At 69.5% G+C, this 50,228-nt stretch carries 49 protein-coding genes; 21 read left to right on the forward strand and 28 right to left on the reverse strand.

Annotation, left to right across the window (positions count from 1 at the left end):
• The first annotated feature begins 162 nt into the window (after positions 1–162).
• On the forward strand, positions 163–1,209 hold the full coding sequence (gene mltB / locus ACT6S0_RS07385; RefSeq protein WP_444763249.1) for a lytic murein transglycosylase B: 1,047 nt from the start codon (positions 163–165) through the stop codon (positions 1,207–1,209).
• Positions 1,210–1,215: 6 nt separating this feature from the next.
• Here the strand turns inward: mltB and ACT6S0_RS07390 are convergent, their stop codons facing one another.
• Positions 1,216–1,752, reverse strand: a complete 537-nt coding sequence (locus ACT6S0_RS07390) for a hypothetical protein (RefSeq protein ID WP_444763250.1) — start codon at positions 1,750–1,752, stop codon at positions 1,216–1,218.
• 56 nt (positions 1,753–1,808) lie between these two features.
• A complete protein-coding gene (locus ACT6S0_RS07395) occupies positions 1,809–4,205 on the reverse strand; it encodes a DNA internalization-related competence protein ComEC/Rec2 (RefSeq protein WP_444763251.1) in 2,397 nt (798 codons plus the stop codon).
• Positions 4,206–4,285: 80 nt separating this feature from the next.
• On the opposite strand from ACT6S0_RS07395, the gene ACT6S0_RS07400 reads away from it, so the two are divergent.
• Together ACT6S0_RS07400 and ACT6S0_RS07405 are read left to right on the forward strand one after the other, a co-directional pair.
• Positions 4,286–4,753 (forward strand): RidA family protein, encoded by a 468-nt coding sequence (locus tag ACT6S0_RS07400; protein WP_444763252.1) that lies wholly within the window; start codon positions 4,286–4,288, stop codon positions 4,751–4,753.
• Positions 4,753–5,244, forward strand: coding sequence for a disulfide bond formation protein B (locus tag ACT6S0_RS07405; protein WP_444763253.1), 492 nt, complete (start codon positions 4,753–4,755; stop codon positions 5,242–5,244). Before ACT6S0_RS07400 ends, ACT6S0_RS07405 begins: the two co-directional genes overlap by 1 nt.
• A gap of 28 nt (positions 5,245–5,272) precedes the next feature.
• Here ACT6S0_RS07405 and paoC read toward each other — a convergent pair whose 3' ends face one another.
• The 9 genes from paoC to ACT6S0_RS07450 all read right to left on the reverse strand — a co-directional run bounded on the left by paoC (position 5,273) and on the right by ACT6S0_RS07450 (position 16,779).
• Positions 5,273–7,471 (reverse strand): aldehyde oxidoreductase molybdenum-binding subunit PaoC, encoded by a 2,199-nt coding sequence (gene paoC / locus ACT6S0_RS07410; protein WP_444763254.1) that lies wholly within the window; start codon positions 7,469–7,471, stop codon positions 5,273–5,275.
• A gap of 2 nt (positions 7,472–7,473) precedes the next feature.
• Positions 7,474–8,424 (reverse strand): FAD binding domain-containing protein, encoded by a 951-nt coding sequence (locus ACT6S0_RS07415; RefSeq protein ID WP_444763255.1) that lies wholly within the window; start codon positions 8,422–8,424, stop codon positions 7,474–7,476.
• A complete protein-coding gene (gene paoA / locus ACT6S0_RS07420) occupies positions 8,421–9,068 on the reverse strand; it encodes an aldehyde dehydrogenase iron-sulfur subunit PaoA (RefSeq protein ID WP_444763256.1) in 648 nt (215 codons plus the stop codon). Before paoA ends, ACT6S0_RS07415 begins: the two co-directional genes overlap by 4 nt.
• Positions 9,069–9,148: 80 nt before the next feature.
• Positions 9,149–10,909, reverse strand: coding sequence for a gamma-glutamyltransferase family protein (locus tag ACT6S0_RS07425; protein WP_444763257.1), 1,761 nt, complete (start codon positions 10,907–10,909; stop codon positions 9,149–9,151).
• 31 nt (positions 10,910–10,940) lie between these two features.
• Positions 10,941–12,119, reverse strand: a complete 1,179-nt coding sequence (locus ACT6S0_RS07430) for a serine hydrolase domain-containing protein (protein WP_444763258.1) — start codon at positions 12,117–12,119, stop codon at positions 10,941–10,943.
• A gap of 89 nt (positions 12,120–12,208) precedes the next feature.
• Positions 12,209–13,582, reverse strand: a complete 1,374-nt coding sequence (locus ACT6S0_RS07435) for a DUF1501 domain-containing protein (protein ID WP_444763259.1) — start codon at positions 13,580–13,582, stop codon at positions 12,209–12,211.
• A gap of 7 nt (positions 13,583–13,589) precedes the next feature.
• Entirely contained in the window at positions 13,590–15,236 is a 1,647-nt protein-coding gene (locus ACT6S0_RS07440) for a DUF1800 domain-containing protein (RefSeq protein WP_444763260.1), read from the reverse strand.
• A gap of 195 nt (positions 15,237–15,431) precedes the next feature.
• Complete coding sequence (locus ACT6S0_RS07445) at positions 15,432–16,070, reverse strand: 3-oxoacid CoA-transferase subunit B (protein WP_444763261.1); 639 nt, start codon at positions 16,068–16,070, stop codon at positions 15,432–15,434.
• A 1-nt stretch (position 16,071) separates the two neighbouring features.
• Positions 16,072–16,779, reverse strand: coding sequence for a CoA transferase subunit A (locus ACT6S0_RS07450; RefSeq protein ID WP_444763262.1), 708 nt, complete (start codon positions 16,777–16,779; stop codon positions 16,072–16,074).
• A gap of 108 nt (positions 16,780–16,887) precedes the next feature.
• Between ACT6S0_RS07450 and ACT6S0_RS07455 the strand changes: the two genes are divergently transcribed.
• From ACT6S0_RS07455 to ACT6S0_RS07470, 4 genes are read left to right on the forward strand one after another with little or no spacing between them, the layout of a single operon-like run.
• Positions 16,888–18,126 carry a hypothetical protein gene (locus ACT6S0_RS07455; RefSeq protein WP_444763263.1) on the forward strand — a complete coding sequence of 413 codons (1,239 nt, stop codon included), beginning with the start codon at positions 16,888–16,890 and terminating at the stop codon, positions 18,124–18,126.
• 5 nt (positions 18,127–18,131) lie between these two features.
• A complete protein-coding gene (locus ACT6S0_RS07460) occupies positions 18,132–19,229 on the forward strand; it encodes a substrate-binding periplasmic protein (protein ID WP_444763264.1) in 1,098 nt (365 codons plus the stop codon).
• The gene (locus ACT6S0_RS07465; RefSeq protein WP_444763265.1) at positions 19,226–19,774 is read left to right on the forward strand and encodes a LuxR C-terminal-related transcriptional regulator; all 549 of its coding nucleotides are present in this window, start codon (positions 19,226–19,228) and stop codon (positions 19,772–19,774) included. Before ACT6S0_RS07460 ends, ACT6S0_RS07465 begins: the two co-directional genes overlap by 4 nt.
• A complete protein-coding gene (locus ACT6S0_RS07470; RefSeq protein WP_444763266.1) occupies positions 19,771–20,724 on the forward strand; it encodes a DUF3667 domain-containing protein in 954 nt (317 codons plus the stop codon). Before ACT6S0_RS07465 ends, ACT6S0_RS07470 begins: the two co-directional genes overlap by 4 nt.
• Here ACT6S0_RS07470 and ACT6S0_RS07475 read toward each other — a convergent pair whose 3' ends face one another.
• The 6 genes from ACT6S0_RS07475 to ACT6S0_RS07500 are packed head-to-tail and all read right to left on the reverse strand — an operon-like array spanning position 20,725 to position 24,213.
• A complete protein-coding gene (locus ACT6S0_RS07475; protein WP_444763267.1) occupies positions 20,725–21,567 on the reverse strand; it encodes a 2OG-Fe(II) oxygenase in 843 nt (280 codons plus the stop codon). It abuts the gene before it with no gap.
• Positions 21,564–22,349, reverse strand: coding sequence for a peroxide stress protein YaaA (gene yaaA / locus ACT6S0_RS07480; RefSeq protein ID WP_444763268.1), 786 nt, complete (start codon positions 22,347–22,349; stop codon positions 21,564–21,566). Before yaaA ends, ACT6S0_RS07475 begins: the two co-directional genes overlap by 4 nt.
• A 27-nt stretch (positions 22,350–22,376) precedes the next feature.
• Positions 22,377–23,027, reverse strand: a complete 651-nt coding sequence (locus tag ACT6S0_RS07485; RefSeq protein WP_444763269.1) for a DUF599 domain-containing protein — start codon at positions 23,025–23,027, stop codon at positions 22,377–22,379.
• Positions 23,024–23,452 carry a DUF6691 family protein gene (locus ACT6S0_RS07490; protein ID WP_444763270.1) on the reverse strand — a complete coding sequence of 143 codons (429 nt, stop codon included), beginning with the start codon at positions 23,450–23,452 and terminating at the stop codon, positions 23,024–23,026. Before ACT6S0_RS07490 ends, ACT6S0_RS07485 begins: the two co-directional genes overlap by 4 nt.
• A 9-nt stretch (positions 23,453–23,461) precedes the next feature.
• Entirely contained in the window at positions 23,462–23,896 is a 435-nt protein-coding gene (locus ACT6S0_RS07495; protein WP_444763271.1) for a YeeE/YedE family protein, read from the reverse strand.
• Positions 23,897–23,898: 2 nt separating this feature from the next.
• On the reverse strand, positions 23,899–24,213 hold the full coding sequence (locus tag ACT6S0_RS07500) for a metalloregulator ArsR/SmtB family transcription factor (protein ID WP_444763272.1): 315 nt from the start codon (positions 24,211–24,213) through the stop codon (positions 23,899–23,901).
• Positions 24,214–24,288: 75 nt separating this feature from the next.
• Here ACT6S0_RS07500 and ACT6S0_RS07505 point away from each other — a divergent pair, with 75 nt between their 5' ends.
• Positions 24,289–25,170, forward strand: coding sequence for an MBL fold metallo-hydrolase (locus ACT6S0_RS07505; RefSeq protein ID WP_444763273.1), 882 nt, complete (start codon positions 24,289–24,291; stop codon positions 25,168–25,170).
• On the opposite strand, the gene yedA is transcribed toward ACT6S0_RS07505, so the two are convergent.
• Positions 25,142–26,047 carry a drug/metabolite exporter YedA gene (gene yedA / locus ACT6S0_RS07510; protein WP_444763274.1) on the reverse strand — a complete coding sequence of 302 codons (906 nt, stop codon included), beginning with the start codon at positions 26,045–26,047 and terminating at the stop codon, positions 25,142–25,144. The genes ACT6S0_RS07505 and yedA overlap by 29 nt on opposite strands.
• Before the next feature lie 108 nt (positions 26,048–26,155).
• On the opposite strand from yedA, the gene ACT6S0_RS07515 reads away from it, so the two are divergent.
• On the forward strand, positions 26,156–26,671 hold the full coding sequence (locus ACT6S0_RS07515; protein WP_444763275.1) for an Lrp/AsnC family transcriptional regulator: 516 nt from the start codon (positions 26,156–26,158) through the stop codon (positions 26,669–26,671).
• Positions 26,672–26,694: 23 nt separating this feature from the next.
• On the opposite strand, the gene ACT6S0_RS07520 is transcribed toward ACT6S0_RS07515, so the two are convergent.
• The 3 genes from ACT6S0_RS07520 to ACT6S0_RS07530 all read right to left on the reverse strand — a co-directional run bounded on the left by ACT6S0_RS07520 (position 26,695) and on the right by ACT6S0_RS07530 (position 29,517).
• Positions 26,695–28,041, reverse strand: a complete 1,347-nt coding sequence (locus ACT6S0_RS07520) for a TolC family outer membrane protein (RefSeq protein WP_444763276.1) — start codon at positions 28,039–28,041, stop codon at positions 26,695–26,697.
• Positions 28,042–28,181: 140 nt separating this feature from the next.
• Positions 28,182–28,835 (reverse strand): protein-L-isoaspartate O-methyltransferase family protein, encoded by a 654-nt coding sequence (locus ACT6S0_RS07525; RefSeq protein WP_444763277.1) that lies wholly within the window; start codon positions 28,833–28,835, stop codon positions 28,182–28,184.
• A 43-nt stretch (positions 28,836–28,878) separates the two neighbouring features.
• Positions 28,879–29,517, reverse strand: coding sequence for a TetR/AcrR family transcriptional regulator (locus ACT6S0_RS07530; protein WP_444763278.1), 639 nt, complete (start codon positions 29,515–29,517; stop codon positions 28,879–28,881).
• Positions 29,518–29,634: 117 nt separating this feature from the next.
• On the opposite strand from ACT6S0_RS07530, the gene ACT6S0_RS07535 reads away from it, so the two are divergent.
• The 7 genes from ACT6S0_RS07535 (at position 29,635) to ACT6S0_RS07565 (ending at position 39,373) form a co-directional block, all read left to right on the forward strand.
• Positions 29,635–30,492, forward strand: a complete 858-nt coding sequence (locus ACT6S0_RS07535; RefSeq protein WP_444763279.1) for an undecaprenyl-diphosphate phosphatase — start codon at positions 29,635–29,637, stop codon at positions 30,490–30,492.
• Positions 30,493–30,526: 34 nt separating this feature from the next.
• A complete protein-coding gene (gene map, locus ACT6S0_RS07540) occupies positions 30,527–31,348 on the forward strand; it encodes a type I methionyl aminopeptidase (protein ID WP_444763280.1) in 822 nt (273 codons plus the stop codon).
• A gap of 1 nt (position 31,349) precedes the next feature.
• The gene (locus ACT6S0_RS07545) at positions 31,350–33,938 is read left to right on the forward strand and encodes a [protein-PII] uridylyltransferase (protein WP_444763281.1); all 2,589 of its coding nucleotides are present in this window, start codon (positions 31,350–31,352) and stop codon (positions 33,936–33,938) included.
• The gene (gene mnmH, locus ACT6S0_RS07550; protein ID WP_444763282.1) at positions 33,935–35,002 is read left to right on the forward strand and encodes a tRNA 2-selenouridine(34) synthase MnmH; all 1,068 of its coding nucleotides are present in this window, start codon (positions 33,935–33,937) and stop codon (positions 35,000–35,002) included. The genes ACT6S0_RS07545 and mnmH overlap by 4 nt, the downstream gene beginning before the upstream one ends.
• 125 nt (positions 35,003–35,127) lie before the next feature.
• Complete coding sequence (locus ACT6S0_RS07555) at positions 35,128–35,508, forward strand: heavy-metal-associated domain-containing protein (protein ID WP_444763283.1); 381 nt, start codon at positions 35,128–35,130, stop codon at positions 35,506–35,508.
• Positions 35,509–35,572: 64 nt separating this feature from the next.
• Positions 35,573–37,927: a copper-transporting P-type ATPase gene (locus ACT6S0_RS07560; protein ID WP_444763284.1), complete on the forward strand. Its 2,355-nt coding sequence runs from the start codon at positions 35,573–35,575 to the stop codon at positions 37,925–37,927.
• A gap of 435 nt (positions 37,928–38,362) precedes the next feature.
• Positions 38,363–39,373, forward strand: coding sequence for a TerC family protein (locus ACT6S0_RS07565; protein ID WP_444763285.1), 1,011 nt, complete (start codon positions 38,363–38,365; stop codon positions 39,371–39,373).
• Here ACT6S0_RS07565 and ACT6S0_RS07570 read toward each other — a convergent pair.
• From ACT6S0_RS07570 to ACT6S0_RS07600, 7 genes are all read right to left on the reverse strand, one after another.
• The gene (locus tag ACT6S0_RS07570; RefSeq protein ID WP_444763286.1) at positions 39,300–40,064 is read right to left on the reverse strand and encodes a radical SAM protein; all 765 of its coding nucleotides are present in this window, start codon (positions 40,062–40,064) and stop codon (positions 39,300–39,302) included. The genes ACT6S0_RS07565 and ACT6S0_RS07570 overlap by 74 nt on opposite strands.
• On the reverse strand, positions 40,051–41,133 hold the full coding sequence (locus ACT6S0_RS07575; RefSeq protein WP_444763287.1) for a hypothetical protein: 1,083 nt from the start codon (positions 41,131–41,133) through the stop codon (positions 40,051–40,053). Before ACT6S0_RS07575 ends, ACT6S0_RS07570 begins: the two co-directional genes overlap by 14 nt.
• Positions 41,130–41,582, reverse strand: coding sequence for a hypothetical protein (locus ACT6S0_RS07580; RefSeq protein WP_444763288.1), 453 nt, complete (start codon positions 41,580–41,582; stop codon positions 41,130–41,132). The genes ACT6S0_RS07575 and ACT6S0_RS07580 overlap by 4 nt, the downstream gene beginning before the upstream one ends.
• 76 nt (positions 41,583–41,658) lie before the next feature.
• Entirely contained in the window at positions 41,659–42,369 is a 711-nt protein-coding gene (locus tag ACT6S0_RS07585) for a TorF family putative porin (protein WP_444763289.1), read from the reverse strand.
• Entirely contained in the window at positions 42,369–43,577 is a 1,209-nt protein-coding gene (locus tag ACT6S0_RS07590; RefSeq protein ID WP_444763290.1) for a S8 family peptidase, read from the reverse strand. The genes ACT6S0_RS07585 and ACT6S0_RS07590 overlap by 1 nt, the downstream gene beginning before the upstream one ends.
• Entirely contained in the window at positions 43,574–44,185 is a 612-nt protein-coding gene (locus tag ACT6S0_RS07595; RefSeq protein ID WP_444763291.1) for a zf-HC2 domain-containing protein, read from the reverse strand. Before ACT6S0_RS07595 ends, ACT6S0_RS07590 begins: the two co-directional genes overlap by 4 nt.
• A complete protein-coding gene (locus ACT6S0_RS07600) occupies positions 44,185–44,991 on the reverse strand; it encodes an RNA polymerase sigma factor (protein WP_444763292.1) in 807 nt (268 codons plus the stop codon). Before ACT6S0_RS07600 ends, ACT6S0_RS07595 begins: the two co-directional genes overlap by 1 nt.
• Before the next feature lie 92 nt (positions 44,992–45,083).
• Here ACT6S0_RS07600 and ACT6S0_RS07605 point away from each other — a divergent pair, with 92 nt between their 5' ends.
• The 5 genes from ACT6S0_RS07605 to ACT6S0_RS07625 form a co-directional block, all read left to right on the forward strand.
• Positions 45,084–46,709 (forward strand): methyl-accepting chemotaxis protein, encoded by a 1,626-nt coding sequence (locus ACT6S0_RS07605; RefSeq protein WP_444763293.1) that lies wholly within the window; start codon positions 45,084–45,086, stop codon positions 46,707–46,709.
• Positions 46,710–46,768: 59 nt separating this feature from the next.
• Entirely contained in the window at positions 46,769–47,953 is a 1,185-nt protein-coding gene (locus ACT6S0_RS07610) for an MlaE family ABC transporter permease (protein WP_444763294.1), read from the forward strand.
• The gene (locus tag ACT6S0_RS07615; protein WP_444763295.1) at positions 47,950–48,789 is read left to right on the forward strand and encodes an ABC transporter ATP-binding protein; all 840 of its coding nucleotides are present in this window, start codon (positions 47,950–47,952) and stop codon (positions 48,787–48,789) included. The genes ACT6S0_RS07610 and ACT6S0_RS07615 overlap by 4 nt, the downstream gene beginning before the upstream one ends.
• A 168-nt stretch (positions 48,790–48,957) precedes the next feature.
• Positions 48,958–49,914, forward strand: coding sequence for an MlaD family protein (locus ACT6S0_RS07620; RefSeq protein WP_444763296.1), 957 nt, complete (start codon positions 48,958–48,960; stop codon positions 49,912–49,914).
• A partial coding sequence (locus ACT6S0_RS07625; RefSeq protein WP_444763297.1) for an ABC-type transport auxiliary lipoprotein family protein occupies positions 49,911–50,228 on the forward strand: 318 nt, incomplete at its 3' end. The genes ACT6S0_RS07620 and ACT6S0_RS07625, both read left to right, overlap by 4 nt.

Here is a 50,228-nt window from a genome sequence, read left to right on the forward strand (position 1 = left end):
CCAGGGCCCGGCCGCCTGGGCCCGCGCGCTGCGCCGCCGGCACGGCCAGAAAGCCGAACCGGCCGCCCAGTGGCTGGACAAGCTGGAGCGCTCGCGCTACGCCGCCAACGCATCCATACCTGCATGGGGCGAGTTCCGCGCTGCGGCTCGTATGCTGCGGCCGTGAAGTTGCCAATCCTGCCCCTGCTGGCCCTGTGCCTGTCCTTCAGCGCCCATGCCAAACCCAAGCGCGAGCCGCCACCCAAACCCCTGGGCACCCGCCCTGCCCTCGTCGCCTTTGCCGACGAAATCGCCGCAGCCGAGGGCTGGGATGCCGCTGCATTGCGCAGCCAGCTGGCCGCCGCGCGCAACCTGCCCCGGGTCAAGCAGCTGATCCTGCCGGCAGGCGTCGGCACGGCGAAGAACTGGGGCGCCTACCGGGACCGCTTCATCGAGCCCAGACGCATCGCCGCCGGATTGGCCTTCTGGGCCGAGCACGAGGCGGCCCTCGCACGCGCCGAGTCGACCTATGGCGTGCCGGCCTCGCTCATCCTCGGCATCATCGGCGTCGAGACCTATTACGGCCGCATCACCGGTGGCTTCCCGGTGCTGGACTCGCTGGCCACGCTGGCTTTCGATTTCCCCGCCGCGCACCCGCGCGCGGCGGAGCGCCAGGCCTTCTTCCGCAGCGAGCTGGCCGAGTACCTGCGGCTGGCGCGCGCCTCGGGGCTGGACCCGGCCGAGGTGAAGGGCAGCTACGCGGGCGCCCTCGGGCTGCCGCAGTTCATGCCCGGCAGCTGGCGCAAGCATGCGGTGGACTTCGACGCCGACGGCCGCGTCGACCTGATCAACAGCCCGGTCGACGCCATCGGCAGCGTGGCCCATTACCTGGTCGAGTACGGCTGGAAGCCGGGCGAGGCCACGCACTACAGCATCACGCTGCCGACCGACGCGGCGGCGCGCCGGCGCCTGCTGGCACCGGACATCAGGCCCACGTTCACGGCGACCGAACTGCTTGCAGCCGGCGCCGAGCCGTCCGAGGCGGCGCTCGACCACGTCGGCCCGATGGCCGTCATCGAGCTGCAGAACGGCGCGCAGCAACCCACCACCGTGCTGCTGGGCACACAGAACTTCTGGGTGGTCACGCGCTACAACTGGTCGGCTTACTACGCGCTGGCGGTGATCGAACTGGGCCAGGCGCTCAAAGCGCAGCGGCAGGACACGCGCTGAATGCTGTCAACGCGGCGGCAGGCGCAACGTGACGTCTTCGCCGGGCTTGCCGTAACGGCTCAAGGTGACGGTGACCTGCGCCGTACCGTCCACCCATGGCGGTGCGAGCCGAAGGCGACTGACAGTGGCTTCCTGATCGGACAAGAGCGGCGAGCGCGCCTCCCACAGCCCACCGACCGTGCAATACCGTGACACATGAAGGTCGATGTCACCCAAGGCGCCAACCCGCTCAACGTCGACGCGACACTCGTCATCCAACCGCAGTGACAGCTGCGTCGACTGGACGGACCACACAAACAATCCGAGCAACAGTCCGGCACCGCAAACGACCAACACCGCACCTGCCGTCAGCAGCCCCATCCACCAAGGCTTCACGCTGTTGGCCAACCACCGGACCATCAGGCAGACCGACCCGACCACCGCGAGCAAAAAAAACGGCAGAACGCCGGACCGCAGTTCCCAGCTAAAAGCAAGCGCTGGCCCGCCGAGCAGGAATGGCAGCAGCACGAACGCTGCGTACACCTGCGAGTGGTTCATGGTCATGTCGTTCAGGAGTTGAGTCACGCACCCTCGCGCCGGGCGCAGCGTAACGCCTGCCATCAGGGCATCGGGTCGTCGAGCCACGGCCCTGTGGGTTCCGGGTTCACGGCGGCCGCCACTCGGTCGTGCCAATAGCGCCGCCGGCGCTCGCGCTCGCAGCTAGACGCCGCCGTACCGCTGTCCCAGCGCCACGCCCCGCAGGCCGGGCTGGTGACGACTTCGATGCCGGCCGCCTGGTAGCGCGCCAGCACCGGCGGCGCCGGGTGGCCGAAGCGGCTGCGGTAGCCGGCCTGCACCAGGGCCACCGCCGGGCGCACCGCCGCCAGCAGTTCGGCGCTGGACGAGGTCTTGCTGCCGTGATGGGGAACCAGCAGCATGTCCGCGCGCAGGTCGGGCTCGCGCGCCACCAGGCGCTTCTCCTGCTCGGCCTCGAGGTCGCCGGCCAGCAGCGCGCGGCGGCCTGAACCCTTGGCTGCGGCGGTGATGCGCAGCACGCAGGACAGGTCGTTGGATTTCAGGCCCGCGTCGTAGTGCTGCTCGGCCGGATGCAGCAGGTCGAAGCGCACGCCGTCCCAGACCCAGGACTGGCCGGCCTCGCAGCGCACCTCGGTCGGGCCGGCGCGCAGCAGCGGATGACCCGGCTCCAGTGAACTGCGCAGCTCGCTGACCGGCAGCGCCTGCATCAGCGCCGCGGCGCCGCCGACATGGTCGCTGTCGCGGTGGCTGAGCATCAGCATGTCCAGCCGCCGCACGCCGAGGGATCGCAGCAGCGGCAGCAGCACGCGCTCGCCGGCGTCCGCGCCGGGCGCATAGACCGGGCCGGTGTCGAACAGCAGCGCATGCGCGCGCGTGCGCACCAGCACCGCGTTGCCCTGGCCGATGTCGGGCGCCAGCAGCTCGAACTCACCGTCGCCCGGCCGCGGCACCGCCGGCCACAGCAGCGGCACCGTCATCGCCAAGCCGGCCAGCCGCAGGCGCCACGGCAGCCGCATCACGATCAAGGCCGCGCCGAGCAGGGCCAGCGCCTGGGCCCACAGCGGCGCTGCCGGCAGCCACCAGACGGCCCCGGGCAGCGCCGTCAGCAGCTTCAGCCAGGCCATCAACACCTGCAGCAGCAGCGCCGCCAGCGTCCACAGCGGCGGGAACGCGCCGCCCAGCAGGGCCAGCGGCGTGATGACGAAGCTGACCAACGGGATGGCCAGCAGGTTGGCGAGCAGGCCCACCCCGGACAGCTGCGCAAAGCAGATCAGGCTCAGCGGTGCCAGGCCCACGGTTGCGATGGCCTGCACGCGCAAGGCTGCCTTCAACCGCGGCCACCAGCCCTTGACGGGCCCGCCGCCCACGGCCATCAGCAGGCCCACCGCGCCGAACGACAACCAGAAGCCGGGCTGCATCAACGCCCAGGGATCGGCGACCGTGACGACCACCGCCGCGGCCAGCAGGACCAGTGGCCACGGCCAGCGCAGCCCCAGCGTCTGCAGGCCGGCGACGGCGGCCAGCATCAACACCGTGCGTTGGGCCGGCACGCCCCAGCCCGAGAACAGCGCATAGCCCAGCGCGGCCAGCACGCCGACCCAGCGCGCGGCCGTCGGGGCCGGCAGGCGCAGGCAGAGCCAGCGGCTGCGGCGCCACAGCGGCGCGACGACCGCTGCGGTCAACCAGGCAAACAGCGTCACATGCAAGCCGCTGACCGACAGCAGATGCGCGATGGCGGTGTCGCGGAACAGCGCCCAGTCGGCGTGGGCGATCGCGTTCTGGTCGCCCAGGCTCAGCGCCGCGAGCACGCCGGCCATGCCCGGGTCGGTGACATGCGCGTGGATGGCGGCGCGCAGGCGCTGGCGGGCGGCGTCGATTTCCCACCAGGGCGCGGCGTGCAGGCGTTCGGCGGCGCGCACGACGCCGCTGGCGCGCAGCCCGCGCTCCAGCAACCACAGCTCGGTGTCGAAGCCACCCGGGTTGGCCAACCCATGGGCGCGCTTGAGCCGCGCCGTGAAGCGCCAGTGCTCACCGGCAGTGACGGGCTTGCCGTCGTAGCTCAGCAGCATCAGGCGGCGCGGCACTTCGGGCGGCAGCGCGGTGCCGGCCGGCCCGACCGACGCGACGGCGAATTCGAAGCGCCAGCCGGGCACGCCGCCCTGGCCGGTCACGGCCACGGGCAGTGAGTCGATGCGGCCGGTCAGCACCAGGTCGCGCCCCTCCCAGGCCGGATGCAGCTCGGGCGTCAGGCGCCACTCGGCGCGCAGCGCCGCCTGGGTGAAGGCGAACGCGGCGATACAGACGGCCAGCAGCAGCCAGTGCCGGCGCCGCAACATCCACAGCAGCCAGAAGGCAACGGCCAGCACCGCGTACTCGGCCGCGCTCGGCAGCCGCGCACAGCGATGCAGCAGCGCCAGGCCGGCCAGCCAGGCCAGGCCCATGACGACGAGCTCCCGAGCACCCCAGCGCGGCTGCGTCAATGCCCCTCCCTGCCCCCAGTCGTCGGGGGTCGGGGTGTAGCATGCCGCCGTTTTTCGCTTGCGCCAGCGCGCTACCCCCAATGAGCACCTCCGCCATCCAAGCCAAGCTCGCCGAACTCGGCATCACGCTGCCCCCTCTGGCCGTGCCGGCCGCGGCCTACCTGCCCTATACGCGCACGGGCAACCTGCTCTTTCTGTCGGGCCACATCGCGAAGAAGGACGGCAAGCCCTGGGTCGGCCAGCTCGGCAAGGACGTCGACACCGCCACCGGCCAGGCCGCCGCCCGCGCGGTCGCCATCGACCTGCTGGGCACGCTGCAGGCGGCCATCGGCGATCTTGGCAAGATCGTGCGCATCGTCAAGGTCATGAGCCTGGTCAACAGCACGAGCGACTACACCGAGCAGCACCTTGTCACCAACGGCTGCTCCGAGTTGCTGGCCGCCGTGCTGGGCGACGCGGGCAAGCATGCGCGCAGTGCCTTCGGCGTGGCGCAAATCCCGATGGGAGCCTGCGTTGAGATCGAGCTGATCGCCGAGATCGCCGACTGATGTTCAGCACCCCTTCCAAGCTGCCGGCCCGCGCGCTGGCCACCATGGCCTTGGCGAGCTTCGCCGCCGTGGGCATCGTCCTCATCGCCCAGCACCAGTTCGGGGTCAAGCCTTGCCCGTGGTGCGTGCTGCAACGCGGCCTCTTCCTGCTGATCGGCGTGTTCGCGCTGCTGGGCTGGCTGGCAAGCGGCAAACGCGCGCCGCGCCAGGGTGCCGTGGTCGCGGTGCTGCTGCTGTGCGCGGCGGGCCTGACGGCGGCCGTCTTCCAGCACGAGGTCGCGTCGCAGACGGCGACCTGCGCGATGGGCCTGGCGGACAAGATCGTCACGACGCTCGGGCTCGAAGAGCTGTGGCCGTCGGTCTTCATGATCACGGCCAACTGCGCCGAGGCGGCGGCGTATCGCTTGCTCGGGCTGCCGTATGAGGTTTGGAGTGGGCTGCTGTTTGCGGGGATGGGGGCGTTGGGGCTGGTGGTTTTGAACAAGCGCTGAGGCCTTCTCCTCGCGGAGGCTGCGACGACTACCCCACCGCCGGCAACCCTGCCAGCAACTTGTCCAACGTGACCGGATAGTCCCTCACCCTCACCCCCGTCGCGTTGTAGACCGCATTGGCCACCGCCGCCGCCACGCCGCAGATGCCCAACTCGCCGACACCCTTGGCCTTGAGCGGCGAGGACATCGGGTCCAGCTCGTCCAGGAAGACGACCTCCTGATGCGGGATATCGGCATGCACCGGCACCTCATACCCCGCCAGGTCGTGGTTGACGAAGAAGCCGTGCCGGTGGTCGACCTGCAGCTCTTCCATCAGTGCGGCGCCGACGCCCATGGTCATCGCACCGATGACCTGGCTGCGCGCCGTGGTCGGGTTGAGGATGCGGCCCGCTGCGCAGACGGCCAGCATGCGGCGCACGCGGATCTCGCCCGTCACCGCGTCCACGGCCACCTCGACGAAATGCGCGCCAAATGTGGACTGCTGGTAGCGCTGGTCGAGGTCGCCGTATTCCATGCCGTCTTCGGCCGCCAGGCCGGCAAACGTGGCCAGCGCCGCGGTCTTGCCGGCGCCATGCACCTGGCCGTCGGCAAACTCGGCGCCCTCGCCCAGACCGGCCTGCTCGGCAATCAGGCCGCGCAGCTTCATGCAGGCCGCATACACGCCCGCGCACGAGCTGTTGCCGCCCCACTGCCCGCCCGAGCCGCAGGAGACCGGAAACGCCGAGTCACCCAGCCGCACCACCACCTGGTCCAGCGTCACGCCCATCACCTCGGCGGCGGTCTGCGCGATGACGGTATAGCTGCCGGTGCCGATGTCGGTCATGTCGGTCTCGACGGTCACGCGGCCCTGCGCGTCCAGGCGCACGCGGGCCTTGGACTTCATGACGATGTTGTTACGGAAGGCCGCCGCCACGCCCTGGCCGACCAGCCAGCGACCTTCGCGCACTTGCGCCGGCTTGGGCGCGCGACGACCCCAGCCGAAGCGCTCGGCGCCGACCCTGAAGCACTCCGCCAGGCGGCGCTGCGAGAACGGGCGCTCGGGCTTCTCGGGGTCGACCTGCGTGTCGTTGCGCAGGCGGAACTCGATGGGGTCAATGCCAAGCTTCTCGGCCATCTCGTCCATGGCGATCTCCAGCGCCATCATGCCGGGCGCCTCGCCGGGCGCGCGCATGGCATTGCCCTCGGGCAGGTCCAGCACGGCCAGGTGCAGGGCCGTGTAGCGGTGCGCACCGGCATAGAGCAGGCGCGTCTGGGCCGTCGCCGTTTCCGGCCCCCCGCCAGGCAGGTCGCCCGACCAGCTCTCGTGGCCTATTGCCGAGATGCGGCCGTCCTTGGCAGCGCCGATGCGGATGCGCTGGATCGTGGCCGGCCGGTGCGTGGTGTTGTTGGCGATCAGCGGTCGTTGCAGGGCGATCTTCACCGGCCGCCCTGCCGCGCGCGCGCCGAGGGCGGCCAGCAGCACATCCGCGCGCAGGAAGAGCTTGCCGCCGAAGCCCCCGCCGATGAAGGGCGACTTCACCTGCACGTTCTGCTTCGGGATGCCCAGCGTCCGGGCCAGGTCGCCCACGGCCCAGTCGACCATCTGGTTGGACGTCCACACCGTCAGCTGCCGGCCCTGCCACTGCGCGATGGTGGCGTGCGGCTCCATCATGGCGTGGCTCTGGTCGGGGGTCTTGTAGGTCGCGTCGAGCTGCACCGGCGCCCGGGCAAAGCCGGCCTCGAAGTCGCCCACCCGGGTCTGCGCCGGGCTGCCCTGGCCGTCGTCCTTCGGGATGGGCGCATGCGGCTTCTCGGCCGCGAGGTCGAAGCGCCCCTTGGCTTCCTCGTAGCGGATGCTGACCAGCGCCGCCGCAGCGCGAGCCTGCTCGAAAGTCTCCGCAACGACGACGGCCAGCGCCTGGTGGTAGTGGTCGACCTCGGGGCCACCCAGCAGCTTGGCGGTATTCATCTTGCCTTTGGCCAGCTTGCCGGCGTTCTGTGCCGTGACGATGGCCAGCACGCCCGGCGCCGCGCGCGCGGCGCGCAGGTCCATGGCGGCAACGCGGCCCTTGCCGATGCCGGCGCCGATGACATGGCCGACGGCCGGCTTGGGCGTCACGTCGTGATGCTCGTAGGCGTAAGGCGCCGTGCCGGTCGTCTTGAGCGGGCCGTCGATGCGCGGCGTGGCGCGGCCGACGACCTTGCCCTGGTCGATGGGATTGGTCGTGGCGGGTTGGTCGAAGCGCATGGTCAGGCCTTGGCGGGTTGCAGGGCGTCGGCGAGCAGGCGCTCCGCCAGCTGGAGCTTGAAGGCGTTGTCGGGCCACGGCGCCGCGCCGGCGAAGGCCTGGCCGAAATAGGCCTTGGCGTTGCGTACGAGCTGGGGCTCGGCCGCTTCCACGCGCCAGGGCTTGGGGGCGACGCCGCCGAAGGCCACGCGGGCGCTGCCGTCGCGCTGCACGATGGCGGCCAGCGACACGAGGGCAAAGGCATAGGACGCGCGGTCACGCACCTTGCGGTAGAGCTGGCTGCCGCCCGCGGGCGGCGGCAGCACGACCGACGTGATCAACTCGCCATGGGCCAGCGCATGGTCGATGTGGGGCGTGTCGCCCGGCAGGCGGTGGAAGTCGGCCATCGGGATGCGGCGCGCCTGGCCATCGGGCCGCACGGTCTCGACCTCGGCGTCCAGCACGCGCATCGCCACGGCCATGTCGCTGGGGTGGGTCGCGATGCAGGCGCTGCTGCCGCCGATGACGGCGAGGGTGCGCGTCACGCCGCCGAGGGCAGAGCAGCCGCTGCCGGGCTGGCGCTTGTTGCAGGACTGGGCGGTGTCGTAGAAATAGGGGCAGCGCGTGCGCTGCAGCAGGTTGCCCGCCGTCGTGGCGCGGTTGCGCAGCTGAGCCGAGGCGCCGGACAGCAGCGCGCGTGACAACACCGGGTAGTCCATGCGCACCCTGGCATCGGCCGCGAGGTCGGCGTTGCGCACCAGGGCGCCGATGCGCAGGCCGCCGCCGTCCACGGGCTCGATGCGGTCCAGGCCCAGCGCGTTGACGTCGACGACATGGCCGGGCGCCTCGATCTGCAGCTTCATCAGGTCCAGCAGGTTGGTGCCACCGGCGATGAAGCGTGCATCGGGGCGGCGCGCGACGGCAGCGGCGGCCTCGGCCGGTGTGCGGGCGCGCTCGAAGCTGAAGGCTTTCATGCGGCCCCTCCACCGTTCTGGGCGACCTGCGTGATCGCCTCGGCGATGTTGGAATAGGCGCCACAGCGGCAGAGGTTGCCGCTCATGCGCTCGCGCAGCTCGTCGGGGCTGAGCAGCGGCTCGACATTCAGATCGGCCGTGACATGGCTGGGGGCGCCGCGCTGGAGTTCGTCGAGCATGCCCACAGCCGAACAGATCTGCCCCGGCGTGCAGTAGCCGCATTGGTAGCCATCGTGCGCAACGAACGCGGCCTGCAGCGGATGCATCTTGGTGGGCGTGCCCAGACCTTCGATGGTGGTGACCTTGGCGCCCGGCGCCATCACGGCCAGCATCAGGCAGCTGTTGACGCGCCGCCCGTCCATCAACACGGTGCAGGCGCCGCACTGGCCGTGGTCACAGCCCTTCTTGGTGCCGGTCAGCTGCAGCTGCTCGCGCAGCAGGTCGAGCAGGGTCGTGCGGGTGTCGACGTCCAGGCTGTGGGCCTTGCCGTTGATCTCCAGGGTGACTTGGCTCATCGTCGGCGGCAGGGTCTTGCTCGGCACAGCGGTCTCCGGCGGGGCCGCGTCTGCAGCCGTGAGGGTGGCGGTGCCGGCGCTGGCAATCAGCACGTCCCGGCGTGAAAGGCATCCTGGCAAATCATCCATCGCTGACCCCGCGGTTCACAAGCGGGCCAGCCTAGGGGTCAGTGCGGCTTTGCGTGTGTCGGACAACACGCCGAAGCCGGCTATTCCCCCAACACGACGCCTTCACGGCGCGGGTCGGCGCCGCCGACCCAGCCCGCCTTGCTGCGCATCAGCACCTGCAGGCCGCTGGTCAGATCGGTCTCGTTGACGCTGTGGCCGCGTCCGCGCAGCTCGGTGAGCTGTTCGGCTGTCAGTGCGCCGCGCTCGACGATGAGCGAGCTGCCGTTGAAGTGGCCGAAGTTGGGCAGGTCCACCGCCTGCTGCACCGGCAGGCCCCAAGCCAGCGCGCCGGTGATGACCTTGGCGACGTAATGAATGATGACCGGCCCGCCCGGCGAGCCGGCAACCATGAGCAGCTGGCCGTCGCGGCCGAAGACCAGCGTCGGCGCCATGCTGGAGCGCGGGCGCTTGCCGCCCTCCACGCGATTGGCCACCGGCTTGCCGTCGGCGCCGACCGGGTTGAGCGAGAAGTCCGTCAGCTGGTTGTTCAGCATGAAGCCGCCGGCCAGGCCGGTGCCGCCGTTGCTCATGACACGGTTGCCGAAGGCGGATTCGACGCTGCTGGTCATCGAGACAGCCTGCCCGGCGGCGTCCACGACGCTGATCTGGCTGGTGCCGGCTTCCAGCTGCTCGGCCTGCGGCGCCCAGGCCAGCTTGACGGCCGCGGGCTGGCCGGCCCCGGCGGGCGCCATCGCGCGCTCGCCGATCAGCCCGCCGCGGTCTTTCAGATAGGCGGGCGACAGCAGGTTCTGCCAGTCGCCGCCGGGTGCGCTGACGAAGGCCGGATCGCCGATGTACTGGGCGCGGTCGGCAAAGGCCAGCTTGGCGGACTCGGCATAGGCATGCATCCAGTCGGCCGTGAGGGCGTTGGCGGAAGCCGCGGTCGGCTGCGTGTCGAGCAGACCGAGGATCTGCATCAGCGTCAGGTGGCCCGAGGTTGGCGGGCCGAAGCCGCAGATGCGGTAACCGCGCCATGCATTGCACAGTGGTGGGCGGCTCAGCGGCTTGTAGCCGGCCAGGTCGGCCGCCGCCAGCAGGCCGGGGCGGGCATGGCCCTGAACGCGGCGCACGATGTCGGCGGCGACCGGGCCTTCGTAGAAGCCCGCCGGGCCCAGCTTGGCAATGCCGCGCAGCACGGCCGCGTAGGCCGGGTTCTTCAGCACGGTGCCGACCGGCTTGGGTGCACCGGCGGCGTCAAAGAAATATGGCCCGGCCTGCGGGTCGCTGCGCAAGGCGGTCTCGCCAGACGCCAGCTCGAACAGGCGCGGGCTGATCGCAAAGCCCTGCTCCGCCAGGCGGATGGCGGGCTCGAACAAGCGCGCCCACGGCAGCCTGCCGTGCTGGCGCTGCCCTTCGGCCAGCATGGCCAGCACACCCGGCGCGCCGGTGGACAGGCCGCTGAGCACCGCGTCGCGCATGGCCATAGGCCTGCCATCGGGCTTGAGGAACATCGCAGGCGTTGCCGCGGCCGGGGCGGTCTCGCGGCCGTCCAGCGTTTGCACCTGCTTGCCGTCCCAATGAAGCAGGAAGGCGCCGCCGGCAATGCCGCTGGACTGCGGCTCCACCAGGCCCAGCACGGCCTGCACGGCCACGGCGGCGTCGATGGCCGAGCCGCCGGCGCGCAGGATCTCCAGGCCGGCCTGCGCCGCCAGCGGATTGGCGGCCGTCACGGCAAAGCGCTGCGCCGGTGCGGCCAGGCCGACCACCTTGGCGGTGCGCGTGGTGGCGGCCTCGGGCTGTTCGAGGGCGAGCACGGGCGCCAGCAGGCTGGCCAGCAGACAGGACGTCAGGATTCGGCGCATGCGCGCATCTTGGCATGCGCGTACGGACGTCTCAGCCGCGCCAGGCGACGACCTCGTTGGCCAGCTTCGCCACCAGCGGCCGGGCGCGCGAGCCATTGGACAGCAGCACCACGCCGCGGCCGCTGGCCGGGTGGATCTGCAGTGCCGCCGCCACGCCGGGGTCACGCCCGAAATGCGCCCACATGCCCCCGCCCAGCCCGCGCCAGGCGAGGCCCTGCCGGTAGCCGGCGCGCTCGGGCACGGGGGCCTGCTGATCGGACAGCATCGCCGCCACGGTGTCAGTGCGCAGGATGCGCCGCCCGTCCAGCGCGCCCCCGCCCAGCACGGCCAGTGCAAAGCGGGCCAGCTCCAGCGCCGAGCTGTGCAGCATCCCGTCCGACACGGTGGCAAAGCTGTACGGGCACAGCGGCACCTGCTGCCCGCCGTCCACGGCCTGCGGCGGCTCGGCCGCGAGCAGATGGGTCGGCAGCGGCTTGCCGGCGGGCACGAACTCGTACGGCGTTGCGCGCACGGCGCGGTCCAGCCCCGCGACGAGGAAACGGCTGCGCGCCATGCCCAGCGGCGCCAGTACCGTGCGCTTGCAGGCCGCGGCAAAGGGCTGGCCACTGAGGCGTTCGACCAGCAGGCCGAGCAGGCCATAGCCGACGTTGCTGTAGGCATGCCGCTCGCCGGGCGCCCAGGGGTGGAACTGACCGCCCGCCGCCACGGCGTCGCGCAGCCAGGTGCCCAGCGAGGTCTGCGGGTCGCCGCAGGCGTAGCTCGCCTCGTAGGCCGGGCCGTCCGCGATGGCGGCCGTGTGGGTGAGCAGCTGACGCGTGGTGATGGGCCGTCCGGATGGATGGCGCAGCTTGAAGGACAGCCACTCGTCCACCGGCGCATCCAGGTCGAGGCGACCCTGATCCTGGAACTGCAGCACGGCCGCACAGGTGAATACCTTGGTCACCGATGCAGTGCCGAGCAGCGTGGACGGCGACATCGGCCGCTGTGCGGCCAGGTCGGCCCAGCCGAAGGCGGTCGAATGCACCACCTCACCGCCGTCAACCACGGCCATCGCCAGGCCTGGCGCCTGGGCCTGCCCCAGCCGCTGCTGCAGGTCGGCCGCATAGGCCGGCGATTGCAGCCAGTCGACCAGTGGGGTGGCGGCGTGCAGCACCGGCACGCACAGGCCGGCGGCGGCAGAGGCGAGCAGGTGTCGGCGTGTCAGTGGCATGCGCGCCATTATTCAGCCGGTGCCGCCAGCACTTGCGTGCGCGTGCCTCCAGCTGCCGCGCCAGCGGTATACGGTGCCGTGCCGCGCCGTCAGAAGTAGCCCAGGTCCTTCTGGCTGTAGTTGCCGATCTGCGGCAGCACCAGGGGTAAGTCGCTCGCGGGCACGCCCATCCAGGTCGCGAGCGTGGCGGCGAGTTGGTCCACCGACGTGGTGGGCAGCAGGCGGCCCTGGCCGACGTCGTCGGGGCCATTGACGCTGACCGACGGCAGCGCGCCGTAGAAGCGCCCACCCTTGACGGCGCCGCCCATGACGACATGGTGGCTGCCCCAGCCGTGGTCGCTGCCGTCGCCATTGCTGGTCAGCGTGCGGCCGAAGTCGCTGGCGGTGAAGGTGGTGACCTGATCGGCCACGCCGAGTTCGACGGTGGCCGCGTAGAAGCTGGCGAGCGCGTCGTTGACCTGGGCCATCAGCGCCGGGTGCTGGGTGGCGAGCTGATCATGCAGGTCGAAGCCGCCGATGGAGACGAAGTAGACCTGCCGCGCTGCCCCCAGGCTCTGGCGCGCCGCGACCAGCTTGGCCACCATGGCCAGCTGGCTGGACAGGCTGGTCGTCTCGAACACGGTGCCGAAGGCCGGCACGCCGGCCAGTGCGGCGCCCAGGGTGGCCTGTGCGTCGACCGAGCGCTTGACGACACGGGTCAGCTCGGCCTCCATCCAGTGCGTACGCTCGGCCGTGATCAGCGAGCGCAGGGCGGCCGAGCAGGCCTGCGAGCCGTACAGCGGCCGGGTGATGCCGTTGATGGGCACGGCGCCGCTGGTCGACACCTGGTATTGCACGGCCTGCTTGCCGGCCATGTAGACGGCGTTGCCCGACACATTGATGCAGGTGAAGGTGGACGTGTCGTTGCCGCCCATGAAGAGGTCACCCAGCCGGCCGCCCCAGCCGGAGGTGGCGCCCTCGGGGGAGCTGGCCTGCCAGACGGACTGCTGGTCGTTGTGCGAGAACAGCTTGGGCGGCAGCGGCACGCTTTTGGCCTTGTACTGGGCCAGCGTGGTGGGCTGCACCAGCGTGCCGACGTTGAGCTGCACGGCCAGCTTGCCGGCGTCCCACAGGCCCTTGAGCTTGCCCAGCTGCGGCGCCAGCGCCATTTGCCGGCCGCCGACGATCTCGGACAGTGCGGTGGAGGCCAGTGCCTCACGCGGTATTGCCAGCGCCTGGCGAATGCCGGCATAGGCGGCGTGGCTGGCGGCGTCGAACGGCACCAGCGTGTTGCCGTGATCGTTGCCGCCGTACAGGAAGACGCAGACCAGCGCCTTGTAGTCGCCCGGGGTGGTGGCCGCAGCGGCCTCGCCGATGCCGGCCAGCGACAGCGCCCACGGGGCGGCGGTGCCGGCGACGCCGAGGGCGGAGGCGCGGCGCAGGAACTCGCGGCGCTGCAGCTGAGGAAGTTTGTTGAGCTTCATGCCGGCCTCATTTCTGCACGAGATAGTCGGGGCAGGCCATCAGCATCAGGATGCCGGCCTGCACGCGGTTGAGCTTGCCGGCGTCGGTACCGGCGTTGATGGTGGCGATGGCCGTGGCGATGGTCGATTCGGTCGCCGCCGAGATGCCGCCCCCGCCCAGCCGCAGCGCGAGATGACTCACCAGTGCCGGCGCGTCGGTCGCCATCGCCAGCTCGGCGGCGTAGCTGGCCTTGACCTCGCCGATGCCGCTGGCGATGGCCGTCTGCAGGAAATTGAGATAACCCGCGGCCGTGCTCTCGTTGCAGAGCTGGAACTCGGGCGCCGTGACGCCGTTGCTGCCCAAGGTGGAGCCTGGCGGTACATAGCCGGGGCGGAAGAAATTGAACACCGACGGGCTGCGCAGCGGGCTCTGGCCCAGGCGCGTGGCGGGATTGGTGGTGTCGCCGATGTTCCAGGCGCCAGTGGGCGACGCGGCGCCGAAGGAGCGCGCCCATTGCAGCAGGCGCTGCACGGGCTCGCGCAGCTTGCCGCTGGCGGGTGCGCTGGACGGGGTGCGCGCCTCGCTGTCCAGCAGCACGGCGCGGACGACGGCCTTGAGGTCACCGCGCACCCCCGGGCCGTTGTTGGCCCAGACGGCCGCCACGCGCGCCACATAGGCAGGGCTGGGATGCGACGCCACCAGCCGCTGGATCAGCTGCCGGCCGATGAAGGGGCCGACGTTGGGGTGGTCGGCCAGCGTGTCCAGCGCCGTCTTCATCGCCGCGGCGCCGTCGGCGCTGGACGGGATGTCGACGTCGAGCACGCGCTTGACGCCGGTGGCGAAGCGGGCCGGGTTGTTGACCATGGGCCGTCTCACATAGGCCGGGTCGGTGGCGCTCGCGCCGTCGTAGTCCCAGCCGGTGAAGACACGCGCCAGTTCGGTGATCTGCGCCTGCGTATAGGTCTCCAGCACCTTGCCGTCGCTGCCCAGCTTGGCGCTTCCATCGGCATTGAGCTGCATCAGGCCGATGCTGAACAGCTGCATCACCTCGCGGGCGTAGTTCTCGTCGGGCACGCGGCCGGTGCGCGTGTCTTCCTTCTGGTTGCCGCGCATGTTGAGGTAGACGCCCATGCCGGGCGACAACGTGACGGCTTGCAGCAGCTCGCGGTAGTTGCCAAAGGCGTGCTGCTCCAGCAGATCGACATAGGCCGCGCCCATCAGGCCGCGCCACTGCACCGGCAGGCCGATCATGGAGATCACGAAGATTTCCGACAGGGCCAGCACGACGCGCTGGCGCAGCGTGTCGGGGGCCGACATCAGCTTGCGCCACAGCGTGTTGTCCAGGCCCGCGAAGCTGTTGCGGTTGGCCTCGACCGCGTAGCCGCGCTCTACCATCCAATCGAAATGACCCGCGCTGACGGGTAGCGCAAACTGCGCGTCCAGCCAGGCGGCATAACCGCCTGCCTTGACGGTGGCGATGTCGGCCGGCAGCGCCGCAAAGCCGGCCTGTGCCAGAAAGCGTGCCGCCTCGGCATCCGTGGGCGGCGCAGGTGGTGGTGGCGGGGCTGGCGCGGCCGCCGGGCCTGAACCCGGCCCAGCGTCACTGCCACCGCCGCCTCCACCGCAGGCGCTCAGCAGCGCGGCGCCGGCGAGCGCGGCAGCGGCTGGGGCCAACGACGGCAGGGTTTCGTCAGCGGCGGCGGGGGCGTCTGGGCGGTCTGGGCGGTCTGGGCGGTCTGGGCGGTCTGGCATTGGGCATCCGGGAGGTGGCGGCCCGGATGATCTCCAAGCCTGCGCTCCGCGGCGCACCGGTCACGCCAGCGCCGTGACAAATGCCCCAGCGCTTACCAGCAGAAACGAATCACAAAGTTAAAGCAGCGGCACCCCGGTCTTGCCCTGCGCGAACTCGCGCGTCACGCCCTCGGCCAGCTCGACGAGCTTGATGCCTTCGGGCACCACGTCGAAGACGCCGAGGTCCGTGATGATGCGGTCGACGACACCCACGCCCGTCAGCGGCAGCGTGCAGCTGGGGATGATCTTGAGGTCCTCGCTGCCGTCCTTCTTCTTCGCGACATGCTCCATCAGCACGATGACGCGCTTGACGCCGGCGACCAGGTCCATCGCGCCGCCCATGCCCTTGACCATCTTGCCGGGGATCATCCAGTTGGCCAGGTCGCCCTTGCCGCTGACCTGCATGGCGCCGAGGATGCTGAGGTTGATCTTGCCGGCGCGGATCATCGAGAAGCTGTCGTGGCTGCCGAAGATGCTGCTGCCGGGCAGCGTGGTGACCGTCTGCTTGCCGGCATTGATGAGGTCGGCATCGACCTCGTCCTCGGTCGGGAAGGGGCCGATGCCGAGCATGCCGTTCTCGCTCTGCAGCCAGACTTCCTTGTCGGCCGGCACATGGTTGGCCACCAGCGTCGGGATGCCGATGCCGAGGTTGACGTAGAAGCCGTCTTCGAGCTCCTTGGCCGCGCGCGCGGCCATCTGGTCTTGGGTCCAGGCCATCTCAAGCCTCCTTCTTCGGGGAGAGCGTCATCTTCTCGATGCGCTTCTCGGGGTTGGCGTTGACGACGATGCGGTGGACATAGATGCCCGGCAGGTGCACGTCGTCAGGGTCGATGTCGCCGGTCTCGACGAGCTGCTCGACCTCGACGACCGTCAGCTTGCCCGCCGTGGCCGCGGCCGGGTTGAAGTTGCGCGCGGTGCGGCGGAACACCAGATTGCCGCTCTTGTCGGCCTTGTAGGCCTTGACCAGCGCCACGTCGGGCACCAGCGCCTTTTCCAGGATGTAGGTCTCGCCGCCGAACTCGCGCGCCTCTTTGCCCTCGGCGATCAGCGTGCCGACGCCGGTGCGCACGAAAAAGGCCGGGATGCCGGCGCCACCGGCGCGCAGCTTCTCGGCCAGGGTGCCCTGGGGTGTGAACTCCAGCTCCAGCTCGCCCGCCAGGTACTGGCGCTCGAACTCCTTGTTCTCGCCGACATAGCTGGAGATCATCTTCCTGATCTGACGCGTCGCCAGCAACTGGCCGAGGCCGAAGCCGTCGACGCCGGCGTTGTTGGAGATGACGGTCAGGTCCTTGACGCCACTGTCGCGCAGCGCAGCGATCAGCGCCTCGGGGATGCCGCACAGGCCAAAGCCACCCACGGCGAGCATCTGCCCGTCCTTGACGACACCGCGAAGCGCTTCTTCGGCGCTCGGGTACACCTTGTTCATGCCAATGTCTCCATCAAAGCTTCGGGAAGACACGCAGCGTATCCGCGCGGACCTACGTATGGGCTTACGTAGAATCGCCTAATCGATTCATACGCAGAAAGCCTCGGCATGTCGGCATGGCGACCCTTCTTGGCGAGTTGCCTGCTATCGATCAGCACCGCCTTCACCGCGGCGGCGGCAGACGACCTGGAGCTGAGCGGCTTCGGCACGCTGTCGGCCTACCGCGGCGACGACCCGACGGTGGCCGTGCGGCCGCGCCGCTTCGTCGTCGAATCGTCCAGCGACGGGCAATGGCGCTGGGATGGCGACTCGGTGCTCGGCGTGCAGGCGCGCTGGCAGTTGAGCGACTCGGTGCAGGCGATCTGGCAACTGCAGGCCGCCGATGAGATCGACCGCCGTTACCGCCCGCGCACCGAATGGCTATTCCTGGGCTGGACGCTGTCGCCGGCCTGGTCGCTGCGGGTCGGCCGCCAGCCGCTGCCGCTGCAGCAGCATTCCGAGGCACGCAACGTCGGGCTGGCGCGGGTCACCGTCAGGCCGGTTGCAACCGTCTATGAACTGATCTCCAACACGCCCGTCGACGGCGCCACGCTGAGCTGGAACGCCGACGTGGGCGGCGGCAGCCTGATGGTGGACCTGGCCTGGGGCCGCTTCGACATCCGCAGCAACTCGGGCCGCGCTGTGGGGCGCAGCCTGGGCAGCATCGCCGCGCGCTGGCAGTACGGGCCGGCCACGTTGCGCGCCGGTCTCTCGCGCGGCAGCCTGGACCTCCTGAACTCGTCCCTCGAAGCCCTGGGCGCCTCGCTGCGCCAGCCCGGCGGCCCCTGCCTGAACTGCGATGCGGTGTTCGGCGCCCGCTTGAAGACGCAGGACATCGGCGTGGACCGCATCACCTTCGGCCAGACCTGGGCCTGGGGACCGTGGGCGCTGGACATGGAGTTCCTGCGCCGCAACAGCAATTCGGTCGTCACGGCAGCGGCCGACGGCTGGTACGCATTGCTGTCGCGTCGCCATGGCCGGTTGACGCCCTTCGTGGCCATCGGCGCGACCCGCTACCGCGAAGCACCGCTGGGCCTGCAGGTGGCGGCCGGCACACCGCCCGGCGTGGCCGCGAGCATCACGGCCCTCGACCAGCGCCTGCAGTCGCGGCAGGACCGGCAGATCGCCCTGGCCGGCCTGCGCTGGGACCTGCACGAGCGCGCGGCGTTCAAGTTGCAATACGAACGCTGGCGCTCCACGCGCGACACCCAGACGCCTCGCAACGACGAGATCCTGCTGGCCGAGGACAGTGGCGGCTGGGACGGCCGCGCCAGCCTGCTCAGCCTCAGCCTGGACTTCGTGTTCTGAACCCCATGTCACGCCTTGCCTTCATCGTCCCCGCCGCATTCGTGTGCCTGGCCGGCGCGCTGCCGGCCGCGGCCCAGGAGAAGCCCACGCTGCGGGTGGCCGTCTCGCAGTCGCTGAGCCCGCCCTTCGTCATCTGGCGCGATGCCCAGCCGGTGGGCGGTTTCGACGTGGACCTGGTGCGCGCCATCGCGCAGCAATTGCGCCTCGATGTGGAACTGCTGCCGCTGCCGCGCCCGCGTGTCGAGGCGGCGCTGGCCAGCGGCGACGCCGACCTGGCCTGCAACATCACGCCGGCGCGGCGCGACGCCGCCCTGCCCGGCCCGGTGCTGTTCGAGACCCAGGACCTGCTGCTGGGCCACGAGGCCACCATGGCGCCCGACAGCCCGGAGCAGCTCCCGCCGGGCAGCGCCGTTGGCACGGCGCAGGGCCAGGCCCATGCCAGGCTGGAGCCGCTGTTCACGGACGGCCGGCTCAAGCGCGACGAAGCGCAAAGTGACGAGAAGCTGCTGCGCAAGCTGGCGCTGAACCGCCACCCCTACGGCGTCAGCAGCCAGCCGGTGGTGAGCTGGTACACCAGCACCGAGCCCATCGACGGGCTGGCGCCGTGGCGGCTGCAGCTGGGCAGCCGGCCCTACCGGTGCCTGGTGTCGGCGCGCGGCCGCGTGGAGGCGCGCCAACTGATCGCTGCCATCGAGCAGCTGCAGGACCGCGGCCGCGTGCAGCAGTTGCTGGCTGGCCATGTCAGCGCGCCGATGGCCGTCGTCGTGTCGATCAGCAGCCCTCTGCGCGGCATCACGCGGCAGACGCTGACGGAGATCTTCCTCGGACAACGCATCCGCCTGCGCGACGGCAGCGCGCCCGAACCGGTGATGACCAATGCCGCCGCCGAGCGCGAGCAGTTCTTCAACACCGTGCTGCGCCGCCCCGCCGCCGAATACCGCAGCGCCTGGGCGGCCCAGCAGTTCGGCGGCCGCCGACGCGCGCCGCCGGAGCTGGCCGGTGCCGAGGCCATCAAGTCGCATCTGCAGCGCCATGCCGGCGCCATCGGCTATCTGCCGCTGTCGCTGGTCGATGCGTCGCTGCGCATCGTTTTCCTGCCATGACGGCGTTGCTCGACTACCAGCTGGCCTTCGACCTGGCGCCCATCGGGCTGATCCTGTCAGAGCAGCGCATCGTGCGTGACTGCAACCAGCAGGTGTTGGCCATCTTCGGCGCGCGGCGCGAGCAGCTCGTCGGCCACAGCTTCGAGCAGCTCTACCCGTCGCACGACGAGTTCCAGCGCACCGGCGACCGCATCGTCGCCAGCCTCGACGCACGCGGCTGCTATGGCGACGACCGCGTCATGAAGCGCTGCGACGGCAGCCTGTTCTGGTGCCATGTGATGGGCCGCGCGCTGGACCCGCGCGACCCGCATGCGCGCGGCATCTGGAGCTTCGAGGACCTGTCGGCGCGCCGCGGCCTCACCGCCGAGCTGACGCCACGCGAGCGCGAGATCGCCGCCCTGCTGATCGACGGCCTGACCAGCAAGCTGATCGGCCGGCGGCTGGGCATCAGCCACCGCACGGTGGATGTCTACCGGGCGCGGCTGATGAAGAAATACAAGGCGTCCAGCACGCCCGAGCTGATCCACAAACTGCTTTCCGCATGAGTCATTCGCACGCCCCGGCGCTGCCCTACTGCCGCAACTGCCACTTCACGCTCGCCACGCCGCGCCCCGCCTACTGCGGACATTGCGGGCAGGAGACCGACCTGCATCCACCGTCAGTGCGCGAGATGTTGACCGAGTACCTGGGCCACTTCGTCGCCTTCGACGGCCCGCTGTGGCGCACGCTGTGGGCACTCGTCTTCCTGCCGGGTCATCTGACCAACGCCTACTTTCATGGCCGGCGCCGGCGCTATGTACTGCCGCTGCGGGTTTACTTGAGCGCCAGCTTCATCTTCTTCATCGGCCTGGCGCTGCTGCCGCAAGGCCCGACCCAGGTCATCGAGGTTGACGCGCCCGCCGTCGGCGAGGCGGGGGAAGCGGCGAAGGTGGCGACGGTGCGGGTCAGGCCCGACATGACGCCAGCCGAAGCGGCCCCCCAAGCCAAGGCCATCGTGAACGGCGCCAGCGCGCCGGCCGGCATCTCGGTCAGCTCCAAGTTCGGCGATTGCGACCTGGAGCGCCCCGAGACCTGCAGCGCCTTCGAGCGCTGGCTGACCCGGCTCGCCAACAAGGGCGAGTCGATCACCTTCGAGCAGTGGAAGTCGCGCGCCCGCAACCTGGCACCCTACGCCATGCTGGCCATGCAGCCGATCTTTGCGGCGCTGTTGCTGCTGATGTTTGCCGGCAGCGGGCGGCGCTATGCCGAGCACTTCGTGTTCTCGCTGCACAGCCACAGCTTGTGGTTTCTGACCTTGCTGCTGGCCATCGCCAGCGGGCTGGAGGCCGTGCTGATCTTCGCCACCTTCGGCCACGGCCTGCTCGCGCTGCAGCGCGTCTACGGCCTGGGCTGGTGGGGCGCGCTCTGGCGCGGTGTGCTGCTCAGCGCCCTGTACATGCTGCTGCTGTTCAGCGTCGCGATGACTTTTGTAGGCGTCATCGCCGCCATGGGGTGATCAGGTGAAGACGCCCTGGCGCAGCCACTTCGTCGCCACCCACTTCTCCCCCTCGATGACGGGCGCGCCGCCATGCAGGGTCTGCGTGGCCGGGTGGGGCCGGTCGTAGCTGAAGAAGACGGCATTGCCCTTGACGGGAGCCACGTCCAGGCCGATGTCCGGGAAGATGGTCGCGCCGCCGGCTGCGGGCGTGTTCAGGTAGATGACGAGCGTGGCCACGCGCTGGCCGCCACGCTTGAGGATGGCTGGCGTGCTGACGTGGCCGGGGTCGAAATAGTCGTAGTGCGGCTGGTACTCGGCGCCGGGGCGGTAGCGCAGCACCTGCAGGCCCTCGCCATGGTCCAGCGGCCAGCGCAGCAGCGTCGCGATGCGCGCCTCGATGGTGCGGATCAGCTCGGTCTCGCAGCGCTCGAAGAACATGCCGTCGCTGGTGCGCGCGGCATTCACCTCGCTGCCCTCGCTGCCGGTCGCCACGGTCTCGGAGCGCGCCAGGCGCTTGCCCGCCAGGCTGGTGATGCCATCGCACTCCTCGCCGGACAGCAGGTCGCCGAAGACGATCACGCGTGGCTGGCGCAGTGCCATCAGCACCTTGACGTGGCGGTCACCGGCGTCGATGACGGGCGTGAAGCGGCTCATCTCCGGCTCGGGCAGGCCGACCGTCGCACCCGGCGGCGGCGTCAGCGTGGCGGACTGGCCCAAGGTGCGGGCGAGCGCCTGGCGCGCGACGGTCTCGTCCCAGCCGCTGCCGAGCATGGCGGCCAGCACGCTTTCAGAAGCATGGCCAGCGCGGGTCTGCTCGGCGATCCATTCACAGAGTTCGGGCGTGATGACTTGCTGGCTCATGGGGCGGCTTTGCGGCGGAAGACAAGACGTTCGTTGGACGAAACCTCGGGCGCGAGACGATAGCCGTCCAGGTCGAAGCCCTTCAAGCCCTCGGGCGTTTCCAGACGATTCTGGATCGCATACCGGGCCATCAACCCGCGGGCGCGCTTGGCGAAGAAGCTGATGATCTTGTAGTCGCCGTTCTTCCAGTCCTCGAACTGGCAGTCGACGACCCGTGGCTTCAAGACCTTGCGGTCGGCCGCGCGGAAGTACTCCTGGGAGGCCAGGTTGACGATCACGGGCGCCTTCTCCGCATGCGCGAGCCTGTTCAGGTGCAGGGCCAGCCGGTCGCCCCACCAGTCATAGAGGCTGGACCCGGCGCTGGTTTGCAGCCGCGTGCCCATCTCCAGCCGGTAGGGCTGCATGCGGTCCAGCGGCCGCAGGATGCCGTACAGGCCGGACAACATGCGCACATGCTGTTGAGCCCAGGCAAGGTCGTCGGCCGACAGCGTGCGGGCGTCCAGGCCGTCGTAGACGTCGCCGTTGAAGGCCAGCACCGCGGGCTTGCTGTTGTGCCCGGTGAAGCGCGGGCGCCAGGCTTGGTAACGGTCGACGTTGAGCTGGGCCAGGGGCTCGGACAGGTCCATCAGCGCGCGCACGTCGGCCACGCTCTGGGTGCGCAGCACGTCGATCAATGCGGCCGTGTCGGCCAGGAACTGCGGGCGGGTCAGCATCGGTGCCAGTTCCGACGGCGTCGGCGTGTCGTAGTCGAGCGACTTGGCGGGGGAAAGCAGGAACAGCATGGGCGCGGATTTTGAAGCCTCTTTGCGTCAGGCCTCCGCACCCTCGTCGCTGAAGCGGTCCAGCGAGTACAGCGCCGCCGCCACGAGCAGCGCCGCCACCGGGCCCGAGGCCGGCACCAGCATGGCCGACACGACCGGCACGACCAGCACCAGCTGGCGCAGGCCCACGCCGTAAAGCACGCCAGCCCGGCGGACATAGCGCACGCCGGCCGCAGTCCATCGCGCACGCGCCTGCGATTCGACCGGCATGCCGCCTATGAACCCGGCGTGGTTGTAGAAGCGCACCGCCATCACGGTCGACACCAGCGAGGCGAATAGCAGCGCCAGCAACGCCAGCTCCAGCACGAGACGCGGGCTGAGGCTGACGAGGCCTTGCGCCGCAGCCAGGCTGTCATGCAGCGGGGTTGCAGCGAGGGTGACCGTGCCCATCAGCGCCAGCGCGGCCGTGGAGGCCAGCATGGTGGCCGACATCAAGGAGTTGCGCAGCGTCTGCACCGCCAGCACCTCCGAGCCCCTGTGCGCGGACACGACGCGGAACCATTCCTCGCGCAGCGCGGCATGGCGGGCCGAGGCCAGCCGTTGCGGCCGCCACCGTCGCAGCGACACCAGCAAGACCTCGTACAGCGCGATCACCGCCAACGTCGCGCCGACACTGAGCCAGGTCCAGCCCGTGCTCATCGCGCCGGCCCGGCCCTGCGCCGCTCGAGCAGCTCGAACAGACCCATCCCCGCCAGCATGGCGGCGACGAACACCACGGCCTTGATCTCCCCCATGCCCAGCGCCACCAGCGCCGGCCCCGGGCAGAAGCCGGCCAGCCCCCAGCCGGCGCCGAACATCAGGCTGCCACCGACCAGCCGGCCATTGATGGGGCTGGCAGCCGGCAGCTTGAAGGCCAGGCCCAGCAGCGTCGTGTCCCGCCGCTTGACGGCCGCGAAGGCAACCAGACCCACGGCGATGGCGCCGGCCATGACCAGGGCCAGCGACGGGTCCCACGGGCCGACCAGGTCGAGGAAGGCCAGCACCTTGGCCGGGTCGGCCATGCCCGACAGGATGAGGCCGAGGCCGAACACCAGGCCGGCCAGGAGGGAGGTGAGGATGGGCATGAAGTTTCCTCAAGCGACGACGACGTGGCGCAACACGAAGACGGTGACGAAGCCCGCGCCCATGAAGGTCAAGGTGGCGACCAGCGAGCGCGGCGACAGTCGCGACAGGCCGCAGACCCCGTGGCCGCTGGTACAGCCTGAGCCGTAGCGCGTGCCCACGCCCACCAGCAGCCCGGCCAGCACCAGCACGGCCCAGCCCGCGTCGATGCGCGGCATGGGCAAGGCCGTGAACAACACGTAGACCCACGGCGCGATGACGATCCCGACGATGAAGGCGACCCGCCAGCCCAGGTCGCCCCGGACCGGCCTCAGCAGCCCGCCCAGCACGCCGCTGATGCCGGCGATGCGACCGTTAAGCAGCACGAACAGCGCCGCTGAAAGGCCGATCAGCGCGCCGCCCGCCAGCGAGGCCACGGGGGTGAATGCGTCCCAGTCGACGGTCATGGTCATTCCTTCGGGCAGTAGATGTCGTAGAGCGCCACAAGCACCTGGAGCAGCCTCGCGTCAGCGACGCTGTAGAAAATGCGCTTGCCGTCACGGCGGGTGTCCACGACGCCCTCACCGCGCAACACGCCGAGCTGTTGCGACAAGGTGGGCTGGCGGATGCCGAGCGCCGCCTCCAGATCGCCGACGGACATCTCGCCCTGCGACAGTTGGCACAGCAGCAGCAGGCGTTCTTCGTTGGCCAGCACCTTCAAGGCGCCGACCGCCTGGCCGGCTGCCTTGCGCAGAACGTCGGGGTCGATGACGGCAGTGGGCATGTGTCGCTCCTCAATTTGACTTCACTATATTGCTTAATATAATGTCAGTCAACATACTGTTTAGAAGGGTCCCACATGGCCACCGGCACCACCGTCCAGGCCTTCTTCGATGACGCAACCGGCACCGTCTCCTACGTCATCGTCGACAACGCCAGCAAACGGGCGGCCATCGTCGATCCCGTGCTGGACTTCGACTTCAAGTCGGGCCGGACAGGCACCGCCCAGGCGGACAGGCTGCTCGCCTACGTCAGGGAGCAGGGCCTGCAAGTGCAGTGGATCCTGGAGACGCACGCCCATGCCGACCACCTGTCCAGCGCCCGCCACCTGCAGGCCCAGGTGGGTGGACGCATCGCCATCGGCGAGCACATCCGCGAGGTGCAGGCGACATTCAAGAAGCTCTACAACCTGGAGCGCAGCTTCCTGCCCGACGGCCGGCAGTTCGATCACCTGTTCAAGGACAACGAGGTTTTCAAGATCGGCGAGGTCGAGGCCCGCGCGCTGCTGGTGCCCGGGCACACGCCCGCCGACATGGCCTATGTCGTGGACGGCGCGGTGTTCGTGGGTGACACCCTCTTCATGCCGGACGTCGGCACGGCGCGGGCCGACTTCCCCGGTGGCGACGCGCACACGCTGTACCGCTCGGTGCACCGCATCCTGGCGCTGCCGCCCGAGACGCGCATGTACGTCTGCCATGACTACCCGCCCAACGACCGGCCGCCCGCCTGGGAAACGACAGTGGCGGCGCAGCGGGCCGGCAACATCCACGTGCGCGAGGGCGTGAGCGAGGCCGAGTTCGTCACGATGCGCAAGACGCGCGACGCCACGCTCGACGTGCCCACCCTCATCCTGCCGTCCATCCAGGTCAATATCCGCGCCGGCCAGTTGCCGGCCGCCGAGGGCAACGGCATCGCCTACCTGCGCATCCCCATCAATGCGCTGCCCTTGCGCGCCCCATGAGCCGCAGCACGACGCCCACGAGCACGACGCCCGCCGCCAGCCATTCATGGCCGCTGATGTGCTCGCCGGCCAGCGTGACGCCGAGCAGCATGGCGATGACAGGGTTGACGAAGGAATAGCTCGACGCCAGGCCCGCCGAGGCCTCCGCCAGCAGCACCATATAGGCGTTGAAGGCGATCAGCGAGCCGAACACGACGAGATAGGCCCAGGCCCACACCGCTTGCGGCTCGATGCGCTCGGGCAGGGTCTCGCCGTCGATGAGGCTCAGCGCCATCAACACGGCGCCACCGGCCAGCATCTCGCTGGCGAACCCCATCGCCCCGGGCGCCAGCGGCAGGTTGCGCTGCGACAGCACGCTGCCCACGGCCCAGCTCGCGCAGGCGACGCTGATGGCGACCAGGCCCGCGGGTGAGGCGCCAAAGCCCTGGCCCTGCGTCAGCAGCAGCACGCCGACCAGGCCGAAGGCGATGCCGAGCGACTCCATCCGCGTCGGCTTCTCACCCCACAGCAGGTTCAGGCCGGCAATCATCAGCGGCATCACGGCGATGAAGGCGACCACCAGACCGGACCCCACGGTCACCTCTGCGGTCGCCGTGCCGCCCATGCCGCCGCCCAGCATCAGCCCGCCGATGACCAGGGCGTGCAGCCATTGCCGGCGGTCGGGCCAGGGCGTGCCGCGCCAGCGCATCCAGCCGGCCAGCAGCACGCCCGCGACCAGGAAGCGGCTGCCCATCTGCAAGAAAGGCGGCAGGCTGACCAATGCCATCTTGATGGCCAGATAGGTGGAGCCCCAGACCAGCCAGGTGGCGGCCAGGCAGAGCATCAGCTTCGGGGCCAGTCCAGTGGACTTGAGCGGCAAGGTGGTTGTGGTTTGCATGGCCGGCATCGTAGGAATTCCAATGCCGACGCGACATGGCAGATTGAAGGTTGATCGCGTTCAGGACTTTAGGATTGATTGAACTGCACCCCTTCAACGGAGATTTTCATGGCCATCGAGCTGGATCCGCACGATCACCGCATCCTCGCGGAGCTGCAGACCGATGCGCGGCTCAGCATGGCCGAGCTGGGCCGCCGCGTGCATCTGAGCCAGCCCGCGGTGACCGAGCGCGTGCGCAAGCTGGAGGAAGGCGGCGTCATCCGCGGCTACCAGGCCATCGTCGATGGCGCCAAGCTCGGCTACGCCATCCGCGCCGTCATCCGCATCGAGGCCATGGACGAGCCGTCGATGCTGCGCGCGCTGGACAACAGCCCCGAGGTCGTGACCGCCTACGACGTGACGGGCGAAGACAGCTGGGTGCTGGAAATCGCCGTGCGCGACGTGGTGCACCTCAAGGCTGTGCTGACGCGCTTTTGCCAGCAGACGCCGACTGCCACTGCCATCATCCTGCGCGCGCTGCGCGAGCATGCGCCGCTCAGGCCACTGTCGCAGCTGCAGACCGAGCCAATGCCCGCCGCCGTTGGACCAGCATCCAAGAAAAAACCCCGCCGCAGCGGGGCTTGAGCGGGCAGCGCGAGCGCAGCGGCTCAGCGCGCCAGCAACGAGTTGGCCGCGGCGACATCCTCCGGCCGCAGCTGGCCCGAGGCCTGGCGCAGGCGCAGGCTGTTGACGACGACGTCGTAGCGCGCCTTGGCCAGGTCGCGCTGGGTCGAGTAGAGCTGGGTCTGGGCGTTGAGCACGTCCAGGTTCACGCGCACGCCGACCTTGTAGCCCAGCTGCGTGGCCTCAAGCGCCAGCTTGGTGGACGACTCGGCGGCCTCGAAGGCACTGACCTGGGCCTTCTGCGACTGCACCAGGTAGAAGTAGCGACGCGTGCCCTCGGCCACGGCTCGGCGCGCGAAGTCGAGGTCATTGCGGGCCTTCTCTTCCAGCACCAGGGTTTCGCGGATGCGGTTCTGCGTCAGGCCGCCGGTGTAGAGCGGGTAGCTCAGCGTCAGGCCGATGCTGGCGTTCTTGCCCGTGCCGGCGCCCGATTGCGCGGCCGCGATGCCGTTGAGGTTGTTGTGCACGTTCTGGCCGCCCAGCGTGGCGCTGGCGTCCAGCGTCGGCCGCTCGCCGGCGCGCGCGATCTGGGTGTCGAGCTGCGCGATCTCCAGGCCGAGCCGCGCGCGCCGCACGCCGGGGTGCTGCTCATCGGCGGTCGCCACCCAGGTGTCGATGTTGCTGCTCGGCAGGGCCGGCAGCGCGACCGGCACGGCCAGACCCTTGGGCTCGACGCCGACGCGGCCGACGAACTGGTCCAGCGTCACGCGCTTGACGCGCAGGTCGTTCTCGGCGGCCAGCTCCTGGGCCACGGCCAGGTCATAGCGGGCCTGGGCTTCCCGCGTGTCGGTGATGGTGGCGGTGCCGACCTCGAAATTGCGCTTGGCCGAGGCCAACTGCTCGGAGATGCCGGCCTTGTTGGCTTGCGAGGTGGTCAACGCGTCCTTGGCGGCCAGCACGTCGAAATAAGCCGTGGCCAGCCGCACGATCAGGTCCTGCTCGGCCGCCTCGAGGTCGGATTGCGCGAGCGCATAGGCGCGGCGGGCCTTGTCGATGGTCGGCAGGTTGCCGGCGTTGTAGACCGAGTACTTGCCCGACAGGCCGGCCTGTAGCGTCCTGCTGTTGACGCTCAAGCCTGCCGGCGGATCGGAACGCGCGACGGTGCCGGAGGTCGACAGGTACAGCGATGGGCGCGTCAGCGCCTCGGCCTGGGCGGCGCGGGCTGCGGCGGCATCGGCCGTCGCGCGGGTCGCGAGATAGGTCGCGTCATAGCCCCGTGCCGCGTCGTAAAGCTCCTGCAGGCTTTGTGCCTGGGCCGCGCCAGCGAGCAGGAGGCCGACGGCAAAGGCCAGCGGTTGCAGGATCAGGCGGGAGGCAGGGGCGAAGGGCATGAGATTCCTTGACTGGGGCAATGGAGTGAGCGCGGCCGGGTTTATAGAGGCAAAGCCCGCCAGTGACTGAAGCCATGCGACGACCTGCGCCCGCGGGGGCCGCAACGGTCGTTTTGGCGCGACGGGCTGCATCGGCAGTTTCAGAAGCTGAAGGCCGGCGCTTCGGCAAAGCCGGGCAGGCGGCCGGCCACCGTGTCGAACAACTCGACCGAGCGGAAGTCGCTGCCGCCGGTGCGCGTGACCAGCACCGCGCGCATGACCGGCACTTCGCCGACGATGGCGATCAGTCGGCCGCCGATCTTGAGCTGGTTCAGCAGCGCCTGGGGCACGGCGGCGACCGAACCCGACAGCAAGATGGCATCGAATGGCTCTTCGCCGGGCAGGCCGGCGGCTCCGTCCTGGTTCAGCACCGTGACGTTGAGCACGCCTGCACGCTTGAGGTTGAGCTGGGCCTGGGCCGCCAGGCCCGCGTCGGCCTCGAGTGCGATGACGCGTTGGGCCTTGTGGCCGAGCAACGCGGCCAGGTGACCCGTGGCAGCGCCAATCTCCAGTACCTTCTCGTGGCGCTGCACCTTGAGTTCCTGCAGCAGGCGGGCTTCGACTTTGGGCGCCAGCATGCGGCGCGTGGCCGTCAGCGGCAGCTCGACATCGACGAAGGCCTGGGCCCGGTGCGCCACGGGTACGAAATCTTCGCGGTGCACGACATGCAGCAGCTCCAGCACGCTGGGGTCGAGCACGTCCCAAGGGCGGATCTGCTGCTCGATCATGTTGAAGCGGGCTTGTTCGAGATTCATCTTGTTCTCCGGGGCACGGGTCGGGCGGTCTGAAAGCAAAATTCTAGGTGCGCCGGGGGCTGGCAAGCAGGCCGTGCAGCAGCAGCGACATCTGCGCGTCCAGCAGGTCGGTCGCGCTCATCGTGTGCTGGCAGAGGTCGAACTCGCCGAAGGAGTGCTCGTGCAGCATCATGTGCAGCATGGGCGCGATCAGCATGTGCACGGTGGCCTCCACCGGCACGGCGCGGAACTCGCCGGCGCGGATGCCGCGCTCGATGAGGCCGCCGATGAGGTTCTGCGACGGGGTGATGACCTCGTCCACATAAAAGCGCGCCAACTCGGGGAAGTTGCGCGCCTCGACCATCATGATCTTGCAGACCACGCCGGCATTGCCCTGCCCGACCTTGGCCCACCAGGCCTGCATCATCTGGCGCAGCAGCTCGGCGATGGGGCCCTCATACTGCGCCGCCTGCGCGGCGGATTCGGCAATGTGGACCGACAGGTTGTCGCGCACCATCGCCTTGAAGAGCTCGTCCTTGCTGGGGTAGTAGCGGTAGAGCGTGCCCTTGGCGACACCGGCGCGCGCGGCCACCTCCTCGCTGCGCGTGGCCGCGAAACCCTTCTCGACGAAAAGCGCCAGCGCCGCCTCCAGCAATTCCTGCGGGCGGGCGTCCTTGCGGCGTTGACGGGGGGTGGTGGTCAAGTTGTCGGAGTTAATGACCGAAGGGTCACTAATGTAGCCGGCCGGGTCCGGCGGCGGCAAGCCCGTGACACCGGCCGTCGCTACACTGCGCGGCTTTTCGCCGCTCGGAGCCTTTACGTGGATGTAGTCCTGCTGATCAAAGCCGCCATCATGGGCATCGTCGAGGGGCTGACGGAGTTCCTGCCGATCTCGTCCACGGGGCACCTGATCCTGGCTGGCTCGCTGCTCAAATTCGTCGGGGAGAAGGCCAAGGTCTTCGAGATCGCCATCCAAACCGGGGCCATGTTCGCCGTCGTCTGGGAATACCGCGAACGGCTGGCGCGAACGGTCAGCGGCATCACACGCGAGCCCCAGGCCCAGCGTTTTGCGTTGAACGTGCTGATCGCCTTCATCCCGGCCGTGGTGCTGGGCTTGACGCTGGGCAAGTACATCAAGGCTCATCTCTTCCAGCCGGTCGTGGTGGCGTCGGCCTTCATCGTCGGCGGCCTGATCATCCTGTGGGTGGAGGCGCGCCACAAGCGGCTGTACGGCGCAATGGACCTGCAGGGCGCGCGTCGCGCACGCATCGAGACCGTGGACGACATGCGCCCGCTGGACGCGCTGAAGGTCGGCTTGTTGCAATGCGTGGCCATGATCCCCGGCACCAGTCGCTCCGGCGCCACCATCATCGGCGGCCTCGTGCTGGGCATGTCACGCAAGGCGGCGGCGGAGTTCAGCTTCTTCCTCGGCATCCCGACGCTGATGGGCGCCGGTGCGTACTCGGTGATCAAGCAGCGCGATGCCCTCGACTGGGCCGACCTGCCGATGTTCGCGGTCGGCCTTGTGTTCGCCTTCTTCAGCGCCCTGCTCTGCATCCGCTGGCTGATCCGCTACGTGTCGAGCCATGACTTCCGCGTCTTTGCCTGGTACCGCATCGCCTTCGGCCTCGTCGTGCTGGCCACCGCCTACATGGGCATGGACATCTGGAAGGACTGACCGGACCCAGCCAGGCCCTCACGGATAATTCGGCATGGCCATCACGATCAAGACCGCAGCCGATGTCGAAGGCATGCGCATCGCCGGACGCCTGGCGTCCGAAGTCCTCGACATGCTCACGGCGCATGTCAAGCCGGGCATCACGACCAACGAGCTCGACAAGCTCGCGCATGACCATATCGTCAGCGTGCAGCAGGGCATCCCGGCGCCGCTGAACTACTGCCCGCCCGGCTACATCCCCTATCCCAAGTCGATCTGCACCTCGGTCAACAGCCAGGTCTGCCACGGCATCCCCAACGACAAGCCGCTGAAGAACGGCGACATCGTCAACATCGACGTCACCGTCATCAAGGACGGCTGGCACGGTGACACCAGCCGCATGTTCATCGTCGGCGAGGGCTCCATCGCGGCCAAGCGCCTGTGCGCCTTCACATACGAGGCCATGTGGAAGGGCATCGCCAAGGTGCGCCCCGGCGCGCGCCTGGGCGACATCGGACACGCCATCCAGACCTTCGCCGAGAACGCCGGCTTCTCCATCGTGCGCGAGTTCTGCGGCCATGGCATCGGCCGCGTCTTCCACGAGGAGCCGCAGGTGCTGCACTACGGCCGTCCCGGCACGCTGGACGAACTCGTGCCCGGCATGATGTTCACCATCGAGCCCATGATCAACGCCGGCCGCCGCGAGATCCGCGAGCTGGGCGACGGCTGGACCATCGTCACCAAGGACCGCTCGTTGTCGGCCCAGTGGGAGCACACCATCCTCGTCACCGACACCGGCTACGAGGTCATGACCGTGTCGGCCGGCAGCCCACCGCCGCCGGCCTTCATCACGCAGGCCGCGACCGCCGTTGCCTGACGTGGCAACCCTTGCCGATCTCCGCCAGCAATTCAAGGCCGGCAAGCAGGCGCTGATCGACGGCTTCCTGGCCGAGCGCCCGACGCAGGCCGGCGCCCAGACCCTGCTGCGCCGCCTGGCCCGCCATGTCGACGACACGCTGCGCGGCCTGTGGACCCTGGCCGGCATGCCGGACGGTTCCTGCCTCGCCGCCGTCGGCGGCTACGGCCGTGGCGAACTGTTCCCGCACTCCGATGTCGACGTCCTCGTGCTGCTGCCCGACGGTGTCGAGGCCTACCAGCCGGGCGCGGTCAAGACCGCCATCGAGGGCTTCATCACGTCCTGCTGGGACGTCGGCCTGGAGATCGGCTCCTCGGTACGCACGCTGGGCGAATGCCTGTCAGAGTCCCAGGGCGACGTGACCATCCAGACCGCCCTGCTCGAAGCCCGCCCGCTGGCCGGTGACGCCAAGTTGTTCAAGCTGATGGCCAAGCGCTTCATGCAGGCCATGGACGCCAAGGCCTTCTTCCGCGCCAAGACGCTCGAGAGCCTGCAGCGCCACACCAAGTTCGACGACACGCCCTATGCGCTGGAGCCCAACTGCAAGGAAAGCCCCGGCGGCCTGCGCGACCTGCAGATGCTGATGTGGGTCGCCCGTGCGGCGGGACTGGGCAAGACCTGGAAGGCCCTGGCCCAGCGCGGCCTGATCACGCCGTTCGAGAGCCGCCAGCTGCAGCGCAACGAGGGCCAGCTGAGGCTGATCCGCGCGCGCCTGCATGCGGTGGCCGGCCGGCGCGAAGACCGCCTCGTCTTCGACCTGCAGACCGCCGTGGCCCAGAGCTTCGGCTTCGTCTCGACCGACTCGGTGCGCGCCTCGGAGCTGCTGATGCGGCGCTACTACTGGGCCGCCAAGGCCGTCACGCAGCTGCACCAGATCCTGCTGCTGAATCTGGAGGAGCAGATCAACGGCTCGCAGCAGGACCTGCTGCGGACCCTGGACGGCCAGCCCGACTTCCTCGACCGCGGGCGCATGCTGGAGGTCGCCAGCGATGACCTGTATCAACGCGACGCGCACGCCATCCTGCGCACCTTCCTGATCTACCAGCAGACACCGGGCATCAAAGGCCTGTCGGCGCGCACGCTGCGCGCGCTCTACAACGCACGCGGCCTGATGGACGCCGCCTGGCGGCGTGACCCCGTCAACCGGGCGACCTTCATGGCCATGTTGCGCGCGCCCGAGGGCCAGACGCATGCCTTCCGGCTGATGAACCAGACCTCGGTGCTCGGCCGCTACCTGTGGGTGTTCCGCGCCATCGTCGGTCAGATGCAGCACGACCTTTTCCATGTGTATACCGTGGACCAGCACATCCTGATGGTGCTGCGCAACGTGCGGCGCTTCTTCATCCCTGAACACGCCCACGAGTACCCGTTCTGCTCGCAGCTCGCCGCCCAGTTCAGGCAGCCCGAGGTGCTCTATATCGCCGCCCTCTTCCACGACGTGGCCAAGGGCCGCGGTGGCGATCACTCCGAGCTCGGTGCCGTCGAGGTCAGGCGCTTCTGCCGCCAGCACAGCCTGGGCGCCGACGACACCGCCATGTGCGTCTTCCTGGTCGAGCATCACCTGACGATGTCGCGCGTCGCGCAGAAGGAAGACTTGTCCGACCCCGACGTCATCGCCGCTTTTGCGGGCAAGGTCGGCGACGCACGCCGGCTCACCGCGCTCTACCTGCTGACGGTGGCCGACATCCGCGGCACCAGCCCCAAGGTCTGGAATGCCTGGAAGGGCAAGCTGCTGGAGGACCTCTACCGCATCACCCTGCGCGCGCTGGGCGGTGCGCCGATCAACCTCGATGCCGAGATCGAGGCCCGCAAGGCCGAGGCTCGGCAAGACCTGGCCCTGCACTCGCAACTGCCCGGCACCGAAGAGCCGCTGTGGAAGCGCCTGGCCATCAGCTATTTCGCCCGCCATGACGGTGCCGAGCTGGCCTGGCACGCGCGCTCCCTGTGGCGCCATGTGGACACCCAGGTGCCGGTCGTGCGCGCCCGCCCGTCGCCCATCGGCGAAGGCTTGCAGGTGCTGGTCTACGCGCCCGACCAGCCCGACCTGTTCGCGCGCATCTGCGGCTATTTCGACACCGCGGGTTTCAGCATCCTCGACGCCAAGGTGCACACGACACGCAACGGCTATGCGCTGGACACCTTCCAGGTCATCCGCCCCGAGGCCGATGTGCACCACCGCGACCTCGTGCCCATGGTCGAGCAGAAGCTGGCCACCACGCTGCAGGCCGGCGGCCCCCTGCCCGAGCCCAGGCGCGGCCGGCTGTCGCGCCGCGTCAAGAGCTTCCCGTACACGCCGCGCATCTCGTTGCGCCCCGACGAGCGCGCCACCGCCTGGCTGCTGACGATCTCGACCAGCGACCGCGCCGGCCTGCTTTACGCCATCGCCCGGGTGCTGGCGCGCCATGGCATCAATCTGCAACTGGCCAAGATCTCGACGCTGGGCGAGCGCGTGGAAGACACCTTCCTCGTCGACGGCCCGGCGCTGCAGCACAACAGAGCGCAGATCCAGATCGAGAGCGAGCTGCTCGACGCCGTGTCCTTGCCCGCATGAGCTACGCCACCACCATCACCGAGGCGCTTGCCGAACTGGACCGCTTCGACGCCATCGTCGATGTGCGCTCGCCGGCCGAGTTCGCCGAAGACCACATGCCCGGCGCCATCAACTGGCCGGTGCTCGACGACCAGGAGCGCCACGATGTCGGCCTGCTCTATGCCAGCTCGCCCTTCGAGGCCCGCAAGCTGGGCGCGGCACTGGTCGCACGCAACATCGCCCGCCACATCGAGACCAGCGCCGGCAAGTTGCCGAACACCTGGCGGCCGCTCGTCTACTGCTGGCGCGGCGGCCAGCGCTCGGGCGCGATGCACTGGTTTCTTGGCCAGATCGGCTTCCGCTCGCGCCAGCTGGTCGGCGGCTACAAGGCTTATCGCGCCCAGGTGCGGGAGGATCTCATCGCCCTGCCCAAGCGCTTCGCCTGGCGGGTGCTGTGCGGCCGCACCGGCAGTGGCAAGACGCGGCTGCTGCATGCGCTGGCCGCCGAGGGCGCGCAGGTGCTCGACCTCGAAGCCCTGGCCGCCCACCGCGGTTCGGTGCTCGGCGCCCTGCCCGACGCGCCTCAGCCCAGCCAGAAGGCCTTCGACAGCGCGCTATGGCAGGCGCTGCGCGGGCTGGACGCGACACGGCCGGTCTTCGTCGAAAGCGAGAGCCGCAAGATCGGCCGCATTCGCGTGCCCGAAGCACTGCTGGGCGCGATGCAAAATCAGGGAGGCTGCATCTGGATCGCGATGCCCGAGGCAGCCCGTGTCGAGCTGCTGCTGCAGGACTATGGCCACTTCAGCGCCGACGCCAGTGGCTTCTGCCGCGCGCTGGACGGCCTCGTCGAGCTGCGCGGCCGGGCGCGCGTTGAAGACTGGCAGGCCCAGGCGCGCGCGGGGGACTGGGCCGGCGTCTTCGCTGCCTTGATGCGCGACCACTACGACCCCGGCTACGAGCGCTCCCTACGTGGCAATTTCCCAGCGCTGGCCCACGCCCGCGAGTTGCTGCTGGCCGATGGCTCACCGGCCAGCATGCAGGCGGCCGCACGCGCCTTGCTCGACCCAGGCCCGTCGGGTCTATAGCAAGCCGCGGTACAAGCGCAGGCCGAGCAAACGGCGCAACAGCTGGGTGGGGCGGCCTTCGAGGTCCGCCAGGTCGTGGCACCGTGAATGGGCACCCTTGCGACGCCTGTGCCGGCGGCCACATCGTGATCGCCTGGGCCTTTGAGGGCTCGCAGCAGCGCCACAAAGGCGCGCTCTTTTCTCAACAGGGCTTGACATTCCCACGGGGGAAGGCTTCAAAGTCGAAGCATATTGATGAAGGAGCGATGATGATTGCCTACCAAGTGAATGACATGACCTGCGGCCACTGCGTCAGCATGATCACCAAAGCGGTCCAGCGGATCGACCCCGCGGCGAAAGTTGTGATAGATCTGGATTCAAGGCGGGTGGAGATCGGCGCAGTCAACGCGGTGGCCTCGGAACTTAAAGATGCAATCGAGGCCGCCGGCTACACGCCGCTGGAAGCCTCGCCCAGCACGGCACCGCCCGCGCCCACCAAGGCAGGCGGGTGCTGCGGCTGCCGCTGAGGTCAGGTCAGCCCGGCAAAGCGGTCACCTTGTCAGCCAGCATTCAACGAGAAGGCCAGCAGCCATGGAACATGAACACGGTCCGCGGGCTACGGCCGCAAGCGTCGAATCACCCGAAACCTACGTCTGCCCCATGCATCCGGAGGTGCGCACCCACGCACCCGGACGTTGCCCCAAATGCGGCATGAACCTCGTGCTTGCGGGAACAGCCGAGCCGCACGCAGGGCGCGCGCACCATGAGCACCATCACAGGGCGACGCCTGTGGCAGCCACTGCGGCACCGGCAGCGCAGCCGGCACCCGAAGTAGCCGCGCCGGCTGGTGCCACCTTCACCTGTCCGATGCACCCGGAAATCCGGCAAGACCACCCCGGCGACTGCCCCAAGTGCGGCATGACGCTCGAGCCCTTGATTCCGGAAGCGACGGCCGACGACGACAACCCCGAGCTGCGGGACTACGCGCTGCGGTTCTGGTGGACCCTGCCCTTGACGATCATCGTCACCGTGCTCGCCATGGCGGGCCACCGCTTCGGGTGGATGGACCCCGTACGCCAGAGCTGGGTGGAACTGGTGTTGTCGCTGCCGATCGTGCTGTGGGCGGGTTGGCCCTTCTTCTATCGGTGCGTGCAGTCCATCGTGAACAGAAGCCCCAACATGTGGACGCTGATTGGGATCGGTATCGGGGCCGCATTCGCCTACAGCGTGGTCGCGACGGTCGCGCCCGAGTGGTTCCCGGCGAGCTTTGCTGCGCATGGCCGCATCGGTGTCTACTTCGAAGCGGCCGCCGTCATCATCTCGCTGACGCTGCTGGGTCAGATGCTCGAGTTGCGCGCGCGCTCGCAAACCTCCGCAGCGATCAAGTCGTTGCTGCGGCTGGCCCCCAAGACAGCCCGCCGCATCGAAGCCGACGGCAGCGAGGGCGACGTACCCTTGACGCACGTCCACGTGGGCGACCGCCTGCGCATCCGGCCCGGTGAGAAAGTGCCAGTCGATGGCGTGATCCTGGAGGGGTCGAGCGCCATTGACGAGTCCATGCTGACAGGTGAGCCAGTGCCGGTGAGCAAGCGCCCCGGCGACAAGGTCATCGGCGCGACCATCAACAGCTCGGGCACGCTGGTGATGAAGTCAGAGCGAGTCGGTTCGCAAACCATGCTCTCGCAGATCGTGCAGATGGTGGCGCTTGCGCAGCGGTCGAAGGCGCCGATGCAGCGCATGGCCGACCAGGTCGCCGGCTACTTCGTGCTGGTCGTGCTGGCGATCGCGGTGCTGTCGTTTTTCGCCTGGGGCTTTCTCGGCGGTGAACAGGGTTGGCAGTTCGGCCTTATCAACGCTGTGTCCGTCCTGATCATTGCCTGCCCGTGTGCCCTCGGGCTCGCGACGCCCATGTCCATCATGGTCGCCACTGGCAAAGCTGCCACGCAGGGCATCTTGTTCCGAGACGCGTCGGCGATCGAGAACTTCCGCAGGGTCGACACCATGATCGTTGACAAGACCGGCACGCTGACCGAAGGCAAGCCGGCATTCGACCGAGTCGTGCCCGCCGCCGGTGTCTCGGAGTACGAGGTGTTGCGTCTGGCGGCCAGCCTGGACCAGGGCAGCGAGCACCCGCTGGCGCAAGCCATCGTCGACGCCGCCAAGAAGCTTCAGCTGCCTTTGACCACCTCGCAGGAGTTCGAGTCGTCCACCGGCATTGGTGTGCGCGGCCAGGTCGACGGCAGGCGCCTCTCTCTTGGCAACACCGCACTGATGGAGCAAGACGCTGTCGACGTGGCTCCGCTGCGAGATGCCGCAGAAGAACTGCGTCGAGAAGGCAGCAGCGTGATGTTCCTTGCTCAGGACGGTCGCCTGCTCGGCGTGCTGGCGGTGTCGGACCCGATCAAGGCCAGTTCGGTAGAGGCGCTTGCAGGGCTTCACCAGGCCGGCATGCGTGTGGTCATGGCGACGGGGGATGGGCTCACGACGGCCAAGTTCGTGGCTGGCAAACTCGGCATCGACGAAGTGCATGGTGAAGTGAAGCCTGCAGACAAGCTCGCGTTGGTCGACAAGCTGCAGCGCGAAGGCCGGGTGGTTGGCATGGCCGGTGACGGCATCAACGACGCACCAGCGCTGGCCAAGGCCGACGTAGGGGTCGCAATGGGAACCGGCACCGATGTGGCCATCAACAGCGCCCAGGTCACGTTGGTCAAAGGCGACTTGCGCGGCATCGCGCGGGCGTGGGCCATCTCGCAGGCGACGGTCACCAACATGCGTCAGAACCTGGGGTTCGCGTTCGTCTACAACGCGCTGGGTGTGCCCCTGGCTGCGGGGCTGCTGTACCCGTTCACCGGCTGGCTGCTCTCACCGATGATCGCGGCGTTGGCGATGAGCCTGTCGTCGCTCAGTGTGGTGGCGAACGCGTTGCGGCTGCGGTCAACTCGATAAAGCGACCGGCGATTCGACCATTGCCGCGAATGCAACGCCCACCGCGAGGACGGGGCCCGGACTGTTGATCCGCAGCTGCCAGGCTCGAGCCCAGGTCGGTGAGCCAACTCGGAAGCCTCGTTCGCACATGCGGACGGGGCTTTTTCTTGTGGCGACGTTCCCGCCTCAGGACCGCCGCCATCGTCCGCCGCGCCCGCTCCGGCGCCCGCCGGAAACGCCCAACACCCCGTTATTCAGGCTTTTCCGATGTCCTTGTTCCTCAAAGGTAGCTGTTCCACAAGCGCCTACGGGTCCACATTCCTCGCTTCGCGCACAGCCGCATCGGCATCAGCGACTTGCAGTGAATCAACGGTTGGTGCAGTGTCAGGCGGAACGTAACCGACGTCCGCCCTGCCGCCCGCTGACTGAATCGACCAACCAACTTCCTACACGGTCATGCAATCCATCGGCTCCCCACTGATGTGGTCCTTGTTCGCGGCCTTCGTCTGCGTTGCGCTGCTCGTCGATTTCTTTGCGATGAGCAAGCAGGGCGCCCACCGCGTCAGCACCCGCGAGGCGGTGATCTGGTCCCTCGTCTGGGTGGGCGTGTCCTTGCTCTTCGTGGGCTGGCTGTGGTGGCACCTCGGCGGCGCCGGTACGGATGAAGCCGCGCGCGCGCTGGCCAACGACAAGGCGCTGGAGTTCTTCACCGGCTACCTGATCGAGAAGGCGCTTGCTGTCGACAACATCTTCGTGTTTCTGATGCTGTTCACCTACTTCGCGGTGCCGGCCGAGTTCCAGAAGCGCGTGCTGATGTTCGGCATTCTGGGTGCCCTCGTGCTGCGGGCGGGGATGATTCTGGTGGGTGCCTGGCTGATCGCGCAGTTCCATTGGGTGCTGTATGTCTTCGGCGCCTTCTTGCTGTTCACCGGGATCAAGATGTGGTGGGCCGCCGGCCAGGAGCCCGATCTGGACAACAACCCTGCCCTCAAGTGGATCCGGCGCCGCTTCAAGATCTCGCCTGACTACGACGGCGAAAAATTCTTCACGAGGGTCGGCGGCGTCAAGATGGCGACGCCGCTGCTGGTGGTGATCGTGTTGATCGGCATCGTCGACATCGTCTTCGCCGTGGACTCCATTCCGGCCATCTTCGCGATCACGACCGACCCCTTCATCGTGCTCACGTCCAACGTGTTCGCCATCCTGGGCCTGCGCGCCATGTACTTCCTGCTCGCCAACATGCACGAGCGCTTCCACCTGCTCAGCTATGGCCTGGCGGTCGTGCTCGTCTTCATCGGCACCAAGATGCTGCTGATCGACGTCTACAAGATTCCCGTTGCGTTCTCGCTGTGCTTCACCGCGGTGACGCTGGCCGTGGCCATGGTCCTGTCGCTCAAGATTCCGCCCAAGGGCAAGAGCGGCAGCGCCTATCCGTTTGCTGCCAAGAAGCAGGACGAGCAAAAGTAGGTGGGCGTCGCGCCGGGGCCGCTCGACGCGGGGCCGACGGGTGCGTGACAGCCGGGGTTCGGCGGCCGACATGGCGCGGCTTGCGGGCTTGGCTTTGTGCAGCAGCAAGGCGGTCATGGGGTAATGAACCGCACCGGGAATTGAACAGGCGCCTCGGCCAAGTTGAGTGATTTGAACTCCGCCAGACCCAGCAGCGCGGCGAAATGGGGACACGCAGGCCCACCGGCACCCCCTCGCGCGCGGCGGCGCGGATGCCGGCGCAGACCGCTTCGAAGGCGTCCAGCCCGCGGATGGCCGCATAGCTCGCGGCCGTGCTGCCATCCAGCGACACGGTGAGCTGGTCGAAGCGCCGCGCCACTTCGGCGGCGTGCTTGGCCAGCGCCAGGCCGGCCGTCAGCAGCCACAGCTTGAGGCCCCGAGCGCGCAGCAGCGCCGCGATCTCGCTCCACTGCGGGTGCAGCAGCGGCTCGCCGCCGGACACCAGCACGATCTGCGTGCCCAGCGCCGCCAGGTCCGGCAGCAGCCGCTGCACGGCGGCGAGGTCGATGTCGCGCCGCCCATGCCGCCAGTAGTCGCAGCTCACGCAGCGCGAGTTGCAGCGCTCGGTCAGGTAGAGCGTGGCCAGCGGCAGCCGCGTGAGCGGGTCGGCCAGCGGGCTGCGACGCTCGATGACGACGCTAGAACATGCCATGCAGCTCGACAAAGCTCTGCCGCCGGTTGTCCACCGCGTTCTGCGGGATGCCGCCAAAGCGCCGATAGCCGGCACGCAGCTGCACGAAGGCGATGGGTGTGTACTCGTAGACCAGGCTGTAGCGCACCTTGTTGTCGTGGGCCACGCGGCGGTCGGGGTCGAGAAACTCGCTGGTCAGCTTGAGGTTGTGGCCCTGCTGCACCAGCCAGTTGGCCTCCAGCAGCGTCGCGAACTGGCGGCGCCGGCCCTCCGGGTAGCCGCTGTCGCTGACGAGGTCGATCTCGGCCAGCCAGGCGATGGGCCCCGTCGTCGTGCCGGCGAACAGGCCGTAAGCCTGGCGGTTGCCCGCCGCCGCCTTGACCTGGGCCGCCGCCGCACCGATGCGGCCCCAGGGCTGCAGCCAGATGGCCTGGGCCGTGGTCTGGTGACCGCTTGAGCCGCCGGTGTTGCCAGGGCCGTTGCTGCGCACCAGCTGGATGGACCATTCATCGCTCTCATGGCCCAGCTCCAGGCCCTTGTCGGGCACCGTCATGCTGACGCCGCTGAGCTGGCGCACGAAGGCCAGGCTGTCCTGCAGCCGCCAGCCGAAGGGCAGGTAGAACTGGCCCGCCTTGGCATACCAGCCCAGGCCCGGCGTCGACAGGCGCACATAGGCCTCCTGGCGCTCGGACTTGCCCGGCGCGACCTGCTGGTCCAGGTGCACGCCCAGGTAGTCCTTGATCAGCTGCACGTCGGCATAGAGCCTGAACTGCTCGGTGCCGCCGACGCTGCGCGTGGGCTGGCCGGAGACGGCGGTGCGCGTCGTCGCCGTGCGCAGGTCGCCACCCAGGCGCAGGCGGTCGTCCAGCAGCGAGCCGTTCCAGCCCTGCAGCGCATCGGGCAGCGCATTGGCGGGGATGGCACCTTGCGCAAACGCATTGCCGACCGCATTGCGCAGGCCGCCGCCGGTCGGGTTCACATGGCAGGCCACGCATTTGATGCCGCTGCGGATGGCCAGATAGGGCTCGGCATGCGCGCTTGAAAACAGCAGCGCCAGGGCCAGGCCGAAAAGCAGGCGGGCGGCCCTCATGGCTGTGCTCCGTTGTTGATCCACTGGCGGATCAGGTTGACGGTCTGGGCGTCCAGAAAGGGGCCGCCCAGGGGCATACGCGCACCGACGGCCTGGTGGCCTTCGAGCTTGTGGATCAGATAGCTGTTGGCCGCGTCACCCGGCGCCACGCGCTTGAGCGCCGGCACGCCGCCACTGTTGACGCCCACCAGCATCACGTAGCTGTTGCCCGCGTCCAGCCGCAGGCCGCGCGGCGCGGCCGCGCCGGCATGGCAGGCCGTGCAGGCGGGCGTGAAGACATGGGACTGGATGGAGCGAAAGCTCGCCGTCATCGGCCCGCTGGGGTCGTCGCCCTCGCCCAGCGGCCGGCCGTTGCCGTCCAGGCCCTCGCCGCCGCCGCCACCGCAGCCGGCCACCACCACGACCGCCACGGTGCCGAGCGCACCCCATATGCGTTTGGAGATCCTCATCATTGCCCTTTCCTGCTACTCACTGCGGCGTGAGTGCCGGCCCGCGCGACGCGGGTTCAACCTAGGCTCAAAGGAATCAGAAGGCCGCGGTCAGCGACAGCACGGCGGTGCGCCGGCGCGTCGAGTCCGTCCAGGTGTAGGGGCCGCCCCGGCCGGCGCCGATCCAGGCGAGCTGCAGCTCGCTGCTCTGGCCCAGCTGCCATGAGGCGCCCAGGCGCAGGTCCAGCCGCGTCGGGCCATGCGGTTCGGCATAGGACCAGACCTGGCCCCCTCGGCCGTGCAACAGGCCGACATGCGCGAGGCCCGCCCAGCCCTTGGCGAGGGGCCAGCGCAGATTGAGCTCGGCATAGGCGCTGCGCTGGCCACCGCCGTAGTAGTCGGGCGACAGATACAGGCGCAGGTTCCAGCCCTCGCCCAGCAGGCCCGCGTAGACCTCCTGGTAGTCGTAGCGCGACACGTTCTCGAAGCCATGCGCGATGACGCCGGCCTCGCCGTCCAGGCCTGTCCCAAGCTCGAAGACCCGGCCGCCATAGGCCTGCAGCCAGGCGCCACGGCCCAGGGCGTTGAAGCGCGCATGCGCCAGCTGAGCACCGGCGTACCAGCCGGCGCTGCCGTCCCAGGCCAGGCCGAGCTGGGCGCTGGGTCGGTTGCCGCTATAGGACATACCGCGCTGGCGCGCATCCGTCTGCACGGACAGCGTGCCGCCAACATCCGCCCACGCGCCGCCCACGCCGGCCAGCAGCGTGGCGGCCAGCGTCGTCAGTCGGGCCAGAGGGGTCAGGGGCATCAGTCGGCAGTCCGCCCCATCGGCTTGCAGGCCGAAACGCGCATGCCGGCATGGCGTGCCAGCGTGGCGCAGCTGTCGATGCGGCCCTGCGCGGCGGTGACCAGTGCCGTCTTCAAGGCCAGCGTGCCGCGCCGGCCGTCGAGCTCGCGCACCAGGGCCAGCAGCCCTGCGGCATGCGCGGCCGCGAAGGACGAGCCCGACACGAGCGCCCAGCCGCCGCCCACCGCCGTGCTCGGCACGTCACGCCCCGGCGCCAGCACGGCACCCTCGGGCAGGGGCAGTGCGCTGCCGACGACGAGCACGCCGGGGTGGCTGGCCGGGAACGGGTTGGCGCCGCCACTGCGCGGCAGCGCCGCGACGACCATGGCACCGCGCGCCTGGGCCTGGTCCAGCAGCAGGGCCAGCAGGCGGTCGTCCGGCCCGCCCAGACTCATGTTGATGATGTGGGCGCCCTGCTGGATGGCGGCGTACAGGGCCTTGGCCAGGCCCAGGCTGGTGCACAGCGTCTGCTGTTGCGGCGCCTGCCAGCAGGCACGCAGGGCCAGCAGCCTGGCCTGGGGCGCGACGCCCGCAATGCCGGCGCCATTGTCGGCGCGCGCGGCGATGACGCCGGCGATCGCCGTGCCATGGCCCTCGGCCGGCGGCAGCCTGTCATCGACGAAGTTCTCGTTGAAGACGACCTGGCCGGCCAGGTCGGGATGCTGGGCCTCGACGCCGCTGTCGACGACGGCCACGCGCACGCCGCGGCCGGTGGCCAGCTTGTGCAGCTCGGCCAGCTGCCATTGGTGCGCCGCCGGCTGGGCCGGGTAGAGCGGCTCCTGCTGGCTGGCCTCGGCCCGATAGAGGCCGACGGGCTGGGCCCAGGCGACGCGCCTGTCCTCGGCCACGGCGCGGGCGGCCTCGGCGGACGTGCGCGCGTCGCCCTCGGGCAGGCGCATGACGAAGCAGTCCACGCCGGCCAGCGGCATGGCCCATTCGCTGCGCATCTCCAGCTTGTGAGCCTGGGCCAGCGCCTGGGCGGTCTGCTGGCGCGACTGCCGGCCCACGCCCTCGCCATAGGTGCCGGCATAGCTGCCGTCGGGCCGGTAGTGGGCCTTGGGCAGCTGCAGCATGACCAGGACCTGGCGCTGGGCCTCCTCGGCTTGCGCATGGGCCGGCATGGCCATGCAGCAAAGCAGCAGCGCCAGCAGGGCGAGCCAGGCTTTCATCGCACCGGCCCCGGCTGCAGCGGCTCGGCCATCGCGACGATGGGCGCCGTGCGCAGCGTCGCCAGCCCCCGGGCGTCGACGCGCAGCAGCCAGGCGCCGGTCTCGGTCGGCCCGGCCACAACACCCGCACCCTGGGCCTGCAGCAGCTCGCGCACGGCCTGCTCGCCGGTGCCGGGCTTGAACATCACCAGGGCGTCCGCCACGACAGGCGCCGTGCCGGCGGCCGACAGGCCCCGGTAGTCCGGCGCGTCCTGGGCGGGCAGCAACAGCAGCCCCAGCAGTACCGCGATGGCCGCGCCTTGCAGGCCCAAGGCCCAGGGTACCCAGCGCGGCGTGGCAGCGGCCACGGGGCGGGCCGGCTCCATCAGCGCATGCATCCTGGCCAGGCCGGCCTCGACGTCGCCGCCCTCGGGCTGGCCGCCGGCCGCCCGCATCAGCGTCTGCATGGGCTGCTCGGCCGCCAGCTCGTTGCGGCAGGCGGCACAGTGCAGCAGATGCTGCTGCACCTGCGCCATTTCATCGTCGCCCAGCTGGCCGCGCGCATACCAGGGCAGCAGGGCCTGCACCGCCGCGTGCTCGTCATGTTCCATCGCGATCACCACACTCATCACAGTTCTCCTTGATGACCCGCCAAGTCATCCAGCAGCAGGCGCAGCCGCCGCCGCGCATAAAACATCCGCGTCTTCACGGTCTCGGCCGGGCAGCCGACGATGTCGGCGATTTCGGCATAGGCCATGTCGTGGAAGTAGCAAAGCTCCACGACCGCCCGGTGCTCCGGCGACAGTTCGGCCATCGCCCCACGCAGCCGCCCGCGCAGCTGCGCCAAGCCCAGCCGCTGCTCCGGCCCCGGGCCGGCGTCGGCGGGCTCGTCAGCCGCATCGGCATCCACGGCCAAGTCCTGCCGGCTCAGGCATTTGAGCGCCTTGCGGTAGGCGATGCCGAAGATCCAGGTCGACAGCTTGCTGCGCCCGTCAAAGCTGTCGGCGCGCTGCCAGACCACCATCATGGTGTCGTTCAGCACCTCGTCGAGGGCATTGGACTGCCGCATCATGTGCGCCAGAAAACGCGACAGGCGCGGGTGGTAGAGGCGGTAGAGGGTATCGAATTCGGCGCGCCGGCCGCGCTTGATGCCGTCCAGCAGCGCCAGTTCCAGCGCCTCGGCCGCCGGCCCACGCCCGGGTGCCGGGGCGTCTTCGCGCTTACTGCCGACCTTCAGCCACTTCAACATGCTCGTCACAAACGGGCTCCCTTTGCGCATGAGTTCCGGCCCGCGGCCCGGAGGTTCAAGGCGATGGTAGCGAGCCGCCCCCCGGCGGCTGAGGGGCCACCTGCACCGCTTCTGGAGAAGGCGGCCCGATCTGCGGCGAATCAGCTCGACGACTGCATCCGGCGTGACGAAATTGGCGATTTGCATGTATTTACGCCTCACATCCCGCGCCCAGGCCCGCTAAAAATGGTCGTTAGAAGCGGCAAGACTTCTCGATCAATCTCGCAGGGAGATATCCAATGCTCGGAAACACCACCATCGGGGTTCGCCTCGCCCTGAGCTTCGGCTTCGTCCTGTCGCTGATCGCGGCGCTCATCGTGTTCGCCATCCTGCGGCTCGGCGCCATCGGCGACGCCACCCACCAGATCCTCAACGAGGACTGGGTCAAATCCGAAGCCGCATCCACCATCGACACGCTCACACGCAGCAACGGCCGGCTCACGCTGGAATTGCTGCTGGCGACCGACGCCCAGCATCTGGCCCGCATCCAAGCGCAGATCGACGCCAACCGGCTGGCGGTCAGCGCCGCGCTTGAAATCCTCGACAAGCTGGTCACCCGCCCCAAGGGCAAGGCCATGCTGGCGCGCCTGAAGGAGGCGCGCGCCAGCTACGTCGCCTCGTTCTCCGCGGTCATCAAGCTGACCCGAGAGGGACAGATGTCCGAAGCACGCGAGACGATGCTCAAGCAGACGCTGCCGGCGCTGGACGCGCTCGGCACGCCGGTGAAGGAGCTGGTTGCCTTGCAGAAGCAGCTGGCTCAAGACAGCGGCAGCAAGGTGACCGCCAACATTGCCTCCGCCCGCGTGCTGATGCTGCTCAGCGGGCTGGCCTGCCTGGTGATCGGCGCGGCCTGCGCATGGCGCTTGAGCCGCTCGATCACCCGGCCCATCGCGGCGGCGGTGCATGTGGCACAAACGGTCGCCAGCGGTGATCTCACCACCCGCATCGACGTGCGGGGCGGCCGGGACGAAGCGGCACAGCTGCTGCTCGCGCTCAGCCGCATGAATGAAAGCCTGGTCCGCATCGTCGGCGAGGTGAGGCAAGGCAGCGACCACATTGCCAGCGGCTCGGCACAGATCGCGACCGGCAACGCCGACCTGAGCCAGCGCACCGAGGAGCAGGCGAGCAACGTGCAGCAGACGGCCGCATCGATGGAGCAGATCACCAGCACCGTCAAACAGAACACCGAGACCGCCCAGCAAGCCAACGAGATGGCCACATCGGCGGCAGCGGCGGCCATCAGGGGCGGCGAGGCGGTGGGCCAGTTGGTCACCACCATGCAGGACATCACAGCGGCGTCGAAGAAGATCGTCGACATCATCGGCGTGATCGACAGCATCGCCTTTCAAACCAACATCCTGGCACTGAACGCGGCGGTCGAAGCGGCTCGCGCTGGCGAGCAGGGCCGCGGTTTCGCGGTCGTTGCCAGTGAAGTGCGCACGCTCGCCCAGCGCAGCGCCCAAGCGGCCAAGGAGATCAAGACGCTGATCGGCGACAGCGTCGAGAAGGTGGATGTCGGCGCCCGGCTGGCCGGCCAGGCCGGGACGGGCATGGACGACATCGTGCGCCAGGTGCAGCGCGTGAGCGAACTGATCGCCGAGATCTCCAGCGCCTCGCGAGAACAGGCCGTCGGCGTCGGGCAAGTCGGTGACGCCGTGAGCCAGCTCGACGAGGTGACCCAGCAGAACGCCGCCCTGGTCGAGGAAAGCGCCGCTGCGGCCGACAGCCTGCGAAGGCAGGCCGCGAAGCTGGCCGAGGTGGTGTCGGTGTTCAAGCTCCCAGCGCTGCTGACCTACGACCGCAAGACGACTGAAGACGTCGTCAACGCCGCCTCGACGGACCCGCTGTTGCTCGGCCGCAGCTAGCGGCTGCCGCGTCGCCGGATCGCGGCGCATGGACACTTGGGAGGCGCTATCGTTGCGCCATGAGCGATGCCGGCGCCCTGCCCCTGCCAACCGTGGACAGCCCGACAACGGCCCGCCCGGACGCGTCGGCCGACGCTGCGCCGCAGTTGCAGGCCGGCGGCGGCACGGGCAGCGCGCGCGAATGGCGCGTCAGCGGCGACTGGACCCTGCTGGGCCTGCGCGAGCGCTATGCCGAGTTCCGCCAGCGCGTGGCCGCCGCCAGCGCCGAGACGCCCGAGGCGCTGTGGGACCTGCGGGCCCTGAGCCGCCTGGACACCGCCGGCGCACTGACCCTGTGGCTGGGCTGGGGCCGCAAGCCTCCCGCGCGGCTGCTGTGGTTGCCCGAGCATGTGACGCTGTTCGCCCAGTTCATGCAGCCTGTCGCCCTGCCCAAACCCGGTCCTCGCCTCGGCCCCGGCCTGCAAGGCGCCAGCCTCGGCCTGCTTGCCTTCGCCCGCCATGCGGTCGACCTCGTCGCGCTGGTCGGCCGGCTTCTGCTGGACCTGGTGCAGGTGCTGCGCCACCCCTCGCTGATCGGCTGGCGCGAAATCTCGGCCAATGTCTTTCGCACCGGTGCGCAGGCGCTGCCGATCACGGCGCTGGTGGGCTTTCTCGTCGGCCTGACGCTGTCCTATCTGATCTCGCGCCAGCTCAAGACCTATGGCGCCGACATCTTTGTCATCAACATCCTCGGCCTGGCCGTGCTGCGCGAGCTGGGGCCGCTGCTGGCGGCCATCATCGTGGCCGGCCGCTCGGGCTCGGCCATGACCGCGCAGATCGGCGTCATGCGCGTCACGCAGGAGCTCGACGCGCTGTCGGTCATGGGCATCTCGCACACCGTGCGCCTGGTGCTGCCCAAGGTGTTGGCGCTGGCCGTGTCGCTGCCGCTGGTGGCGCTGTGGACCAGCGCCATGATGCTGATCGGTGGCATGGCCGCGGCGGCGGCGCAGCTGGGGCTGGACCCGACGCAGTTCATGCACACCCTGCCCAGCGTCGTCGAGCCGGTCAACCTGTGGTTGGGCTCGGCCAAGTCGGTGCTCTTCGGCGGACTGATCGCACTGCTGGCCTGTCACTTCGGGCTGCGCGTCAAGCCCAACACCGAGAGCCTCGGGCAGAGCGTCACGCAGTCGGTGGTGACGGCGATCACGCTGGTCATCGTCGTGGACGCGATCTTTGCGGTGCTGTTCTCGGATGTCGGCGTATGAAAACCGAGGCCATCATCGAAGTCGACAACGTGACCACCGCCTTTGGCGGCCACGTCATCCACCGCAACCTCAACCTGAGCGTGCACCGCGGCGAGGTCGTCGCGCTGATCGGCGGCTCGGGCTCGGGCAAGACGACGCTGCTGCGCCTGCTGCTCGGCCTGGAGGTGCCGCAGGCCGGCAGCGTGAAGATCTTCGGCCACCCGCTGGGCCGCTGCGCGGTGCGCGACCTGGAGCGCGTGCGCTACCGCTGGGGCGTGCTGTTCCAGGCCGGCGCGCTGTTCTCGGCGCTGAGCGTGTTCGACAACGTGGCGCTGCCGCTGCGCGAATTGAAGAGCGTGCCGCCCGACCTGCTCACGCCCCTGGTCATGCTCAAGCTAGCCCAGGTGGGCCTCAAGCCCGACGACGCGCTCAAGCGCCCGGCCGAGCTGTCGGGCGGCATGATCAAGCGCGTGTCGCTGGCGCGCGCGCTCATCCTCGACCCGCAACTGCTCTTCCTGGACGAGCCCACCGCCGGGCTCGACCCCGACAGCGCCAAGCAGTTCGTCAAGCTGCTGCGCCGGCTGCGTCAGGAGCTGGGGCTGACCGTCGTCATGGTGACGCACGATGTCGACACGCTGTTCGCCGTGGCCGATCGCGTGGCCGTGCTGGCCGACCAGCACATCATCGCCTCGGGGCCGCTCGCCGAGGTCGCGCGGCTGCCGCATCACTTCGTGCGCAACTTCTTCCTCGGTCATGTGGAGCGGTGTGCCGAAGAGGATGTGCGGCGCTTCCGCCTCAGTCTCGATGACACCAGCGATGAAGGGGGCGTGCCCGCCGTGCTCCGCGAAGCGATATGACGCCCCGCGCCCAGTCTCGCCGCGCCGAACGCGGCCGCGCCCGGTCGGCCCCCCGGGGGGACAGCGATGCGCGCGGCATCGAGCCGCGCGAACATCGCTTGACCGCGCCGGCTTGGGAACGACCCGGCGCTCGGCCCGCAAAGTCCGTGACCAGCTGACCTCACCACCATGGAAAACAAAGCCCACGCCATTGCCGCCGGTGTCTTCCTGCTGCTGCTCGGCCTCGCGCTGGCCGCCAGCGTCGCCTGGTTCCAGGGCGACCGCACCGAGCGTGTCCACTACACCGTCGTCGCCCGCAGCGGCGTGCCAGGTCTCAACCTGAAGGCGCCGGTCAAGCTGCGCGGCGTGCAGGTCGGCCATGTCGACACCATCGGCTTCGACCCCGCCGACCCGCGCCAGATCCTCGTCGGCATTGCCGTCGATGCCGCCGCGCCGGTGTCGGCCACCACCCATGCCCAGCTCGGCCTGCAAGGCGTCACCGGCCTGTCCTTCGTCAGCCTGGAAGAAGCCGATGCCAAGGCCCCGCTGCAGCGCGCCGCGCCCGGTGCCCGCATCGCGCTCAAGCCCACGCTGCTGGACCGCCTGGCCGAGAGCGGGCCGCTGCTGCTGGCGGGCTTCGCCGAGACGGCCGACCGGCTCAATGCGCTGCTCAGCGAGGGCAACCGCGCCCAGCTGGGCCGCAGCCTGGTGCAGCTGGAGCAGGCCGCCACCGACACCAGCCGACTGATGGCCGCGCTGCAGCCGGGCGCGCACGCGCTGCGAGTCTTCTTGAAGGATGCCGACGCGACCGCACAGCGCGCCAGTGCCGCCCTGCGCGAGATCGAGGGGTTGGCGGCCGACAGCCGCGCGCTGACGCAGGAACTGAAGGCCCGCGTCGCCGTGCTCGACCGCATCGACGGCGCCGCAGCGCAAGTGCAGGCCACCAGCCGCAATCTCGAACTCGCCCTGGTCGGCGACACACCGCAGCGCAGCCGCCCGTTGCTGGGCGACCTGGCCGCCGCCAGCCGCAGCATCGAGCGCGCCGCCACCGACGTCGGCGCCCAGCCGCAGAGCCTGCTGTTCGGCCGCGGCGCACAGCCGCCCGGGCCCGGCGAGGCGGGCTTTGCGGAGCGGTTCAACAAATGAGATCGACATCGACCCTGCTGGCCGCGGCGCTGTTCCTGAGCGCCTGTTCCCTGACCCCGACCGTGCCGACCCGCGCCGTCTACGACCTCGGCCCCGCGCCCGCCGCCACGGCCACGGGAGGGGCGCTGGCCTGGCGCAGCGCCGACGTGACCGCCCCGCCCTGGCTCCATGGCGAGGGGATCGCCTACCGCCTGGCCTTTCAGCAGGCCCAGCGACTGCAGCACTACCGCGACAGCCTCTGGGCCGCGCCACCGGCCGCGCTGCTGACCCAGCGCCTGCGCCAGCATCTCGCCGCCGTGCCCGCCCCGCCCGGC

Source organism: Roseateles sp. (genome assembly GCF_052436255.1).
GTDB lineage: Bacteria > Pseudomonadota > Gammaproteobacteria > Burkholderiales > Burkholderiaceae_C > Pelomonas.

Coding starts and splice junctions, on each gene's coding strand:
- ACT6S0_RS07390 (WP_444763250.1), bottom strand. CDS start 1,752: ATGACCATGAACCACTCGCAGGTGTACGCAGCGTTCGTGCTGCTGCCA.
- ACT6S0_RS07400 (WP_444763252.1), top strand. CDS start 4,286: ATGAGCACCTCCGCCATCCAAGCCAAGCTCGCCGAACTCGGCATCACG.
- ACT6S0_RS07405 (WP_444763253.1), top strand. CDS start 4,753: ATGTTCAGCACCCCTTCCAAGCTGCCGGCCCGCGCGCTGGCCACCATG.
- paoC (WP_444763254.1), bottom strand. CDS start 7,471: ATGCGCTTCGACCAACCCGCCACGACCAATCCCATCGACCAGGGCAAG.
- ACT6S0_RS07415 (WP_444763255.1), bottom strand. CDS start 8,424: ATGAAAGCCTTCAGCTTCGAGCGCGCCCGCACACCGGCCGAGGCCGCC.
- paoA (WP_444763256.1), bottom strand. CDS start 9,068: ATGGATGATTTGCCAGGATGCCTTTCACGCCGGGACGTGCTGATTGCC.
- ACT6S0_RS07425 (WP_444763257.1), bottom strand. CDS start 10,909: ATGCGCCGAATCCTGACGTCCTGTCTGCTGGCCAGCCTGCTGGCGCCC.
- ACT6S0_RS07430 (WP_444763258.1), bottom strand. CDS start 12,119: ATGCCACTGACACGCCGACACCTGCTCGCCTCTGCCGCCGCCGGCCTG.
- ACT6S0_RS07435 (WP_444763259.1), bottom strand. CDS start 13,582: ATGAAGCTCAACAAACTTCCTCAGCTGCAGCGCCGCGAGTTCCTGCGC.
- ACT6S0_RS07445 (WP_444763261.1), bottom strand. CDS start 16,070: ATGGCCTGGACCCAAGACCAGATGGCCGCGCGCGCGGCCAAGGAGCTC.
- ACT6S0_RS07450 (WP_444763262.1), bottom strand. CDS start 16,779: ATGAACAAGGTGTACCCGAGCGCCGAAGAAGCGCTTCGCGGTGTCGTC.
- ACT6S0_RS07455 (WP_444763263.1), top strand. CDS start 16,888: ATGTCGGCATGGCGACCCTTCTTGGCGAGTTGCCTGCTATCGATCAGC.
- ACT6S0_RS07460 (WP_444763264.1), top strand. CDS start 18,132: ATGTCACGCCTTGCCTTCATCGTCCCCGCCGCATTCGTGTGCCTGGCC.
- ACT6S0_RS07465 (WP_444763265.1), top strand. CDS start 19,226: ATGACGGCGTTGCTCGACTACCAGCTGGCCTTCGACCTGGCGCCCATC.
- ACT6S0_RS07470 (WP_444763266.1), top strand. CDS start 19,771: ATGAGTCATTCGCACGCCCCGGCGCTGCCCTACTGCCGCAACTGCCAC.
- ACT6S0_RS07475 (WP_444763267.1), bottom strand. CDS start 21,567: ATGAGCCAGCAAGTCATCACGCCCGAACTCTGTGAATGGATCGCCGAG.
- yaaA (WP_444763268.1), bottom strand. CDS start 22,349: ATGCTGTTCCTGCTTTCCCCCGCCAAGTCGCTCGACTACGACACGCCG.
- ACT6S0_RS07485 (WP_444763269.1), bottom strand. CDS start 23,027: ATGAGCACGGGCTGGACCTGGCTCAGTGTCGGCGCGACGTTGGCGGTG.
- ACT6S0_RS07490 (WP_444763270.1), bottom strand. CDS start 23,452: ATGCCCATCCTCACCTCCCTCCTGGCCGGCCTGGTGTTCGGCCTCGGC.
- ACT6S0_RS07495 (WP_444763271.1), bottom strand. CDS start 23,896: ATGACCGTCGACTGGGACGCATTCACCCCCGTGGCCTCGCTGGCGGGC.
- ACT6S0_RS07500 (WP_444763272.1), bottom strand. CDS start 24,213: ATGCCCACTGCCGTCATCGACCCCGACGTTCTGCGCAAGGCAGCCGGC.
- ACT6S0_RS07505 (WP_444763273.1), top strand. CDS start 24,289: ATGGCCACCGGCACCACCGTCCAGGCCTTCTTCGATGACGCAACCGGC.
- yedA (WP_444763274.1), bottom strand. CDS start 26,047: ATGCAAACCACAACCACCTTGCCGCTCAAGTCCACTGGACTGGCCCCG.
- ACT6S0_RS07515 (WP_444763275.1), top strand. CDS start 26,156: ATGGCCATCGAGCTGGATCCGCACGATCACCGCATCCTCGCGGAGCTG.
- ACT6S0_RS07520 (WP_444763276.1), bottom strand. CDS start 28,041: ATGCCCTTCGCCCCTGCCTCCCGCCTGATCCTGCAACCGCTGGCCTTT.
- ACT6S0_RS07525 (WP_444763277.1), bottom strand. CDS start 28,835: ATGAATCTCGAACAAGCCCGCTTCAACATGATCGAGCAGCAGATCCGC.
- map (WP_444763280.1), top strand. CDS start 30,527: ATGGCCATCACGATCAAGACCGCAGCCGATGTCGAAGGCATGCGCATC.
- mnmH (WP_444763282.1), top strand. CDS start 33,935: ATGAGCTACGCCACCACCATCACCGAGGCGCTTGCCGAACTGGACCGC.
- ACT6S0_RS07560 (WP_444763284.1), top strand. CDS start 35,573: ATGGAACATGAACACGGTCCGCGGGCTACGGCCGCAAGCGTCGAATCA.
- ACT6S0_RS07565 (WP_444763285.1), top strand. CDS start 38,363: ATGCAATCCATCGGCTCCCCACTGATGTGGTCCTTGTTCGCGGCCTTC.
- ACT6S0_RS07570 (WP_444763286.1), bottom strand. CDS start 40,064: ATGGCATGTTCTAGCGTCGTCATCGAGCGTCGCAGCCCGCTGGCCGAC.
- ACT6S0_RS07575 (WP_444763287.1), bottom strand. CDS start 41,133: ATGAGGGCCGCCCGCCTGCTTTTCGGCCTGGCCCTGGCGCTGCTGTTT.
- ACT6S0_RS07580 (WP_444763288.1), bottom strand. CDS start 41,582: ATGAGGATCTCCAAACGCATATGGGGTGCGCTCGGCACCGTGGCGGTC.
- ACT6S0_RS07585 (WP_444763289.1), bottom strand. CDS start 42,369: ATGCCCCTGACCCCTCTGGCCCGACTGACGACGCTGGCCGCCACGCTG.
- ACT6S0_RS07590 (WP_444763290.1), bottom strand. CDS start 43,577: ATGAAAGCCTGGCTCGCCCTGCTGGCGCTGCTGCTTTGCTGCATGGCC.
- ACT6S0_RS07595 (WP_444763291.1), bottom strand. CDS start 44,185: ATGAGTGTGGTGATCGCGATGGAACATGACGAGCACGCGGCGGTGCAG.
- ACT6S0_RS07600 (WP_444763292.1), bottom strand. CDS start 44,991: ATGCAAATCGCCAATTTCGTCACGCCGGATGCAGTCGTCGAGCTGATT.
- ACT6S0_RS07605 (WP_444763293.1), top strand. CDS start 45,084: ATGCTCGGAAACACCACCATCGGGGTTCGCCTCGCCCTGAGCTTCGGC.
- ACT6S0_RS07610 (WP_444763294.1), top strand. CDS start 46,769: ATGAGCGATGCCGGCGCCCTGCCCCTGCCAACCGTGGACAGCCCGACA.
- ACT6S0_RS07615 (WP_444763295.1), top strand. CDS start 47,950: ATGAAAACCGAGGCCATCATCGAAGTCGACAACGTGACCACCGCCTTT.
- ACT6S0_RS07620 (WP_444763296.1), top strand. CDS start 48,958: ATGGAAAACAAAGCCCACGCCATTGCCGCCGGTGTCTTCCTGCTGCTG.